The 57671-nt window shown below is 36.7% G+C and carries 54 protein-coding genes and 1 tRNA gene (1 of these 55 running past the window's edge); 14 read left to right on the top strand and 41 right to left on the bottom strand.

What is annotated here, in order from left to right:
• From polA to tsf, 5 genes are all read left to right on the top strand, one after another.
• On the top strand, positions 1–1896 hold the 3' portion of the coding sequence (polA, locus tag HCG49_RS03075; protein WP_168468100.1) for a DNA polymerase I. Its footprint begins 942 nt before the window's first position; the window shows 1896 of its 2838 coding nt (coding positions 943–2838); its start codon lies beyond the left edge, outside the window; its stop codon occupies positions 1894–1896.
• Between the two features lie 436 nt (positions 1897–2332).
• Positions 2333–2788, top strand: a complete 456-nt coding sequence (gene rplM / locus HCG49_RS03070) for a 50S ribosomal protein L13 (RefSeq protein ID WP_072764358.1) — start codon at positions 2333–2335, stop codon at positions 2786–2788.
• 1 nt (position 2789) lies between these two features.
• Positions 2790–3176, top strand: coding sequence for a 30S ribosomal protein S9 (rpsI, locus tag HCG49_RS03065; RefSeq protein WP_072764357.1), 387 nt, complete (start codon positions 2790–2792; stop codon positions 3174–3176).
• A gap of 293 nt (positions 3177–3469) precedes the next feature.
• Positions 3470–4288 (top strand): 30S ribosomal protein S2, encoded by an 819-nt coding sequence (gene rpsB, locus HCG49_RS03060; protein WP_168468099.1) that lies wholly within the window; start codon positions 3470–3472, stop codon positions 4286–4288.
• Between the two features lie 102 nt (positions 4289–4390).
• Positions 4391–5215: a translation elongation factor Ts gene (gene tsf / locus HCG49_RS03055; RefSeq protein ID WP_168468098.1), complete on the top strand. Its 825-nt coding sequence runs from the start codon at positions 4391–4393 to the stop codon at positions 5213–5215.
• 561 nt (positions 5216–5776) lie between these two features.
• Here tsf and HCG49_RS03050 read toward each other — a convergent pair.
• Positions 5777–7669, bottom strand: coding sequence for a peptidase M61 (locus HCG49_RS03050; protein ID WP_168468097.1), 1893 nt, complete (start codon positions 7667–7669; stop codon positions 5777–5779).
• 245 nt (positions 7670–7914) lie between these two features.
• On the opposite strand from HCG49_RS03050, the gene pyrH reads away from it, so the two are divergent.
• The 6 genes from pyrH to HCG49_RS03020 all read left to right on the top strand — a co-directional run bounded on the left by pyrH (position 7915) and on the right by HCG49_RS03020 (position 15720).
• A complete protein-coding gene (gene pyrH, locus HCG49_RS03045) occupies positions 7915–8622 on the top strand; it encodes a UMP kinase (RefSeq protein ID WP_168468096.1) in 708 nt (235 codons plus the stop codon).
• 43 nt (positions 8623–8665) lie between these two features.
• Positions 8666–9220, top strand: a complete 555-nt coding sequence (gene frr / locus HCG49_RS03040; protein WP_168468095.1) for a ribosome recycling factor — start codon at positions 8666–8668, stop codon at positions 9218–9220.
• Positions 9221–9525: 305 nt separating this feature from the next.
• On the top strand, positions 9526–11916 hold the full coding sequence (locus HCG49_RS03035) for an efflux RND transporter permease subunit (protein ID WP_168468094.1): 2391 nt from the start codon (positions 9526–9528) through the stop codon (positions 11914–11916).
• Between the two features lie 262 nt (positions 11917–12178).
• Positions 12179–13612, top strand: coding sequence for an asparagine--tRNA ligase (asnS, locus tag HCG49_RS03030; protein ID WP_168468093.1), 1434 nt, complete (start codon positions 12179–12181; stop codon positions 13610–13612).
• Between the two features lie 45 nt (positions 13613–13657).
• Positions 13658–15115, top strand: a complete 1458-nt coding sequence (gene rpoN / locus HCG49_RS03025; protein ID WP_168468092.1) for an RNA polymerase factor sigma-54 — start codon at positions 13658–13660, stop codon at positions 15113–15115.
• Positions 15115–15720, top strand: a complete 606-nt coding sequence (locus tag HCG49_RS03020) for a hypothetical protein (RefSeq protein ID WP_168468091.1) — start codon at positions 15115–15117, stop codon at positions 15718–15720. The genes rpoN and HCG49_RS03020 overlap by 1 nt, the downstream gene beginning before the upstream one ends.
• Here HCG49_RS03020 and HCG49_RS03015 read toward each other — a convergent pair.
• From HCG49_RS03015 to HCG49_RS02980, 8 genes are all read right to left on the bottom strand, one after another.
• Positions 15715–16404: a porin family protein gene (locus HCG49_RS03015; protein ID WP_168468090.1), complete on the bottom strand. Its 690-nt coding sequence runs from the start codon at positions 16402–16404 to the stop codon at positions 15715–15717. The genes HCG49_RS03020 and HCG49_RS03015 overlap by 6 nt on opposite strands.
• Before the next feature lie 91 nt (positions 16405–16495).
• Positions 16496–16978: an ExbD/TolR family protein gene (locus HCG49_RS03010; RefSeq protein WP_168468089.1), complete on the bottom strand. Its 483-nt coding sequence runs from the start codon at positions 16976–16978 to the stop codon at positions 16496–16498.
• A 23-nt stretch (positions 16979–17001) separates the two neighbouring features.
• The gene (locus HCG49_RS03005; protein WP_168468088.1) at positions 17002–17628 is read right to left on the bottom strand and encodes an ExbD/TolR family protein; all 627 of its coding nucleotides are present in this window, start codon (positions 17626–17628) and stop codon (positions 17002–17004) included.
• Positions 17629–17641: 13 nt separating this feature from the next.
• On the bottom strand, positions 17642–18085 hold the full coding sequence (locus HCG49_RS03000; RefSeq protein ID WP_168468087.1) for a hypothetical protein: 444 nt from the start codon (positions 18083–18085) through the stop codon (positions 17642–17644).
• A 24-nt stretch (positions 18086–18109) separates the two neighbouring features.
• Positions 18110–18859, bottom strand: coding sequence for a MotA/TolQ/ExbB proton channel family protein (locus HCG49_RS02995; protein WP_168468086.1), 750 nt, complete (start codon positions 18857–18859; stop codon positions 18110–18112).
• Positions 18860–18936: 77 nt separating this feature from the next.
• Positions 18937–19024, bottom strand: a tRNA-Ser gene (locus HCG49_RS02990).
• 68 nt (positions 19025–19092) lie between these two features.
• On the bottom strand, positions 19093–20139 hold the full coding sequence (locus tag HCG49_RS02985) for an asparaginase (protein WP_168468085.1): 1047 nt from the start codon (positions 20137–20139) through the stop codon (positions 19093–19095).
• Positions 20140–20224: 85 nt separating this feature from the next.
• Positions 20225–20992, bottom strand: coding sequence for a TatD family hydrolase (locus HCG49_RS02980; protein WP_168468084.1), 768 nt, complete (start codon positions 20990–20992; stop codon positions 20225–20227).
• Positions 20993–21032: 40 nt separating this feature from the next.
• Here HCG49_RS02980 and HCG49_RS02975 point away from each other — a divergent pair, with 40 nt between their 5' ends.
• Positions 21033–21473: a TIGR02281 family clan AA aspartic protease gene (locus tag HCG49_RS02975; protein WP_168468083.1), complete on the top strand. Its 441-nt coding sequence runs from the start codon at positions 21033–21035 to the stop codon at positions 21471–21473.
• Between the two features lie 70 nt (positions 21474–21543).
• Here HCG49_RS02975 and odhB read toward each other — a convergent pair whose 3' ends face one another.
• The 5 genes from odhB to HCG49_RS02950 form a co-directional block, all read right to left on the bottom strand.
• Entirely contained in the window at positions 21544–22755 is a 1212-nt protein-coding gene (gene odhB, locus HCG49_RS02970) for a 2-oxoglutarate dehydrogenase complex dihydrolipoyllysine-residue succinyltransferase (RefSeq protein WP_168468082.1), read from the bottom strand.
• Between the two features lie 93 nt (positions 22756–22848).
• A complete protein-coding gene (locus tag HCG49_RS02965) occupies positions 22849–25662 on the bottom strand; it encodes a 2-oxoglutarate dehydrogenase E1 component (protein WP_168468081.1) in 2814 nt (937 codons plus the stop codon).
• A 595-nt stretch (positions 25663–26257) separates the two neighbouring features.
• On the bottom strand, positions 26258–26614 hold the full coding sequence (locus HCG49_RS02960) for a hypothetical protein (protein WP_168468080.1): 357 nt from the start codon (positions 26612–26614) through the stop codon (positions 26258–26260).
• Positions 26615–26765: 151 nt separating this feature from the next.
• Positions 26766–27782, bottom strand: coding sequence for a UDP-glucose 4-epimerase GalE (gene galE / locus HCG49_RS02955; protein ID WP_168468079.1), 1017 nt, complete (start codon positions 27780–27782; stop codon positions 26766–26768).
• Between the two features lie 109 nt (positions 27783–27891).
• The gene (locus HCG49_RS02950) at positions 27892–29046 is read right to left on the bottom strand and encodes a DegT/DnrJ/EryC1/StrS family aminotransferase (RefSeq protein WP_168468078.1); all 1155 of its coding nucleotides are present in this window, start codon (positions 29044–29046) and stop codon (positions 27892–27894) included.
• A 97-nt stretch (positions 29047–29143) separates the two neighbouring features.
• Here HCG49_RS02950 and HCG49_RS02945 point away from each other — a divergent pair, with 97 nt between their 5' ends.
• Both HCG49_RS02945 and HCG49_RS18675 read left to right on the top strand, forming a co-directional pair.
• Positions 29144–30385, top strand: coding sequence for a 3-deoxy-D-manno-octulosonic acid transferase (locus HCG49_RS02945; RefSeq protein ID WP_168468077.1), 1242 nt, complete (start codon positions 29144–29146; stop codon positions 30383–30385).
• Between the two features lie 314 nt (positions 30386–30699).
• Positions 30700–30828 carry a hypothetical protein gene (locus HCG49_RS18675; protein ID WP_262888031.1) on the top strand — a complete coding sequence of 43 codons (129 nt, stop codon included), beginning with the start codon at positions 30700–30702 and terminating at the stop codon, positions 30826–30828.
• Positions 30829–30994: 166 nt separating this feature from the next.
• On the opposite strand, the gene HCG49_RS02940 is transcribed toward HCG49_RS18675, so the two are convergent.
• The 27 genes from HCG49_RS02940 to HCG49_RS02810 form a co-directional block, all read right to left on the bottom strand.
• Complete coding sequence (locus HCG49_RS02940) at positions 30995–31282, bottom strand: hypothetical protein (RefSeq protein ID WP_168468076.1); 288 nt, start codon at positions 31280–31282, stop codon at positions 30995–30997.
• 659 nt (positions 31283–31941) lie between these two features.
• Positions 31942–32520 carry an MliC family protein gene (locus HCG49_RS02935; protein ID WP_168468075.1) on the bottom strand — a complete coding sequence of 193 codons (579 nt, stop codon included), beginning with the start codon at positions 32518–32520 and terminating at the stop codon, positions 31942–31944.
• A gap of 336 nt (positions 32521–32856) precedes the next feature.
• Positions 32857–34062: a tyrosine--tRNA ligase gene (gene tyrS, locus HCG49_RS02930; protein ID WP_168468074.1), complete on the bottom strand. Its 1206-nt coding sequence runs from the start codon at positions 34060–34062 to the stop codon at positions 32857–32859.
• A 315-nt stretch (positions 34063–34377) separates the two neighbouring features.
• Positions 34378–34593 (bottom strand): SMR family transporter, encoded by a 216-nt coding sequence (locus HCG49_RS18795; protein WP_168468277.1) that lies wholly within the window; start codon positions 34591–34593, stop codon positions 34378–34380.
• Positions 34594–34799: 206 nt separating this feature from the next.
• A complete protein-coding gene (locus HCG49_RS02920; protein WP_168468073.1) occupies positions 34800–35144 on the bottom strand; it encodes a DUF3024 domain-containing protein in 345 nt (114 codons plus the stop codon).
• Between the two features lie 159 nt (positions 35145–35303).
• Positions 35304–36098 (bottom strand): cation transporter, encoded by a 795-nt coding sequence (locus HCG49_RS02915; protein ID WP_168468072.1) that lies wholly within the window; start codon positions 36096–36098, stop codon positions 35304–35306.
• Positions 36099–36296: 198 nt separating this feature from the next.
• On the bottom strand, positions 36297–36773 hold the full coding sequence (locus HCG49_RS02910) for a cupin domain-containing protein (RefSeq protein ID WP_168468071.1): 477 nt from the start codon (positions 36771–36773) through the stop codon (positions 36297–36299).
• A 199-nt stretch (positions 36774–36972) separates the two neighbouring features.
• Positions 36973–37995, bottom strand: a complete 1023-nt coding sequence (locus HCG49_RS02905; RefSeq protein ID WP_168468070.1) for a mechanosensitive ion channel family protein — start codon at positions 37993–37995, stop codon at positions 36973–36975.
• 479 nt (positions 37996–38474) lie between these two features.
• Complete coding sequence (locus tag HCG49_RS02900; RefSeq protein WP_168468069.1) at positions 38475–39101, bottom strand: hypothetical protein; 627 nt, start codon at positions 39099–39101, stop codon at positions 38475–38477.
• 171 nt (positions 39102–39272) lie between these two features.
• On the bottom strand, positions 39273–39701 hold the full coding sequence (locus HCG49_RS02895) for a VOC family protein (protein WP_168468068.1): 429 nt from the start codon (positions 39699–39701) through the stop codon (positions 39273–39275).
• A gap of 119 nt (positions 39702–39820) precedes the next feature.
• On the bottom strand, positions 39821–40897 hold the full coding sequence (locus HCG49_RS02890) for a serine hydrolase domain-containing protein (RefSeq protein ID WP_168468067.1): 1077 nt from the start codon (positions 40895–40897) through the stop codon (positions 39821–39823).
• Positions 40898–41569: 672 nt separating this feature from the next.
• On the bottom strand, positions 41570–41944 hold the full coding sequence (locus HCG49_RS02885; RefSeq protein WP_168468066.1) for a GreA/GreB family elongation factor: 375 nt from the start codon (positions 41942–41944) through the stop codon (positions 41570–41572).
• Between the two features lie 551 nt (positions 41945–42495).
• Positions 42496–43473, bottom strand: coding sequence for an NAD(P)-dependent alcohol dehydrogenase (locus tag HCG49_RS02880; protein ID WP_168468065.1), 978 nt, complete (start codon positions 43471–43473; stop codon positions 42496–42498).
• Positions 43474–43676: 203 nt separating this feature from the next.
• A complete protein-coding gene (locus tag HCG49_RS02875) occupies positions 43677–44207 on the bottom strand; it encodes a hypothetical protein (RefSeq protein ID WP_168468064.1) in 531 nt (176 codons plus the stop codon).
• Positions 44208–44740: 533 nt separating this feature from the next.
• Entirely contained in the window at positions 44741–44929 is a 189-nt protein-coding gene (locus HCG49_RS02870) for a hypothetical protein (RefSeq protein ID WP_168468063.1), read from the bottom strand.
• A 1182-nt stretch (positions 44930–46111) separates the two neighbouring features.
• Positions 46112–46606 (bottom strand): VOC family protein, encoded by a 495-nt coding sequence (locus HCG49_RS02865; protein WP_240938618.1) that lies wholly within the window; start codon positions 46604–46606, stop codon positions 46112–46114.
• A gap of 75 nt (positions 46607–46681) precedes the next feature.
• Positions 46682–47497, bottom strand: a complete 816-nt coding sequence (locus tag HCG49_RS02860) for a helix-turn-helix domain-containing protein (RefSeq protein ID WP_168468062.1) — start codon at positions 47495–47497, stop codon at positions 46682–46684.
• Between the two features lie 158 nt (positions 47498–47655).
• Complete coding sequence (locus HCG49_RS02855) at positions 47656–48138, bottom strand: hypothetical protein (RefSeq protein WP_168468061.1); 483 nt, start codon at positions 48136–48138, stop codon at positions 47656–47658.
• 329 nt (positions 48139–48467) lie between these two features.
• Entirely contained in the window at positions 48468–48608 is a 141-nt protein-coding gene (locus tag HCG49_RS02850) for a hypothetical protein (protein WP_168468060.1), read from the bottom strand.
• A 312-nt stretch (positions 48609–48920) separates the two neighbouring features.
• Entirely contained in the window at positions 48921–49775 is an 855-nt protein-coding gene (locus HCG49_RS02845) for a carboxypeptidase-like regulatory domain-containing protein (protein ID WP_168468059.1), read from the bottom strand.
• Positions 49776–50001: 226 nt separating this feature from the next.
• Positions 50002–50427, bottom strand: a complete 426-nt coding sequence (locus HCG49_RS02840) for a hypothetical protein (protein WP_168468058.1) — start codon at positions 50425–50427, stop codon at positions 50002–50004.
• A gap of 136 nt (positions 50428–50563) precedes the next feature.
• Positions 50564–52831: an ATP-binding cassette domain-containing protein gene (locus tag HCG49_RS02835; RefSeq protein WP_168468057.1), complete on the bottom strand. Its 2268-nt coding sequence runs from the start codon at positions 52829–52831 to the stop codon at positions 50564–50566.
• Complete coding sequence (locus HCG49_RS02830) at positions 52828–53358, bottom strand: dihydrofolate reductase family protein (RefSeq protein WP_168468056.1); 531 nt, start codon at positions 53356–53358, stop codon at positions 52828–52830. The genes HCG49_RS02835 and HCG49_RS02830 overlap by 4 nt, the downstream gene beginning before the upstream one ends.
• 63 nt (positions 53359–53421) lie before the next feature.
• The gene (locus tag HCG49_RS02825) at positions 53422–54168 is read right to left on the bottom strand and encodes a helix-turn-helix domain-containing protein (RefSeq protein WP_168468055.1); all 747 of its coding nucleotides are present in this window, start codon (positions 54166–54168) and stop codon (positions 53422–53424) included.
• 279 nt (positions 54169–54447) lie between these two features.
• Complete coding sequence (locus tag HCG49_RS02820) at positions 54448–55602, bottom strand: hypothetical protein (RefSeq protein WP_168468054.1); 1155 nt, start codon at positions 55600–55602, stop codon at positions 54448–54450.
• Positions 55603–56017: 415 nt separating this feature from the next.
• A complete protein-coding gene (locus HCG49_RS18720; protein WP_168468053.1) occupies positions 56018–57181 on the bottom strand; it encodes a sensor histidine kinase in 1164 nt (387 codons plus the stop codon).
• A 35-nt stretch (positions 57182–57216) separates the two neighbouring features.
• Positions 57217–57534 carry an alpha/beta fold hydrolase gene (locus tag HCG49_RS02810; RefSeq protein ID WP_168468052.1) on the bottom strand — a complete coding sequence of 106 codons (318 nt, stop codon included), beginning with the start codon at positions 57532–57534 and terminating at the stop codon, positions 57217–57219.
• Positions 57535–57671: the final 137 nt, after the last annotated feature.

Below are 57671 nucleotides of genomic sequence, written 5' to 3'. Positions count from 1 at the left end.
CCCGAGGCCGGAGTAGGTCAGTTCTCCCTCTTTGGAGGCGGTGACGATACTGCATCGGGGACCATTAAAGAAAGTTCGAGCCGAAAAACCATCAAGGATGTAGCCCATGTCTATCAAAACGTGGCTCCAGGGATGGCTATGAAGCTTTTTCTTCAAAATATCATGAAGCAACCTTCGGTGTGCTTCGATACCGAAACTACAGGCCTAAATCCGCTTACAGCAGAATTAGTGGGTATAGCCTTTAGCTGGGAAGCAGGGAAAGGCTTTTACATTCCTTTTCCAGAAGACAAGACAGAAGCACAAGAAATTATTGAGCAATTACGTCCCTTTTTCGAAGCAGAACATATTGAAAAAATAGGTCAGAATTTAAAATACGACATCAAGGTCCTTCGCAAATACAACATTACCATCAAAGGGAAATGTTTTGACACCATGTTGGCTCACTACCTTATAAATCCCGATATGCGCCATAACATGGATATATTGGCCGAGACCTATTTAAATTACACCCCTGTCTCTATTACCGAACTCATTGGCAAAAAAGGAAAAAACCAATTGTCGATGCGCGAAGTTCCCTTAGACCAACAAACCGAGTATGCCGTAGAAGATGCGGACATTACATATCAGTTGGCACAACATTTTAGGCCAGAATTAAAGGAAGCCAATACAGAATCCTTATTCAACGATATAGAAATTCCGCTACTTCATGTGTTGGCAGCCATGGAAGAGGAGGGAATAAACTTGGACAAGGACTTTTTAAATTCACTCTCCCAGGCGCTAAATGATGACATTAAAGCGCTAGAGACACAAATTTACCAAGATGCCGGAGCCGAATTTAATATCGCTTCCCCAAAGCAGTTGGGAGAAATATTGTTCGATAAATTAAAATTGGTGGCCAAACCAAAGAAAACCAAAACTGGTCAGTATTCTACTTCCGAAGACGTGCTGTCATTTTTGGCAAAGGACCACGAAATTATTCAGCGTGTATTGGATTACCGTGGATTGGCAAAATTAAAAAGCACCTATATAGATGCACTGCCAGAACAAATTGAGGCCAACACAGGAAGGATACATACAGATTATATGCAAACCGTAGCAGCTACAGGAAGGTTAAGCAGCAACAACCCTAACCTACAGAACATTCCCATACGAACCGAAAGAGGAAGACAGGTACGAAAGGCCTTTGTTCCGAGGGATGAAAATTATCTTTTGTTAGCGGCAGATTATTCACAGATAGAATTGCGGATCATTGCGGCACTTAGCGAAGAGTCTACTATGATAGAAGCTTTTAAAAAAGGCGAGGATATTCACGCCTCTACCGCCTCAAAAGTATTTAACGTACCACTAGAAGAAGTTACCCGTGAACAACGAAGCAATGCCAAAACCGTAAACTTCGGGATTATTTATGGAGTATCGGCCTTTGGACTGAGCAACCAAACAGACTTATCGCGTGCCGAAGCAAAAGAACTGATAGATACTTATTATGAGACGTATCCAAAATTGCGCAGTTATATGAGCAATCAGGTAAATTTTGCCCGGGAAAATGGTTATGTACAAACCGTATTGGGCAGGCGTAGGTATTTAAAAGATATTAACGGAAGTAATGCCATCGTAAGAGGCGCAGCAGAACGTAATGCCGTCAATGCCCCTATACAGGGAAGCGCAGCCGACATTATCAAAATTGCGATGATCAATATTTATCAAAAACTACAAGAAGGGAACTACAAAACCAAGATGCTCCTTCAAGTACATGATGAATTGGTCTTTGATGTTTACAAACCCGAATTAGAGGACATAAAAACCATGATAAAATCGGAAATGGAAAATGCTTACACCCTACCAGTACCCTTAGACGTAGAAATAGGTATTGGAGACAATTGGTTAGAAGCCCATTAAGGATTTAACAAAATCACTTGCTTAAATGCCCCATTACTTCTGTAACGGGGCATTTTTTGGTTTTTGAAACTACGCTAAACCCCATACCTTCCAAAAAAAAAAAAGGAAATTAATTCTTCTTGACAATAAAAGAAAAGCAGGTTTTGAAAGATTCTTTATATAGATAGATCATCAATGGTTTTCTTTTTTAGTTGCTATGTGAATTTGTTAAATTTTAGCTGAAAATAAATATATTCTATGTCGCCAACATTTCTTAATTTAGCTAGCCCCCAAGGCAATACAAAATTGTATTTCATCGGAAAAGCGGCTTTTTTTCACCATAAAAAAGAAAAAACAATAAATAATAAGAAACAACCATTTGGAATTCAACTTAATAATTGTACATTTGCAGCCCGTTAAACGGGATAGAAGTGTTTAATAAATAAATTTATTTAGTGTGGATACATTAAGCTACAAGACGATTTCGGCCAATAAGGCAACCGTTGAAAAACAATGGTTACTAGTTGATGCTGAAGGAGAAACATTGGGCCGTCTTGCTTCTAAAGTAGCTCAGTTACTTAGAGGGAAGCATAAACCTAATTTTACACCACATGTTGATTGTGGAGATAATGTTGTTATTATCAATGCAGAAAAAATCAACTTAACTGGAAAGAAGTGGGATTCAAAAACCTATGTCCGTCATACCGGATACCCAGGAGGCCAGAGGTTTACAACAGCTAAAGAATTGTTGGCCAAGGACCCAGCAAAAATTTTAGAAAAATCGATTAAAGGGATGTTACCTAAGAACAAATTAGGTGCTGCTTTATTCCGTAATCTAAAAGTAAATGCAGGTTCTACTCACAATCAAGAAGCTCAAAAACCGACAGCAATTAACGTAAACGACCTTAAGTAATATGGAAATAATTCATAAGATTGGTAGAAGAAAAACAGCGGTAGCCCGTGTTTATGTTTCTCAAGGAAATGGAAATATCACTATTAACAAGAAAGATCTTGGTACGTATTTTCCAACTCCAACTTTGCAGTACAAAGTAAAACAACCTTTTGCATTGACTAACAACGAAGAAAACTTTGATGTTACTGTTAATGTTTACGGTGGTGGTATTACTGGACAAGCAGAAGCTGTTCGTTTGGCTATCTCTAGAGCATTATGCGAAGTAGATGCTGAAAACAGATTGGTGCTTAAACCAGAAGGACTTTTAACTAGAGATCCAAGAATGGTTGAACGTAAGAAATTCGGTCAGAAGAAAGCTCGTAAGAAATTCCAGTTCTCTAAACGTTAATACTTGGTTTGGCAGCTTATATGAATTTATTTCATCTAACTACCTTACTGTTCAAATCCCTTACAGGATTTAAAAGTTCAAACAAAAGCCCTATTTATAGGGAAGTTACAATTGTTCATTGAAAACCCTTGTCATAGGGTAATAATAATTCCGGAAAGTGACCACAAACCGTCCTAGCGATCGTTTGGACTCCCCGTACCGGAAAAAATTAGTTTAGCATCTAAATGTTAAAGGCTGTCCTTAGGGCCTCACTTTAATATTGCTAATTCAAAGGAACGTAAACTAAAACAAAAATGGCAAACAATATTGAAGTAAAAGACCTATTGGAGGCAGGTGTACATTTTGGACACCTTACCAGAAAATGGAATCCAAACATGGCTCCTTATATCTACATGGAGCGTAACGGGATTCACGTTATCAATCTTTATAAAACAGTTGCAAAATTAGAGGAGTCTAACGAGGCCCTTAAAAAAATTGCAGCTTCAGGTAGAAAAATTCTTTTCGTAGCTACCAAAAAACAAGCAAAAGATATCGTTGCTGAAAAAGCAGGGAAAGTGAATATGCCTTTCATCACTGAAAGATGGCCAGGTGGTATGTTGACTAACTTTGTTACTATCCGTAAAGCTGTTAAAAAAATGGCTACTATCGATAGAATGAAGAAAGACGGTACTTTTAACACACTATCTAAAAAAGAGCGTTTACAAGTAGATCGTTTACGTCAAAAATTAGACAAGAACTTAGGTTCTATTTCTGATATGACGCGTCTACCAGCTGCATTGTTCATCGTAGATACTATGCGTGAGCACATTGCTGTAAAAGAAGCTCAAAAATTGAACATTCCTATTTTTGCAATGGTCGATACCAATTCTGATCCAAGACCTATCGATTTCATTATTCCATCTAACGACGATGCTTCTAAATCTATCGAAGCTATCATGGCATCTGTTACCGGTGCTATCGCTGAAGGTTTAACGGAGCGCAAGTCAGAAAAACAAGCTGATAAAGAAGGAAACGAAGAGGCTAAGCCAAAGGAAGCAAAAGCTCCTAAAGCTCCTAAAGCTGACACTGTAGCAACGGAAGACGCTGCAGCAAACGCTAAGAGCGAAGAATAGTCTTATTCTTTTTCTTTACTAAATAGAACATAAATTTAACATTAACCTAAACCAAGATTGCATTGTAATCTTAATTTAGGCGAAAATTAAACCCAAAATAAAATGGCTAAAATTACCGCCGCTGAGGTAAACAAACTAAGACAAACAACTGGTGCAGGCATGATGGATTGCAAGAAAGCATTGGTTGAAGCAGAAGGAAATTTTGACACTGCTATTGAGATCTTACGTAAGAAAGGTCAAAAAGTAGCTGCTAACAGAGCAGATAGAGATTCTTCTGAAGGAGCTGCTATTGCTAAGGTAAATGGTGATAACACTTCTGGTGTTGTTATTTCCCTTAACTGTGAAACAGATTTCGTAGCTAAGAACGATTCTTTTGTTGCTCTAGCGAATGAAATTGCTGATGTAGCTTTAGGTCTTAACACTATTGAAGAATTGTTGGCTGCTGATTTTAACGGTATTTCCGTTCAAGAAAAGTTAACTGAGCAAACTGGTGTTATTGGAGAAAAAATCGAGATCAAAGGATTTAGCAAATTAAATGCTCCTTTTGTTGGTTCTTATATCCATGCTGGTAACAAAATCGCCACTTTAGTTGGACTTTCTGCCGCTGTTGACGGTGCTGATGTTGTTGCTAAAGATGTAGCAATGCAGGCTGCCGCAATGAACCCAGTTGCTTTAGATGAAACTGGCGTTGACCAAAGCATTATCGATAAAGAAATCGAGATCGCTAAGGACCAATTGCGTCAAGAAGGTAAGCCAGAAGCAATGTTAGACAACATCGCTAAAGGTAAAATAAAGCGTTTCTTTAAAGACAACACTTTGGTGAACCAAGACTTTATTAAAGACAGTAAAGTTAGCGTTTCTCAATACGTTAAGTCTTTAGGTGACACTGTAACAGTTACAGACTTTAAAAGAGTAGCCCTAGGGTAATCTTTTAATACCTATACTTTAAAACCCCCGCTTTATTTTATAAAGCGGGGGTTTCTTTTTTAGCACTACAGGGCCATTAAAAGCAGTTTTGTTGCCACAGACTTTCCACGCCGCACCGCCCTGGCCGCTTTCACAAGGATGAAATGGGCTGCCGGACGGCTTCTGCCACCTGTTGTGAAAGCCAACACAGCACCCGACCTCTACGCTCGAAATACAAATCCTTGCATTTTCCATTAGGTCCTCACGAAAACTGAAATAAGCCGGATTCTTTTGATGTTAACAATTTGAGAGAAGTAGTATCAATTATTCCAGCGAAAGTCATATTGCCCAGTAGCCCCGTCATTTAGCGAGGGAGCTACTGTTAACTAAAAACCCGCGTTAGGGACCGCGGCGGCATCCCCGCAGCAGGGCAAGGGATATAGCCAAGGGCCCGCCCGACAAAGGAGGGAACGCCCACATTATTCTAAACCACCTTACACCTATTCTAACTTTCCCAGTCTTTACGAATGGCGCTAAAAAAAGCTGCCTTTTCAGACAGCTTACAAATAATACCTTCAAATTTTAGCCCTTTAACCAATGCTCTCTTAGCTTTAATTGTTTTTCCGAAGCGTTTTCCATTGGAACTAGCACTTCTAAGGTCACTACCGGAGTACCGGCCCTGCTCTTTAATAGCAACGGTTGCCCATCTCTAAGCACCCTCATCGTTATTTCTTTATCCGGGGCCCAACCAAAACTTTCGCCAATAATTTCGCGCATAGTCTCGACACTAATTTCTTTGTCGTTTATACTTTTAATAATATCGCCACCTTGCACATCCAAGTTTTTTAGAAAGGAGTTTAACGGAATGTCCTCTCGAATAAAAACGGCGTCACCCTTGCTTGGATCTACATCTATAAAGGGAATGTTTTCCATAAGGAAAAATCCGCTTTCCTCGATTACAGAGGTGACGGTTAGTCCGACCTTTTCCCAAAACTCTTCATAATTGATAGGCGTATTCCCGATGACATAGGTATCGAAAAAAGCGTTGAGCTCGGGGTATGTCATCGCTACAATCTCATTGAACAAGGCTTCATCCTCAAAGGGAATATGGTTTCCATATTTTTGCGAAAGCTGTTTCATCAACCACAAAACCCCTTTCTCCCCATGGCTCAATTCTCGTAATCGAATATCAAGCGCCATATTGATCAGCGCGCCTTTTTCATAGACATTGCCATAGTTCTCTTTATAAGGCTCCTCTAATACGTTCTTGCTCATTTCTGTAAATGATTGTGAGTCGTTATAGGCCTTCGCATTTTGCACCTTTTCCATTAAACGTTCGTAAAAATTTTCTTCATCGATTAAACCCTGTTGGATCTGGAACAAATTTGCAAAGTACTCTGTGGTACCCTCATACATCCAAAGGTGTTTGGACATTTTGGGATCGTTAAAATCAAAATACTTTATTTCTTTAGAATGAATACTCAAAGGAGTCACTATATGGAAAAATTCGTGCGAAACCACATCTACCAAAGCCTCTACCAACATTTCCCTTGGCATTTGCTCTGGAAGCACCACCGTGGTAGAAGTGTGATGCTCTAAGGCCCCAAAACCAATAGCATCGTCCTCATTTAAGGTGCTAAAATATAGCAAGATCGTATACTGTTTGGTACTGTTTATATCTCCCAAAAACTGTTTTTGAGCCCGCATCATACGTTCCATATCGGCTTTTAAACCAGCAGCTGTATAAATCCCATTGGGAGAATACACGCTTAAGGTTACCGAAATATCATTGATTTGAAAGGTTTCCGTATTGGGCTTGGCATATAGAATAGGGTTATCTATGACCTCGAAATATCTATTTGCCCAATACACATCTACGCCTGGAAGTTTAGGCTCTGTAGGCAACTTCTTTAAGGAAGTAGCCCCCGACAAGCCATTGGGAACCTTTATTTCTAACCGATAAGGGATTTCTTTTAAGCCATTAAAATACCCTATAAACCCATGAAGGTTCAGCATATAATTTTCGCCACTCAGTATATTTGTCCCTGCCGGAGAAAAAACTTTATCCGCTACTTGCTGTTCCGTATCATAAGTATCATTCACCAAATAAGTAAGTTTATCCAGTTCCTTGGCATTCGCTATTTGCCAAGAGTTATCGTCCAAGCGGTTTACCGACAGTTCATTCCCCTTATAATCTATAGCTTTAAGCCCCTCTACATATTTTCCATAGTTATCCAAACTATAGGTCCCCGGTACGATCTTGGGTATAAAAAAGGTTATTGTATCCTGATTAAAAACTCCAGGATCTACAGTAACCAGAACCCGGTCGTCTACGACATTTACCAAATCCATTTGGGTTACAATTGTAGCTTTATCTGCATATTGCAAGGCTTTTGCAGGGCCACAACCATACAACACTAGACCAATTGCCCCAATTAGCAGCATTTTTTTAAAATAAAACATGTCTTTTTTCATCTTTTTATCAAGGTTCAATTATTTTATCGCAATCCATTTAAAGGTCGAATCCCTATATTTTTTATAGAAAAATAATCATTCCACATCAATATCAGGCCTCTCCTTCCTATTGTACCACAAGATTATAAATTTTTAAGCAAGCCTTCATTTTCATTATGAAATAATTAAGGCATCACTAAACTTTCTGCACAGGCTGTAGCCTAAATAATTTTGATTATTTTTGCTGGGACTAAATCTAACACAACATGCAATACAAAAGAATACTTTTAAAACTCAGTGGGGAAGCTCTAATGGGTGATAAACAATATGGTATAGACCCACAACGACTTTCCGAATATGCAGATGAAATACAAGCTGTTGTAAACAAGGGTATAGAAGTGGCAATTGTTATTGGCGGTGGAAATATATTTAGAGGCTTGTCTGGTGCCAGCGAAGGCATGGACAGGGTTCAAGGCGACCATATGGGAATGTTGGCGACCGTAATCAACGGCCTGGCACTACAAAGCGCTTTGGAGGTAAAGGGAGTACAGACAAGATTGCAATCGGCCATTATGATCAATGAGGTAGCCGAACCTTTTATCAGAAGACGCGCCATGAGGCATTTAGAAAAAGGAAGAGTTGTTATTTTTGGAGGAGGCACCGGGAATCCTTATTTTACGACCGACTCTGCCGCTGTACTTAGAGCGATAGAAATTGAAGCCGATGTGATCCTTAAAGGAACTAGAGTAGACGGAATTTATACTTCCGATCCTGAGAAAGACAAAACAGCTACCAAATTTGATACGATTTCTTTTAAAGATGTGTTGACAAAAGGCTTAAAAGTTATGGATACCACAGCTTTTACCCTTAGTCAGGAAAACGAACTGCCTATCGTTGTATTTGATATGAACAAAAAGGGCAACCTTATGAAATTGGTTTCCGGAGAAAATATAGGAACCGTTGTAAATCTATAATTTACACACTATTAGTGTTTTCAATTTATAAATCTGTAAGTATATGAACGAAGAGATTACATTTATATTAGACTCTGCTAAGGAAGGAATGGAAGGTGCCATGGCCCATCTTGAGAAAATGTTTATCAAAATTAGGGCAGGAAAAGCGAATCCAGTGATGCTATCGAGTGTGATGGTCGATTATTACGGTTCCCCTACCCCATTAGCACAAGTAGCCAATGTAGGTACACCAGATGCTAGAACCATAACGGTACAGCCTTGGGAAAAAAAACTCCTTCACGAAATAGAGAAGGCCATCATGAATTCCAACCTTGGATTTAACCCAATGAACAATGGGGATATGGTTATTATCAATGTGCCACCTTTGACTGAGGAACGCAGGAGAGACTTGGTAAAACAAGCAAAAGCCGAAGCCGAAGATGCTAAGATAGGGGTTCGTAATGCCAGACAGGAAGCGAACAAAGAACTGAGAAGTATTGAAGTTTCTGAAGACCTACAAAAGAGTGCAGAAGCCGACGTTCAAGAACTGACGAACAAATACATTAAAAAAATTGATGCTCATCTTGAATTAAAAGAGGTAGAGATCATGAAAATATAAGCTTTTCAACCTTACTTTAAAAACGGGCGACTTTTGGTCGCCCGTTTTTATTTTATACTGTTTAGAATATAGCTTTTTATATCCAAAGACTCTTTTTTTTATCCTATCCCTTTTACCTTGCGTCCATCCGCTATGCTTCTCAAAAAAGCATATGCCACCACCCGGTCTCACTAGTCAGGATAAGGCATAAAAACAACTCTAATTTTCCAAAGTAGTTCCCCCATCATCCCTCCCCATTATTTAGGGCATCCTTTCTAGGAACACTAACAATCATTTTCTACCTTTGGCCCCGAAAATAAAAGAAAATGGTTACCAAGCTTACACAAGGATTTTGGGCAAAAACAGCAAGAATAATTCTTAGAAATAGGATCTTAATCCTGGTACTACTAACGGTATTGACTGTTTTTTTGGCTATGCAATGGGAGAACATGAGGTTTTCTAATACCCAAGCCAATTTATTGCCAGATCATCACCCTGTAAACTTGGAATACCTATCGTTTTTGGAAAAATTTGGGGAAGAAGGCAATGTGGTCGTTTTGGCCGTAAAGGACAGCTCCTTATTTACTCCCGAAAAATATAACCGCTGGAACAAACTCAGCAAACAGTTAGAAGCTTTTCCAGAAGTAGATTTTGTATTGTCTACGGACAACCTTAAAGAGCTGGTAAAGGACAGCATAAAACAAGAATTTGTTTTGCAGCCTTTTATGAAATCCCCGCCGGCGTCCAAAGCGGCTGTGGATAGTTTAACCCATCGACTGTTTAACAACCTTCCTTTTTACGATAACCTCCTTTTCAATAAAGAAACGAGCACCATCCGCACCGTCATTTATATAGACAAGGACATTATTAACACATCGGCTCGTAAAGATTTTATTCTTGAAGATTTAAATGTTCTGATAGCAAACTTTGAAAAGGAAACCGGTCTTGACGTCCGTGTGTCGGGCATGCCCTATATCCGGACCATGAACTCCCAAAACATTATAGACGAAATCGGGAAGTTTATTCTTGCCGCTTTAGGGGTTACTTCCTTGATATTCTTTTTCTTTTTTAGAAGCTTTAGAGCCACTTTTATTTCTATGTTCGTAGTGATAATAGGGGTTATGTGGTCCTTTGGCGTTCTTGGACTCTTACAATATGAAATTACCGTTCTAACAGCCTTGATACCGCCATTGATCATCGTAATTGGTATCCCGAACTGTATTTTCTTGATTAACAAGTACCAACAAGAAGTAAAAAAACACGGTAACCAGGCCCTTTCTTTACAGCGTGTAATTTCCAAAATCGGGAATGCGACCCTGATGACCAACGTTACTACTGCTTCGGGCTTTGCCACTTTTATAATCACGGACAGTAAACTACTTAAAGAATTCGGGATTGTTGCTTCTATTAATATTCTGGGCATATTTGTATTGTCGATATTAATCATTCCGATTATTTACAGTTTTATGTACTTGCCTAAAGACAAGCATTTAAAACATCTAAATACCAAATGGATAGATGCCGTTGTCAGCTGGATGGAAAACATCGTCAGAAACAAAAGAATCTCAGTCTATATTGTTTCCATTCTACTTTTGGTAACCAGTATTATCGGTATCTATCAAATCAATATTTCTGGCAGTCCAATTGAAGACATGCCAAAGGGAGAGCAGTTCTTTAAGGACATCCGTTTTTTTGAGGAAGAATTTGATGGTATCATGCCCATTGAAATTGTGGTAGACACCAAAAGGCCAAAAGGGGTTTTAAAACCGGCGACCTTAAAAAGGTTAGACCAATTAGGAACGGTAATCCTTGAAATCCCGGAACTTTCCCGTCCTATTTCCGTAGTAGATATAGTGAAGTATTCTAAACAAGCTTTTTATAGCGGCATCCCAAAATACTATCAACTGCCAACGACCCAAGAAAACACCTTTATCATGGATGTGGCACGAAAATCTTCCGGTCAAAGCAATATGCTGAACGGTTTTGTGGACAGCACCGGCCAAGTGGCACGTATTACCACCTACATCAAGGATGTTAAGACGGAGCGTATGGAGGAGATAGAGGCGACACTTCAAGATAACATTGATAAAATTTTCCCTGCCGAACGATACGAGGTCAGCATGACCGGTAGTGCCTTGTTATTTTTAAAGGGCACCAAGTACTTGGTTAAGAACTTAATTATGTCCTTAGCCTTGGCCATAGGATTGATAGCGTTGTTTATGGCGTACTTGTTCCGTTCCTTCAGGATGATTGTAATTTCTTTAATCCCCAACTTATTGCCACTGGTCATTACCGCAGGGGTCATGGGCTTTGTGGGGGTTCCTATAAAACCGTCCACTATTTTGGTGTTTAGTATTGCCTTTGGAATTTCGGTAGATGACACCATACACTTCCTGGCCAAATACAGGCAAGAACTGACTAGCAATAAGTGGCGTATCAAAAAATCGGTCTATGCTGCTTTACGCGAATCTGGTGTTAGTATGTTTTATACGTCCATTGTTTTGTTTTTTGGGTTCTCGGTCTTCGTAATCTCCAGTTTTGGTGGTACGGTAGCCCTTGGTGCCCTGGTATCGGCAACCTTGCTCTTTGCCATGTTGTCTAACCTTGTTTTATTGCCCTCCCTACTACTTTCCCTAGAAAGAAGTATTGCGAACAAGCAGACCTTAAAGGAACCAATGATTGATATTCTACCAAAAGAAGAAGACAAGGACAGGTAAGATTCGATTTTTTTTAGACAAGAGGTATTTAATATCGCTGGTTCCATTGGTTTGACTAGTGATATACACTGGTCTACACAGCCCTAAAATCGGCTATACCGACGTTTTAAAGCTCCGTAAACACAGCTAAAAGACCAGCTTTAGCCTGCCCATATCTTAGCGGTTAGCACTTTATCTAAAAATAATCCACAACCCTTGGGAATCTCAATCCTTTTTTTTGTTAAAAAGGCTATCTTTGCCACTTAATTTACAAAGAATTCAAATGAACACCTACAGCGTAAAAGAATTACTTTCTTCCGATCATTTACACAAAGAAGTAACGGTTAATGGTTGGGTTAAAACCTTTAGAAGCAACAGGTTTATTGCTTTAAACGACGGATCTACCATTAATAATATTCAGTGCGTGGTCAATTTTGAGGATTTTGACGAAAATCTACTAAAGCAAATCAACACCGGTGCTGCCTTAAAAATTGTAGGAACACTAACCGAAAGTCAGGGAAAAGGCCAGAATGTAGAGATACAGGTCAAAGAAGTGATTGTTCACGGTGGTGCCGATCCGGAGACCTACCCTATACAGCCTAAAAAGCATTCCTTGGAATTTTTACGTGAAAAGGCTCACCTACGTGTTCGCACCAATACCTTTTCGGCCATTATGCGTATGCGTTCTGCCCTATCTTTTGCGGTACACCAATATTTTCAGAAAAACGGATTCTACCATGTGCACACTCCTATCATTACAGGTTCTGATGCCGAGGGAGCAGGCGAAATGTTTCGCGTATCGACCTTAGACAGTAAAAATCCACCTCTAACAGCCGAAGGCACTATTGATTATAGCGAAGATTTTTTCGGAAAAGAAACCAACTTAACCGTTTCTGGACAGTTAGAAGCCGAAACATATGCCATGGCTTTAGGCAAAGTATATACCTTTGGCCCTACTTTTAGAGCAGAAAACTCTAATACTTCGAGACATTTGGCAGAATTCTGGATGATAGAACCAGAAGTAGCTTTTAATGATTTGGACGCCAACATGGATCTTGCCGAAGACTTTATCAAGGATGTTCTAACCTATGTTTTAGAAAACTGTGAAGAAGATTTAAAATTCTTGGAACAGCGTTTACTCGATGAGGAAAAGAGCAAACCACAAGCAGAACGCAGTGACATGCCTTTGATAGAAAAATTAAAATTTGTGGTAGATAACACCTTTAAGCGTGTATCTTATACCGAGGCTATCGATATTTTAAGAAGTTGCAAACCCAACAAGAAGAAACAATTTAAATATATTATTGACGAATGGGGTGCCGATTTACAAAGTGAGCACGAACGCTATTTAGTAGAGAAGCATTTTAAATGTCCAGTAATCCTATTTGATTACCCTGCAAAAATAAAGGCATTTTACATGCGTTTAAACGAGGACCAGAAAACCGTAAGAGCCATGGATATTTTGTTCCCAGGCATTGGTGAGATCGTAGGTGGATCGCAGCGTGAAGAGCGTTTAGATGTGCTAAAAGAGAAAATTAAGGCCCTAGATATCGATGAGAAAGAACTCTGGTGGTATTTAGACCTAAGAAAATTTGGAACGGCAACCCATAGTGGTTTTGGCCTTGGTTTTGAAAGGTTGGTGCTTTTCGCTACAGGAATGGGTAATATCAGAGACGTAATTCCTTTTCCAAGAACACCACAAAATGCCGAATTTTAAGCTTTTATTATTTAACTTTATAGGGTAACAAGTATTTAAGACTATATGTTAAAACAACACTTACAGTTTAAGCTATCGCAGAAATTATCTCCTCAGCAAATTCAGTTGATGAAGTTGATTCAATTGCCTACACAGGCCTTTGAACAACGTTTGAAACAAGAATTGGAGGAGAATCCTGCATTGGAGAGCGGTAAGGAAGAAGGCGAACTTCAACAAGACGAGTTCGAGGACATCTATGACAACGAAACCGATAGTGAAAACATTAGTGCCGATGACATTAATATAGACGAATACTTAAGTGATGATGAAATTCCAGACTATAGAACCCAAATAAACAACTACAGTTCGGACGATGAGGAAAAAAACCTACCCTATGCAGCCGGCATCTCCTTTACCCAGTATTTGATAAGCCAACTTAACACGGTTTATTTAAATGATGAGGAATGGGCTATTGCCGAGTTTTTGGTGGGCAGTGTAGATGAAGGCGGGTATATTAGACGACCATTGTCAGACATTATGGACGACTTGGCTTTTACCCAAAACATCTATACCGATGAGAATACCATAGAAAGAATATTACATATAGTTCAAGATTTAGACCCTGCTGGAGTAGCAGCCAGATCTTTGGAAGAATGTCTGATCATCCAATTGAAAAGAAAGGATGCTACTCCCAGCACAAGGTTAGCCCTAGAATTGCTAGAAAAATCTTTTGAACAGTTTACTAAAAAGCATTATCAGAAACTTCTTCAAAAACACAATGTCTCTGAAGAAGAATTAAAGGATGCCATTGCGGAGATTGAGCGTTTAAACCCAAAACCTGGCGGTTCTTATTCTGGCAATACAAGGATGGTAGAACACGTAGTACCAGATTTTAGCATCCGTATCACCGAAGGCGAATTAGAACTTAGCCTAAACGGTCGAAATGCACCAGAATTACATGTTTCCAGAGAATATAACAATATGCTGGAAGGCTATAAAAATGCCAAGGAGAAATCGAAATCCCAAAAGGATACTGTCATTTTTATAAAACAAAAGCTCGATGCCGCCAAATGGTTTATAGATGCCGTTAGACAACGGCAACAGACCCTTTATGTGACTATGAATGCCATTATGCAGTATCAAAAGGAATACTTTTTAACAGGAGATGAACGCAAACTGCGACCAATGATCCTTAAAGATATTGCCGATACCATTCAAATGGATGTTTCTACCGTATCTAGGGTTGCCAATAGCAAATACGTAGACACTCCTTATGGTACCAAATTAATAAAGGAATATTTTTCAGAGTCGATGAAAAACGAACAAGGTGAAGACGTATCGACCAAAGAGATTAAAAAGATCCTAGAGACGGTTATTGGGGAAGAAACCAAAAGAAAACCTTTAACCGATGATAAATTGGCCGCTATTTTAAAGGAAAAAGGATATCCCATCGCAAGACGGACGGTGGCAAAATATCGGGAGCAATTGGGTATACCGGTCGCTAGGTTACGTAAAGAAATTTAATGCGACAGTTTTCAACGGCCATATCTTACCTGCTTCATCCACTTTTTATTCCTTTATCGGGCACATCTGCCTATTTTATTATTACCCCTAGATTTATCCCTACAAGCTTTCAGGCAGCCACCATACTGCCAATTTTTCTTTTAACCATTATCATTCCCATACTTTTTTATATCCTATTACAGCACCTGGGCGTCGTTAGTTCGGTTTTTATGCCGAACCTAAAGGAGAGAAAGTACCCTTTATATTTAAATCTGGCCCTCCTTTTATTGGTTCTTTTAAAGGTTATCCCAAACCACTTCAGCATAGAGCTCCACTATTATTTCTTAGGACTCGTCGCAGCGAGCTTTAGCGCCCTTTTCCTGCTGTTTATAAACTTTAAGTGCAGTATGCACCTTCTGGGATTAGGAAGCCTGCTAATGTTCCTTATTAACCTTAGTATCCATTTTGAGATCAATATTGCCATCGCCATTGCCATCATGACATTACTATGCGGATTAACCGCTACGGCAAGACTTTATTTAAGGGCACATACGGCTCCAGAACTATTATTAGGGTTTCTCTTAGGCGTAACCACCCAATTGTTAACCGTGAAGTTTTGGTTATAGAATATAAAAAATCAAGCCTACCCGAAGGGGTTTTACTTTTAACTGCTCTCCGGAATCGAGGGTAACGTCCTTATTAAATAAAGGGCTAAGTGCGTAATACGCATGAAAATTAAAGGTATTATATCCAACACTAAAGGTAAGCCCGTATTGAAACTTTTTAATTTCTTCGTTCGAGAAACTTATGTTTTCCAAGTCGGAAACATATTTAGACCTAGCATTGACCACATAGCCAAATTTTAAACCGCCATACACACGCCAAAACTTATATTCTTCAGGAGTAGAATTACGCCATCTGAATTCCAGGGGAAATTCGAGCATATGAGTTTCTATCTTATTTCTACTGTAATCAGTTTTGCTCTCTATTCTACTATAAGTAATGTTTTCATCGGTTTTAGAGGCCAATAAGTTAGTGTAATATGAATTTATACCAAACCCTATCCCAGCACCCATAGCAATTGTTCTGGCTTCATTTAAAGGGATATCCTTAATAAAACCACCCTGTAACCCATAAGAAAGGTTTCGATGCGAAATATCCTTGGGCAGCTTTGTAAAGAGGTTGTAAGTAACTCCTAGATAGAATTGATCTTCTAAGTAATTAGAGGCGGCTGCCGCGGATTGTTCTATTTCCTGAGAATGAACAAAGGGCTGTGTAAAAAGGAAAATTAAAATAATAAAACGCTTCATAACCTTCTTAAGATAATGATTCTAATATCAATAAAAAAACGCTTCAAATATAGTATTTGAAGCGTTTTAATTCTCTTATCCTTTTTACTAACTATTGTATATTCTTGAAAGCATCACCCTCATAGGTGGTATAATTTACTTTCAAGGCATTTACTTTTCTAAGTTCTTGTTTAATATCGGATATGATACCCATATTAGCATTCTTATCTACTTTAAGAGCTGTTGTTAAAACATCTTGCAGTTCTTGAGGTTTTTTAGCTCTTTCCTGTAAAATGTAATCTCCAACATCCGATGCCTGAGCAAACTTATCGTTTAATTGAATTTTAGATTCTGTACCATATGTTTTCTCGTATTCACGAGTAGGTTTCCCAACATAGATATAGATAATCCTGTCCTTTTTTTCTAGCTTTTTAACTTCAGTAGCATTTGGCAGAACATTCTCTACCTTAAGGGTGCTATCTTTCATTACTGTAACCGTCATAAAGAAGAACAAGAGCATAAAAACGATATCTGGCAACGATGCAGTATTCACTGCAGGTAATGCCGCATCTTTTTTCTTGTTAAATTTTGACATAGTAAATTCTTTTAACTTCTAAATTATTTTGACGAAGATGCTGTCTCTGCTTCTGAAAGTTTTTGAGGAAACAAATCTTGAATTCTCTTCACTTTCTCTTTTAAGGCATCCCTAACATCATCTGGCGTTTCGGGGTTTAGATATTCTGCTTCCATGTCTGTAAAGTTTCTCTTGTACAAACGTTGAGCCTCTCTATTCCTTAATTCGTTATACGCTCCTACCAATTCATTCTGAACCGTAATGTAAGTACCGTATTTCGTCTCTCTATCATTCTTTAGCGAAATAATAGCTTTCTGTGGACTATCTGAAGAAGCTACATCTCTTTCTCCTTGACAGTAGTTACAGTAATCTGCACTACCGGCAGGAGCGCCTCCATTATCTAAAAAGGCAATGGCTTTTGCCCTAAGATTTTTAAGCTCTGTCAACTCTTCATCTGCCAATAATTGTCCGTCCTTATTAATGCTAACTTGAAAAATGTTTTTTTCCTTAATAACGACATCTTGATCTGGCGGTTCAATCGGTGGTAACATACGATCTAGACCTGCATCTGTCTCAATAGTGGTTGTCACTAGGAAAAAGATCAGCAATAAGAACGCTATGTCTGCCATAGAACCCGCATTAACCTCTGGTGGTGCTCCTCTTTTTGGCATAATATTTTATTTATTATTTACTAATCATTTTCTTAACTCCCGACCATAACATGGCGGCAACCGCAATAATTGTCAATATAAAGAATACGTTTAATCCCATTCCAATTGACTTCACTGTACTTTCGGTTGTTGGAATGCCCTTTCTGGCCATTTCGTTCAAATCAATGTCAGTTCCATCGGCCAAGGCGTAAGATACCCCTACTACAACCAATAAACCTATCACTGCAAATGCTGCCTTTTTAATAGCCTCTTTCGAAGTCAACAAATTGACTAATCCGAAAATCAATGAAGCTGCCACAGCGATTCCTAACAACAAGTACGTAATAATGAACATAAAGTTCATGGAAGCGCTATTTACCGCTTCTCCTGCTGGCATATCTGTTGAAGGCAACTGAAACCATAGTATGGCTCCAACAGCTCCAAGAATAACCAATATTATTTTTATTATTTTATGCATGATACTATAAGTATTAAGTCCGACTTATTTTTTGTGATCTGACAACATATCAATCAAAGTGATTGAAGAGTCTTCCATATCATTTACAATACTATCAATCTTAGCGATGATGTAGTTGTAAAAAATCTGTAGGATAATCGCAGTAATAAGACCAAATACCGTAGTTAATAATGCTACCTGAATATCACCAGCAATAAGAGAGGCACTTAAGTTACCTACTGCAGCAATCTTCTGGAAGGCCTGGATCATACCAATTACCGTACCCATAAACCCAAGCATAGGAGCAACAGCAATAAATAATGACAACCAAGAAACGTTTTTCTCTAATTGTCCCATTTGAACACCACCGTAAGCAACAACCGCTTTTTCAGCAGATTCGATGCTATCTCCAGCTCTTTCCAATCCTTGGTAGAAAATAGAAGCAACAGGTCCTTTTGTATTTCTACAAACTTCTTTCGCTGCATCAATACCACCGGAAGCCAAAGCGTCTTCTACTTGTTGTTTTAATTTTGTTGTATTTGTTGTAGCCAAATTAAGGTAGATAATTCTTTCGATAGCTACTGCCAATCCTAGAATCAAACATAAAAGTACAATTCCCATGAAGCCTGCGCCCCCTTGGATAAACTGTTCTTTCAATACTTGAGTAAATCCTTTTTCAGCTTCTGGAGCTGCATCCTGCAAAACCACTGCCGCAGCTGCAACTTTTGCACTTACTGTATTTGTACCTGCCACAAATAACCCAGCCGCTGCTAGGATAGAGAATGATTTTTTCATTTTTTTAAAACTTAATTTTAGTTAGTTAATGGGTTAAAGATAAAAAAAAATTATAATACTTAAATAAAACTTAACTGCAGAGAGGAAGGGATTCGAACCCTCGATACCCTTTTGGGGTATACACACTTTCCAGGCGTGCGCCTTCGACCACTCGGCCACCTCTCTATTTTCAATGATTTCAGACGTCCAAATAACAAAAAATATATTAGTTAAAGAAATTTAGAACGTTATTTTTATTGCATTTCCCCTCGCAGCGATGTTTCATAGATGGTTTTGAACAACTTAGAAGAAACTTTATTTCCCAATACATACATCAATTTGGTAATTGCTGCCTCTGTAGTTATATCCTTTCCATTAATAACACCTAGATTTTGGAGTTGTTTACTGGTCTCATATTGCCCCATAATGACACTTCCGCCCGAGCATTGTGTCACATTCACAATAAAAATACCTTTTTCAATCGCCTTTTTAAGTTCCTTTACAAACCACTCTTCCGTAGGAGCGTTACCAGAACCATAGGTCTCCAAAACCAATGCTTTTAGGTGGGGCGAATTTAATACACTCTGCAATACAAATTTGTTAAAACCCGGAAATATTTTTAAAATAGCTACATTTTGATCCATATCCTTATGAACCACAAGCTTTTTAGTACCTTTTGGTCTTAACAAGTATTCCTTATTTACTTTTAAATGTACCCCGGACTCTGCCAACGCAGGATAATTTAAAGAAGCAAAAGCTTCAAAATGCTCTGCATTGATCTTAGTAGTCCTATTGCCTCGGTACAATTTATATTCAAAATACAAACATACCTCTTGTATCACCGCCTTATTGTTTTCTTGTAAGGCCGCTATTTGAATAGAAGTAATCAGGTTTTCCTTGGCATCGGTCCTTAAGTCGCCTATAGGCAGTTGCGACCCCGTAAAAACCACCGGCTTTCTCAAATTCTCTAACATATAACTTAAAGCCGAAGCGGTATAGCTCATCGTATCACTTCCATGAAGCACCACGAACCCATCATGAGAATCGTAATGATCTTCTATAATAGTTGCTATGGCCGCCCAATGACTACTATTCATATTAGAGGAATCTATAGGCGTATCAAAAGAAAAGGTATCGATCTTACAATCTATCTGGTGAAGCTCTGGAATATGTTTGACCAATTTTTTAAAATTGAATGCTTTTAAGGCACCGGTTTCATAATCCTTCACCATACCAATGGTACCACCAGTATATATAATTAAAATATTAGCCTGTTTTATCACATCGATGAAATTAAGCATTTAAATTGTCAACCAAGTTATACCTTCTATTATAATAACATCTTCAAAGGAACTTTTACACTTCTAAACTTGCATAGCTATAAAACTATATCCCAAACACCCTTTTTGAGTTTTCGGTAGTAATAGCCGCCAAGTCTTCCTTACTCCTATTATATATAAGCGACAATTTCTCGAGCACTTGCACCAAGTATGCGCTTTCATTTCGTTTTCCACGGTAAGGAACCGGAGCTAAATAAGGAGCATCTGTTTCCAATACTATATGTTCAACCGGAATTTCATTTAAGAAGGTATCTATTTTACCATTCTTATAGGTAAGAACTCCCCCAATACCCAATTTCATATTATAAGAAATTGCCCGTTGTGCCTGCTCTAGGGTCCCAGTAAAACAATGAAAAATACCGTACAAATCGTCTCCCTTTTCTTCTTCCAGCACTTCAAAGACTTCATTAAACCCATCACGGCAGTGAATCACTATTGGGTAGTTATATTTTTTAGCCCATTGAATCTGTAATTTAAAAGCCTCTTGTTGTTGCTTTAAAAAGGTTTTATCCCAATACAGATCGATCCCTATTTCACCAACGGCATAAAACTTACGAGATGCAAGCATTTCCTCGACATGGGACAATTCTTCCAAATAATTTTCTTTGACATAGGTTGGGTGCAGCCCCATCATTAAGAATACATTCTCCGGATAGGCTTTTTCAAGGGTCAACATAGATTCTGTATAAGTAGAATCTATAGCAGGAATAAAAAAACGGGACACCCCCATATCTATGGCGTTGGCCATTACCAAATCCCTATCCTCATCAAAGGCTTCACTGTATAAATGCGTATGCGTATCTGTTAATATCATAGTGCAAAAATAGAACTATCTTTGTTAAAAAGAGAACAAGATGTCCAGCCTAAAAAAATTTTTAAAGAAAAAGAATTATATAAAAATCCCCTTACTCCTCACTAAGACCAACCACTTTGAAGTCACGGCACAAATAAATGGAATCAGCGGCCGTTTTATCTTAGATACCGGGGCATCTAACACCTGTATAGGTTTGGACAAAATCGATTTTTTCAAATTAAACTCCAAGGAATCCAAAATAAAAGCTGCGGGGGCAGGAGCTACGGAAATGTACACTAAAATATCTACTAAGAATACCGTTGCGCTCGGGAGTTGGTCTAAAAACAAACAAAAAATAGTGCTTTTCGACCTGGTTCATGTGAACGAAGCCCTTACTTCACACCAAGCCCTTCCTGTTGATGGTATTATAGGTGCCGATGTTCTTAAAAAAGGGAAAGCCATTATAGACTATAAAAAAACGCAACTCTATTTAAAACTATAAGACCTGCAAAATGTATAACACATTGCAGGTCTTACTATCTAAAAAATTAGACTTGTACTAGTCGGTCACCCTATAGTTCCAAGGCTTTTTTCACATTATTACCCATGAGTAATTCTTCCGGATTTTCTAAGGCTTCCTTAATAGCAACCAAGAATCCAACAGACTCCTTACCGTCAATAATTCGGTGATCGTATGACAAGGCCAAATACATAATAGGTGCAATTACCACTGCCCCATTTTTAGCAATTGGTCTTTCTACGATATTGTGCATCCCTAAAATAGCACTCTGAGGAGGGTTGATGATTGGAGTTGACAACATAGAACCAAACACTCCTCCATTGGTAATAGTAAAGGTACCGCCTGTCATTTCATCAACAGTAATATCGCCTTCACGGGCACGTATGGCCAATCTTTTTACCTCAGCCTCTACCCCTCTAAAGCTTAAGTTTTCTGCATTTCTGATCACTGGCACCATAAGACCTTTAGGTCCGGAAACAGCGATACTGATATCACAGAAATCAAAGCTTATCATTTCCTTACCATCAATCATTGAATTTACCGAAGGATATAATTGTAGTGCTCTTATCACTGCCTGCGTAAAGAAGGACATAAATCCTAATCCTACGCCATGCTTACTCTTAAAGTCTTCCTTATACTGCTCTCTTAAAGCAAAAATTGCAGACATATCTATTTCGTTAAAAGTCGTCAACATGGCGGTTTCATTTTTAACCGACACTAAACGCTCTGCAACTTTACGACGAAGCATGGACAATTTGGTCCTGCTCTCACCTCTAGATCCACCTTTTGGAGTTCCCATGGACGGCACTGCTTTTACGGCATCGTCTTTGGTAATTCTTCCATCTTTACCAGTTCCTTTAATAGTAGCGGTATCGATGTTTTTTTCTGCTAATATTTTCTTTGCTGCCGGAGATGCTGCTCCAGTAGCGTAAGAAGTTTTTTCTTCTTTAGGTGCCGGCGCTTTTTCCTTAACCTCTTCCTTAGCTGCTGGCTTCGTTTCGGTCTTAGTAGCCCCACTTGGTTTTTCGGCCGACGTATCTATCAAACACACCACCGCTCCTACAGCAACAGCGTCACCTACTTCTGCTTTCAAGGTAATAATTCCACTTTCTTCCGCTGGCAATTCTAAGGTCGCCTTATCAGAATCTACTTCTGCAATCGCTTGGTCTTTCTCTACATAATCCCCATCACTAACCAACCATTCTGCAATCTCTACCTCGGTAATAGACTCTCCTGGCGAGGGCACTTTCATTTCTAAAATCATTCTTTATAATTTTAATTTACGTCTAGTCTGTTTTTATATTTTCCTTTCTAAAAAAAGAAATCCAACTCTAAACAATACGTATATATCGTCTAATTAATTATCTTTTTCTGGCTGTCTACTCATATTGTTTTTGGTCTTGTCAAAAACGTAATCGATCACTTGCTGATGACGACGTTTAGAACGGACCGCGCTACCTGCTGCCGGGGACGCATAAAATCTTCTAGAAGCCACTCTCAATTTATGGGCTTCGCTAAAATGCATGGTCATATGCCCCCAAGCCCCCATGTTTCTAGGTTCTTCTTGAGCCCAAACCATATCATCGGCATTTTTATACTTATCCATGATAGCGATCATTTTCTTGGCAGGTAGCGGAAATAATTGCTCTACACGCACCAAGGCAACATCATTTCTATTATGCTCTTCCTTAAAGGCCAAAAGATCGTAATAAAACTTCCCGGTACAGAATACCAAGCTTTTTATATCTTTCACGTCTGCGGAATGATCATCTATAACTTCTTGGAAACTTCCGTTGGCAAATTCTTCTACAGTAGAAACTGCCTTTGGATGTCTAAGCAAACTTTTCGGGGTAAATACGATCAACGGCTTTCTAAAGTTCACCTTCATTTGCCTTCTCAACATATGAAACAAGTTGGCCGGTGTACTTACATCGGCTATATACATGTTATCCCTAGCACACAATTGCAAATAACGCTCCATACGTGCGGAAGAATGTTCGGCTCCCTGACCCTCATAACCATGAGGCAACAACATCACCAATCCGTTTTGCAGTTTCCATTTATCTTCGGCAGCAGAAATATACTGGTCGATCATTATCTGGGCACCATTACTAAAATCTCCAAACTGTGCTTCCCAAATCGTCAAGGTATTAGGACTAGCCATGGCATATCCATAATCAAATCCAACCACACCATATTCGGACAATAGGGAATTGTATATTTGAAAGGCTTCTGGTTTCTCTGATATTTTATTCAAGAGAATCACTTCTTCCTCACTTTCCTCCACTTTCATAACAGCATGTCGGTGAGAAAAGGTACCTCGTTCTACATCCTGTCCGGACATACGCACACAATACCCCTCTTCTAACAAACTTCCAAAGGCCAAAAGCTCGCCCATAGCCCAATCCAAGGTATCGTTTTTGAAAAACATATCTTTACGATCCTTCACCAGTTTCTCTACTTTACGCAAGAATTTTTTATCTTTCGGAAGCTCGGTAAGCACCTTAGCTACAGCCACCAATTTATCTTTATCGTAGGTAGTATCTATAGTCTCGAGCATTTCCCATTCGCGTACCGCATCAAAACCTTTCCATTCGTCCTGCATAAACGGAGTAATTACCGTCTTCGCTTCTTTTCTAGAATCTTCTAGTTCTTCCTCTAAGGTAGCCTTGTACTCTTCCTCCAGTTTTTTCACATAGCCTTCTTCGATCACTCCTTGAGCGATCAGGATATCTGCGTAAAGGTCTCTTGGATTTTTCTGTTTGGCGATTGCTTTATATAATTTAGGCTGGGTAAAACGAGGCTCATCACCTTCGTTATGCCCATATTTACGATACCCTAAAAGATCTAAAAACACATCTCTTTTAAAACGCATTCTAAACTCTAACGCAAAATTAGAGGCATGCACCACAGCTTCGGCATCATCGGCATTGACATGCAACACCGGACTTAAGGTAACCTTAGCCACATCGGTACAATAGGTAGAACTACGCGCATCTAAATAGTTGGTTGTAAACCCAATTTGGTTATTGACCACTATATGAATGGTTCCGTTAGTTTTATAACCGTCCAAATTGGCCATTTGCACCAATTCGTACACTAAACCTTGACCGGCAATTGCCGCATCTCCGTGTACTACTATCGGCAATACCTTCGAAAAATCCTCGGGATAGTGATCGTCTTGTTTAGCTCTAGCGATCCCTTCTACCACAGCCCCTACCGTCTCTAAGTGGGAGGGGTTTGGGGCTATGTTCATTTTTATATTGTTACCATTGGCAGCCTTTCGTTCCGAAGTCCACCCTAAATGGTACTTTACATCTCCATCAAAAATTTCCAGCTCATAATCCTTACCGTCAAATTCACTAAAAATATCTTTTGCTTTTTTGCCAAAAATATTGGTCAACACATTCAACCTTCCACGGTGGGCCATTCCCATCACAAATTGCTCAACCCCCATTTCGGCGGCCTTTTCTACCATGGCATCCAAGGCAGGAATCAACGATTCATTTCCTTCCAGAGAGAATCTTTTTTGCCCAACATATTTCGTGTGCAAGAAACTTTCAAAAGAAACAGCCTCATTCAATTTATGCAGAATATGCTTCTTTTTTTCTACATCGAAATTAGGGTGGTTATCGTTGACATTCAGCCAATTTTGAATCCACGCTACCCTTTCCGGGTTTCTAATGTACATATACTCGACCCCAATAGCGTCGCAATAGATGCGTTTCAAGTGTTCAATAATTTGACGCAAGGTACTTGGGCCAATACCTAAGATATCCCCTGCCGTAAACTGGGTATCAAGATCGCTGGCCTGTAAACCAAAAGTCTCCAACTCCAAGGATGGGAAGTACTGACGTCTTTCCCTTACTGGGTTGGTTCTGGTAAACAGATGTCCTCTTGTTCTATAGCCATCGATTAGCCGCACCACTTGAAACTCCTTTTGAAGCGATAGTGGCACTTCTACATTTACATTTTGCCCGCCCTCGACGGACAATGGAGCTGTTGATTGTTCTACACCCTCACCTGCTTCGGCACTTTCCATTCCAAAATCGAAACCTTGAAAAAATGCCCGCCAACTAGGTTCTACACTGTCGGGGTGTATTAAATACTTATCGTATAATTCTGCGAAATAAGAAGTGTGCGCAGCGTTTAAAAAGGAATATTTATCCATGAAAATTCTCTCTGTCTTTTGAACAAAATTTATTCAAAAATACAACATTTAAGATATCTAAGCTTATCTTAGGTATTAATAATAGAAAATTTTTATAATATTCATAAAAAGTGGATTACTCTTACCCAAAATACCTTTTTCTTCACTGTTCTTTAGCCTTTTAACAACTATTATGTGTACCAAAGGAAAACTTCACAATCCCTCTTTTTGAAATAAAGTTCAATTCGTCGAAAGTTTTAGCCTAAGGTTTGACCCTTACTCATTTAATGCCGCTAATATCCTTTTTGGAAGGTCTAAAAAGAGAGCCTTTTTTATTACACCCATTTTTCGTACACAAAGTTAAGAACCTCTATCGGTAAGCTTAAAGGGTTGTGTTATCTCACCCCTAAAAAAGAGGGCCGCCTAGCATTAGAACCGGCTATAAAACGCAGGACTCCTGTGTTTGTTGGGAAAATTATCAATACCTCAATTAACCTCCTGCCTTTTTTACATGTCTCAGCCACAGATTGCTATGTGTAATGTAAGCAGATTGGCACAAGGTCTTGTAAAAGGGCCATAAAAGAATCTTTAACAATGCCCTTGGTTGCGTTTATTGTTAAGACTTATATTTATTCTTGAACCATACCTTTTGCCACTCTCGTTTTAGAATTTCAAAAGTTACCTGCTCCGAAATCTCTACTACATCGGTAGCATTAATTCCTTTAATCGCCTTCTCAGATACATCTATAATATACAAAAGATTTAAGTAGTCGGTAAATTTTTCTAGAATAAGATAATATACCTTTTCATGTACCAACGTCTTTAAGTCTTTTGGGGATATCTCAGCAGAGATATCTATAAAAACATTGGCCAATCCAAAATCTTTTTGCAATTGTGCTACCAAGTTTTGGTACAACTTTTCGGCCACAATATGGCTTAAGAGCTCGGAACTATTTGGGAAATTTACAACCATATATAATCTACGGGCTATACCCTTAAACGGATCAAAAAACTTATCAACTATACTTTTTATAAAAAAACTCCTTGTTGATTTGCAACGGGATCAACACTCGCTAAAAGGCAAAAAAAATGCCCCTTTCCAATAGAAAGAGGCATTGCGATTTTTACTTTCTAATTTTTTGTTCCCACAACCAAGCCGATTTCATAGCTTCATCTAGCGTAGATTGGGCTTTCCATCCTAAAACATTATTTGCTTTGGTAGTATCGGCATACGCCGTCATAATATCTCCAGGTCTTCTATCGACAATCTTATAATTAAGTTTTTTGCCCGAAACCCTTTCAAAACTTTGAATTGCCTCCAATACAGAACTACCCTTTCCGGTACCCACATTAAAAACCTCGTAATTTTCTTCATTTTTAGCATTCAACAGCCTTTCTAAAGCCACTACATGGGCCTTTGCCAAATCGACCACATGAATATAATCGCGAATACAGGTACCGTCTTCTGTAGGATAATCTCCTCCAAAGACCGCTATTTGCTCTCTAATCCCTGCTCCTGTTTGCGTGATAAAAGGCACTAAATTCTGTGGTACCCCTATTGGCAATTCCCCTATTTCCGTGGAAGGATGCGCTCCCATTGGGTTAAAATATCGAAGGGCTATGGCGTTTATAGCCGGAGTAACCTTACAGGTCTCTTGAATGATCTCTTCTCCGATTTGCTTGGTGTTCCCATAAGGAGACTCTGCTGCTTTTACCGGAGCGTCTTCTGTAATCGGCATTTTATCTGCCTGACCGTATACTGTACAAGAAGAACTAAATATAAAACTAGCCTTCTCTTTTTTAGAAAGCTCTTTTAACAAGTACACAAGGGTACCTATATTGTTCTCATAATATAGCAACGGTTTTTCTACACTTTCTCCTACAGCCTTAGAAGCGGCAAAATGAATGACCCCTGCAATATCCTGATGTCTTTTAAAAAAATCCTCGACCTTAGATTTTTCCTTTAAATCCAGTTTTTCAAAAATCGGCTTTTTACCAGTAATGGCCACGATACCGTCCAATACCTTTTCTGTCGAATTTGAAAGGTCGTCTATAATGACCACTTCAAACCCTTTGTTCTGTAATTCTACCGTTGTATGGGAACCAATAAATCCCAATCCTCCTGTAACTAGTATTTTCATTTATAATATATCTATTAAATTACTTATAACTTTAAAGCATACCATTCCTGTCCAAAAAGGCTTCAATTTTTATAACCTTAGCTATTGAATGGAAAAAACCGATCCGTGACTATTGATTAACGAACGCCAGGATGGTCGATGTGATATATGCTATTTGTTCATCGTCTAATTCTGTATGCATCGGCAAGGAGATTACTTCTTTTACCAATTGATTGGTTACCGGAAAATTTTCTTCCTTATATCGTTCATCCAAATATGCCTTTTGCAGGTGCAATGGAATAGGATAGTACACCCCACATGGTATTTGAAGTTCCCCCAAGTGCTTTACCAAAGCATCTCTTTGTCCGTTGGTAATCCTCAGGGTATACTGATGAAAGACATGGCAATCGCAATTCTCACATTGTGTAGCACAAGTATTCACCAATGTAGGCACTATAATATTATTATGTCCTGCCAAGGCCTTAGAATATTTCTCTGCTGCCTCTCTACGGCTTTTATTATACTGATCTAACAACGGTAATTTTGCTCGTAAAACAACGGCTTGGATAGAATCTAACCTAGAGTTTACCCCAACAACATCGTGATGGTAACGTTCGTACATCCCATGATTTACAACCCCCCTTAACGTATGCGCCAAGGCATCGTCATTGGTAAAAATAGCCCCACCATCGCCATAACAACCTAAGTTTTTAGAAGGGAAAAAGGAAGTCGCTGCTACATGACCAAAAGTACCGGCCTTTTTCTTACTGCCATCCTTTTGGGTATAGCTAGCCCCTATAGCTTGTGCATTGTCTTCTATAACATATAGGTTATGTTTTTCTGCTATTTCCATAATAGCATCCATATTGGCACATTGTCCAAATAAATGTACGGGTACAATAGCCTTTGTTTTTGGGGTAATGGCCTTTTCCAAGGCAACCGGATCTATATTAAAACTATCTAGCTCTACATCAACCAAAACCGGAGTCAGGTTTAACAAGGCTATAACCTCTACTGTTGCTGCGAATGTAAAATCGGCAGTGATAACCTCGTCCCCAGGCTTTAATCCCAATCCCATCATGGCTATTTGCAAAGCGTCTGTACCATTGGCACAAGGAATAACGTGTTTTACCCCCAAATAGTCTTCCAATTCTTTTTGAAAGGCATGTACTTCGGGCCCGTTGATAAAGGCAGAAGTCTCCAAAACATTGGCAATAGAATCGTTTACTTGTTCTTTTATAGTTTGGTATTGCCCATTAAGGTCTACCATCTGTATTTTCTTCATCGTCAGTATTTATTCAAAAATAATATTACAAAAATAAGGATTCGCAGCTAATGGATATTATTTAAAGAAGTGTATTTTAGCCCCAAACGAAATTAGTGTGTTTACCATATATAATATAGCCATACAGATAAGTTCCTTTTTTTTGCGATTGATAGCCTTGTTCCATCCCAAAATCAAACTTTTCACAGAAGGTCGAAAGACCGTGTTTTCTTATCTAAACAGCCATATCTTACCTGACGACCATATTCTATGGATACATACCGCCTCCTTGGGCGAATTTGAACAGGGGCTCCCTATTATAGAACGATTAAAAAAGAAATATCCTTCCCATAAAATTTTAGTGACCTTTTTTTCCCCTTCTGGTTATGAGGTTAAAAAAAATACTACTGCCGCAGATTTGGTAACCTATCTTCCTATGGATACCAAAGCGAATGTTGCCAAGTTTCTAAAAATTGTACGTCCCGAACTAGCCATATTTGTGAAATACGAAATTTGGCCCAATTATTTGAACGCACTAAAACAAAGTCAGGTACCGACGCTACTTATCTCCGCGATTTTTAAGAAAAAACAGATATTCTTTAAACCTTATGGCGGATTTATGCGAGAGGCCCTGCGAAATTTCTCCTTTATTTTTGTTCAGGACCAACAGTCCATAACGGCACTTAAAAACATTCAATTAACCAATACGGCCATTGGTGGCGATACTAGGTTTGACCGGGTGGGCGAAATTCTCCAAAGAGACAATTCACTGGCGTTTATGGAAGCCTTTAAAAACAACGGCAGCACTTTTGTGGCCGGCAGTACTTGGCCCGAGGACGAAGAAGCTATCGTCCCCTATATCAATTCAAGCAATGCTTCCATAAAATATGTATTGGCCCCCCATAATATAAAAGAAGACCACATTCATAATTTGGCGGCATCTATACAAAGGAAAACAATATTGTATAGCCAAATCGGCACTCAGGACTTATCAGAATTTGAGGTATTGATTGTAGACACTATTGGGATACTGACCAAAATATATAGTTATGCAGATATCGGATATGTCGGTGGCGGCTATGCTACGGGCTTGCACAATACCTTGGAACCCGCTGCATTTGGCATCCCGGTAATTATAGGACCGCACTACCAGGGCTTTAAAGAAGCCGAGGAATTGGTGGCCCTAAAAGGGGTATTAACAACAAATAACAAGGCCGACTTCGCAAAAATCTTGGATAGCTTTATAAAAGACGCTGATTATTTGAAAACTACAGGAAGCATCAACAGCAGTTATGTGAACCGTAATATGGGAGCAAGCACCCAAATCATGAATTACATTGGCACTATAATGGAGCAGTAGGACTTATTAGTTAGAGATTCTAATATAGACAGGCGACAATTAAGTTTAGTGCGACCATTCTTTTTCTAAGAAGGGGGTTTAACATTATGTATTAACTCATTTGCAGCCGTAGTAACTAAGCACCTTTGCAAATACCACGACCGTTCTCTCCATAAGCTGCCGCCTTCTAAAGAATGCCTCGTTTTCAGTATTTTATCCATTAAGCTTACCACTTAACCTAAAAACATCTTATTTGTAGAACATTTAAACGAATTGGAAAGAGGACTGCAAATTATTAAACAAATATTCCCTAAATTGTAGTAAAATCTTAACGTATGAAAGATCTTTCTTTTGGTACTAAGGTGCTTAACGGATTCCTTAGCCTTATGGTAGTGGTTTTGGTCATCATTTTGGTATCGGTAGTTATTTGTCTTATTTTGGCCGCCTTTGGTTTCTTTAAGTAAGCCAAGGGTTCTGTAGAATTACTATACTTATAAGCTTGGCAAGCTAACCAACCGGAGTACTAGTTGTGTTTATTTGCCCATCTTACATAAGAAAAATAGCAGCCGGCCATATATAGGAATACCCTTTTCCGAGTATTGTCTAGAACTATCCAACTACATGATAGGATTATTTTTTCTTAAGGGCATCCAAACTGTCCTTTTCCTTCCTAAATCTTAAAATCATCAGACTATCTAGTTGCATTCCGATACTATCTCGCATCATGGACCAATTTTCAGCATCCATTTCGGCGGCATATTTCATAATTTTATCAAATCTCGTAATATTAAAACGATTGGCTTGCCATGCGGCTTTTGTGCTTTTCTGGTGTTGTATGTCCTGAAGATAAATGCCTACGCCAAAAGCTAGGATCACCACCGCTAATACAACTATCCAAAAAGTAGGTTTTTGCGTCATTTTCTTGGTATTTTATATTAATTATACAATAATAAAGTATTCATCCTATTGTATTAAAGGAGGCTATTACGTTCCTTCTAATTCTCCAGAACCCTACCAACACTTAGGAATACCTCCCAAGATACTAGAACAAATAGCTTTGTTTACTAGGTTCGGTAGTTTTTGCAATAAGGTTTTCGATCGGTAAGTATGGCTGGTATGGATTATTAAATAAAAAAAAGGTACTATTAGCTATGAGAACCACAAAAAATACCCGACCAATTCGCATGAATTAGGATAAAATACCATCCTTGGGTCACTTAAAGCAGAATTCATGAAATAAAAATGGGGAGACATTCAATTTATTCTAACTATTAAGAAGAGCACCCCATTATCAATAAGGCCTACCTCACTAAAGATTTAGCTATTAGGCCCCTGCCCCACTTCTATAGCATGTAGGCCAATTTCTAGCCGTATTCGGCTCAGTTATGGCAAAAAAATGAGCCGATCAGTTGTCCTAATCGGCTCAATGAATGATACTTTGTTGAATTAAAACATCCTTTGGAGAAAGATCTATAATTCCTTAATAATAACATAAAAAAATAGCCGCTCCATCTACCAGGTTTTGACAATGGACCTTTCGTCGGTCCTGACACTTCTTATGTTTACAAAGTGGAGTTTTAATTTTTAAATATTGTTTTTCCGTCTTCGGTCAATTCAAGGTTTTCACCTTTCCCCCTTAATTCATAACGGTCATTTTTATACCAAATTCCCGAGGCAGATATTTGACCAACCAATTCTATTTGTTCGCCTCCGTTTACATAAACTTTTACCTGATTTGTTGTGTTGTTAAAAGTCATATCAAGAGTTTGACCTTCCTTATTTCTCAGTGAAGTTTTTACAATATCGTCTTCATGAGTAAAAACTACTTTTCCTTCTTTTTTTAATTCAATATCGTTTCCTTTTCCACTTAATTCATAACGGTCGTTTTTATACCAAATTCCCGAGGCAGGTTTTTGACTAACCAATTCAATAGTTTCTCCGTTAAAATTTAGAGTAGCAGTTTCTTTTGTGTTGTTATATGAAATTTTTATTTTTTTTCCGTCCTTGTCAGTTGATGAAATATTGACAATTTCGTCAGTAACTTTTTCAACAGTTTCTGTGGTGGTCGTTGCTGCGTTTTCTTGCTTTGGTGATTCTTTACAAGAATTTAAAAATAATGCTGTTAGCACTGCCATTGTCAAAATGTTTTTTGCCATTTTCTTTTTATAATTATTATTAATATTTAATTGTTTCTCCCGTTGTTCTAGCCATGACCACCAACGATTATTGGCCGAGTAGGAAAAGGAGTTTCTACCCTTCCCTTGCCCAGCACCATAGATAACGGCCTTCCATGGGCCGGTTCGCTACGCTTTCAAATAATGCCTCGCCACATTAAAGTCGCTGATGTGCTGCAGATGAAGAATTAGCAAAACTCGTACCAAATTTTACCGACAGAACTAGTGTACCCTGCATGTCTACCTTCCGTGTCGGACACCCGCTATAGGCCAATTCAAAGAAATAGTTTTACACAACTTTGGTCCTGGCTGGATTTATTATTTTAATTCATAAAAATTTCTTTTTCCCACTTTAATCTTAGTTTCCTTTTCTAGTGGAATATGTATGTAAGCATCTGTTATCTTTTCGTTATTGATCTGAACGGCTCCGCTTTCAATGAGTCTTCTCATGGCAGATTTACTCAAATCGTCTTTTAAATGGATACATAAATCAATTAAATTAATGCTTCCGTTTTCAGATTCAATGGATTCAAGTAAAACAGGTTCAAATACTTTTTCTTCAAATTTTTTGTTTTGAAATTGATTCGTAAAAAAGTCCTCGGCTTGTTGTGCTGCTTCCTTATTATGGTATTGCGTAATTATGTTTTTTGCAATAATTTTTTTAAGGCCCATAGGGTTTTCTCCGTTTGCCAAGCGGACTTTTAACGCTTGTTTTTCCTCGGCAGAAAAGTCAGTTGTCAAATCTAAAAATTCTGTAATTAAGGTATCGGGTATGGACATTGTCTTACCAAACATTTCATTGGGCACGTCTGTTAAGCCTATGATATTATTTAAGGATTTACTCATTTTTTCCTTACCGTCTAACCCCTTTAATAGTGGCATACACATGACAGTTTGTGGACTAGTTCCATAAGTTTGCTGTAACTGCCTTCCCATTGTACAGTTAAAAAGCTGGTCCGTGCCGCCCATTTCTATGTCACAGTTAACTTTTATGGAGTCAAAACCTTGTAATATAGGATATACAAGCTCGTGCATGGCTATAGGGGAGTTTTCGGAGAACCGCTTGTTAAAGTCGTTTCGGTGCATCAACTGAGCAACGGTAACTTTAGATAAAATTTGGATAATTTCAGAAAAAGAAAGCTTGTCCAACCACTCTGAGTTAAAAACTATTTTACTTTTATTTACATCAATTATCTTGGATAGCTGCGTAATATACGTTTCAGCATTCAACAACACTTCGTCATTACTCAAAGGTTTACGGCTCTTATTTTTCCCTGTTGGATCTCCTATTCTAGCTGTAAAATCTCCAACCAAAATAACAATTTGATGCCCTAAATCTTGAAATTGTTTTACTTTCTTAAGTACAACGGCATGTCCCAAGTGTAAATCTGGTGCCGTTGGGTCAAAACCAAGTTTAATAATTAGCTTCTTTCCGTCTTTTTCGGATTGTTCCAATTTTTCCTTTAAGCCGTTCTCTGGAAATATAATTTCTACGTTTTCTTTTAATTTGTCTACTGTATCCATTTCATTTTTAAATAAAAAAAAAGCCCGAGCAAATGCTCGGGCTTTAATGATGTTACTATTTATTGTTTTTTAAATCAATTTGAAGTATATATATAACCATTCCGAGCAGATATTATTAGAGTATAATAATAAGTGCTGAAAAATGGAAGACGTAATATGCTGTTCAAAAATTTCATTTCTGGTGCAAAGCTACTAAATAATACTTTATAAAAAACCTATTAAGATGTGACTCAAGGGTTTCTTGACATTTATTTTAGGTTAACTGATTTAAATGGGCCATTTTATGATTCCAAAAAAAAAAGTTGGATACCTCCCTTAGGATAGTCGTAATAGCAGTATCCCTCCTACCATCAAAACAACACCTATCCATCCGATTTTAGTAAGCTTTTGTTTAAAAAGTATAATTCCGGCTATGGTAGTAAATAAGAGACCTGTGCCGCCCCAAATTGCATAGGCAATGGAGAGATCGAAACCTTTTACCGCTTGTGCGAGAGCCGTAAAGGAGGCTAAGAAAAACCCGACACCAAGTATGCCGAAACGGACATATTCTGCTTGTCACTATCTCCTTCAATTTATTTCCTCTCCTAAATCTTGCTATTCGACCCTAGGATATATATTTACTAATTGCTTCTACCCTAGCTACAGCCATTTGCATTTCCTCTGTTCTTAAATTGAAATAGCAGTTAAATCAGCAATCTAATTCTTGGGCAATATTCTTGATGATATTTTTGTAGTGATTATCCAAAAAAGCAACCGTATTCATCTTCTTTTATAACATTAATTATCTTTTCTATATAGGTTGATTTCGGAAACGGTCCGTACAGTTGCCATTTTCCACTTGCACGCATCCAATATAAATTCCATTCTTTTCGAGATTTATAAAATCTGATTTTTGCAAACTCAATGTTTAGTATCTCTTCTGGATTATCCCAAAAAGGTCTGATTTCATAAAGTATAGCTGTTTTCCCATCATAGGAATAGCCGAAATCGAGTTTTTTTCTAATATCAGGATCTTCTGGTCTTAGCGATTCAATGAAATTTTTTATTGAAGATTCATTTATATCTATGGTAGTATTTCCCATTTATTTCAATTTTTTAGCTGCACATAACGCTCTCATATAATCGTCATTTAGGCGTTAATTTTTCGTTTTTGAACAATCTTTTGCATTTTCAAATAGATTCGGACGTAGTTGAATACTTCGTTATTTTAGTTCCATTATATTGTAAGTAGTTTTTTTAGCTCACTTGCTCAATTTCAATATCCGAATGGCCCCTTGAATTACCAAAATAAAAACGATCGTTCCTATAATCAAATCAGGTTTATTGGAACTCAACCAATTGACCAAAACCCCTGCAATTATAACACCTAAATTTATAATCACGTCATTCGAGGTAAAAATCATACTCGCTTTCATATGTGCCTCTTCTTTGCTCTTTGACTTTTGTAAAATATAAAGACAAATTCCGTTTGCAAAAAGAGCAAAAATCGACACGATAATCATAGTCGAAAAATTCGGAAGTTTCTCGTCTCCGAAAAATCTCCTTAAAACTTCTAGAAATCCGAGAATCGCAAGTGTAATTTGAAAATATCCGGCAAGTTTTGCAATCCGTTTTTTCTTGATTAATGTTCCACCAACGGCAAACAAACTAATTCCGTAAACGAAACTGTCGGCAAGCATATCTAGACTATCGGCAACAAGTCCCATAGATTTTGATATAATTCCTGTGGTCATTTCGATTATGAAAAATGCAAAATTGATTGCAAGTACAGACCAAAGTAGCTTTTTTTGGCTTTCATTTTCTTTAAATTCCGTTTGGTCGGTCTGTCTGGTCGAGATTTTTTTTCCGCCTAAATTCAGTTCGATAACCGACTGTTCGATTTGGTCTATTTCTCCGCTGTGAAAAATAGTCAATTTTCGGTTCGGAATGTCAAAGTCCAAATTCGCAATACTTGAAATTCCGTCCAATTTCATTCGGATAAGATTTTCCTCTGAAGGACAGTCCATTTTGGCAATTTCAAATATCGTTTTATCCATTTAATTTCTAAACAATTCTTACAGCTTCTAAGCTATCATTTCGTTGTGGGGAACGTCGTAGACATTTCTACTGATGGAATCAGGCCGTTTAGTAATCCTTATTGTTGTTTTTTGCATGATATCGCAATGAATTATAGCCGTTATTGTACGCTGGTATACTTTAAATCGAATATACATCCTGAACAATTTTGGTCATCATTAGTCACATTTTAGCTTGTCAGCCACCTTATCATAATACTCTTGTGTTAGTACCTCTGTCCAAATAGTAGGCTGGTCACCGCCATAGAAGGCCATATACGTTACATCACTGTCCTTGGTAGAGGAATGCCAATGCTCGATATCCTTGCCACATTTAATTACGTCACCTTCTTTCAGTATTACAGGTTCTTTTCCTCTCTCCTGATAATAGGCTTTACCTTCTACAATTATTAAAACCTGTACAGAACTATGTTTATGCCAATCCAGGGTGGAGTTGGCTCTAAAGGTTGCTTTCGTTATGTTATAACCCAAGTCGGCATCATCATGAATGATGGCATTCAACCAAGCTTCTCCAATATAATGCGTATTGGGTGCCTTCGTACCCTCCGTAAGATAGGAGGAAACGGAATAATCGGAACTTTGGGCAGATAAATATAGAGGGGCTAACATAAATAGAGTAAAAATTGAATATCTCATATAATACTTTTTAATTATTTTCCGTGGTCGTTCGGAGTTTAACGCTTGCTTACAAGCTTATCATATATGCTTTCATTTTGTTTTAACCAAGGCGTCCGCAGCGAAGCAGTTTTGCCCAGTTAGCCAATTTCATTTGTAGCAACGATTACAATAAATGTCATTCATATATTGTTCTATTAAACCATTCTTTTTATTGGATTTATTCGCTTTTCTTCCCTTGGTCATCGGAATTATTTTCTGCTTCCTTTTTTTCAATTTCCTTGGCTCGTTTCGATTTCACCTTTTTATCGGTATTGAATTTTCTTTCCATATCTTGTCTAGCCTCTTTTAAGTCGTGTGCATTCTGAATTTCTACTTGCGTTGGGAATGGCAAGTCTATACCAGCATCTTCCATTGCTTTTTGAGTATCGTGTAAAACTTTTGACCATACGTGTACCACACTGGCTCGATCACTTTTTGTCCACCAACGAACACGGATTGTTAACCAGCTGTCAGATTGGTCCCAAACTAAAGTTTCAACTGGTTTTTCTGAAGTCACGCCTTCTACCTTTTCAATGGTTTCTTTTAAAATTTTCATCGCTTCCATATAATTTTCATCATATCCTAGACCTACATCATATTGTGAGCGAATAAATTCGTGTGCGGTATTTACAACCACAGAACTATTGTAAACAGTATTGTTAGGGATTACTACACGCCTACCGTCATACGTGATGATGATTGTGGCTCGGGTTTTAATCTTTTCCACCGTACCTTCGTAATTGTTCACCACAATTTGGTCGCCAAGTTCAAATGGTTGTCGAAGTAGTATTAGAATACCAGCCAACCAGTTTTGTAAAATATCTTGAAATGCGAAGCCAATAGCTACCGATGAAACACCCAAGCTGGCAATTAAATCGGCCGGACTTAAGTTTGGTGCCATTATGGTCAACGATAAGGCAAGGCCAAAAATAACAACAATATACCTCGTAAAGGCACCGAGCAAGTCGCCAAAATTTTGACGCCCCTTATTTTTTAAAATACGCTTTACTAACCGCCCAAGCCAACGTCCTAAATAGAGCATAGCGATAAATACTGCTAATCCTATTAGAATATTTGGTATGGCTTTAATTAACCCGTCCAACCAAGTATCCAATTTTTCAATGATAGATTGTGGGTTTACATCCAATACGCCTTTTTCGTCCTTGGGTGTACTTTGAATTAAAAGTAAATAGTTTAGCATAGATTAATTTTTTTATAAAATTTCTATAATAATTTAAAATTACTTATTCCATAATTGTTGCCTGTAGGCTTGTGAATCGTTAATTGCGTGGTTAAGTAACTAATTTAGCAAATAAAAACCGAATAGAAACTCCGTGATAATTTTCTTAAGGAATTCAGATCCAAATAATTAATCATACTCAAGGAAGCTAAAAACTTCGACAACATTAATAAGTCTCTCTCCGTCTATTACCCCTTGTACCACCTTCAGTTCTGTGAGAACTTACATCTGGTTTTCAAGTTGTTGTGAGTAAAGTAGAATGTCCTTGCCTAAATTAGTTCTTACTAATAAAGATAAAAAATCTTTTGGAGTTGACATCAATACGGATGTCTTGATGTACATGGTAGCTTCGAAATAGCCAAAGGGTAAACAGGACTCAAATTAAATGCAGAAAAGTATTGTTTTTCACCTCAGCACTTTGTTGTGGCTAGTATAAATAGTTAAGATATGGATATTGGCTTAGAATGAAATATCCAAGTCCCATCCTGTTTTTCGGCATATACAATAGCTGTACTTGCGTTCAACTTTCCTTTAAAATATGAAACTTCAAACACGGCCCTACTGCCATCTACGGAACAAATCAAATTCCTAAAACTTACAATACCGCCATAGTCCTCTTCATGTTGTATCCTTTCGTGTTTTAAAAAAAAATCCTTTCTGGATAAGAACTCCAAAATTATTCCCTGTTTTTTAGAAAAAGAAGTGCTATCCAAAGATAGGGAAGCCTTATACGGTTTAATGTCCTTAACAAAACTAAATCCCTTGACAGGTTTTAAATCCGAAATAAAAGCTGAATCGTATTCTATATCTATAGTCACATAAACTTTAAGTGGCTTTAGGTGCTTAATCACAGAATCTGGTCTTGTCCTACCGTTATGTTTTAGGCTGTCTTGCCATTCTGGAGGGGGTGGCGGATCAAATATCCTAATGTCATATCTTATGTTGTTGACATTGTTTTCTACGTACGCATTTATAGCCTCAAGTCCTGTTTTTTCTTGAGTCTTATTGCAGCCGTTAAATATTGGTGCTAAAATGGATAAAAATATAAGGAATATTATTATTCGCATGATGTCTTATGGTTATCGTTTAATGGTAGTTGTACTAATCTAACATATTCATCAAATTGAAATTTGGAAATTATCCCTCTATTGCTGCCTACATCATAAAGACCTTCCCTACCAAAAATACATATAGTTGGCAGTAATAATTTTCTATTTCGATAGTTTGCTCATAATTAGTTATTCAGTAAGTACAAATTGCCAGGATATACCATATTTGTCTTGACACCATCCAAACTTCTTACCAAATCCGTAATCCCCATCACCTTCGTAGTTGTCTAAAGGAACCATTACCTGTCCACCGTTTGAAGAAAGTTTTTCAAAAAGTGTATGTATCACATCATCAGAATTGTCACTTATAAAAATTGAAACTGCAGGTGTAAATGACCAAGCATGATTATAATTACTTTCAGAAACCAAATAATCAGTTCCATTTAATGTAAATACTGCATATTTAATTAGTTCAGGTGTACCTCCTGCCTCTCCCTCGGAGTAATTTATTATAATTTTAATTTTAGAATTCGGAAAGATGGAAGTGTAAAAGTTTATCGCTTCCTCAGCCTTTCCGCATTGGTCGCCTACAAAAGTTAAAAATGTTTTTGTTTTCATATTATTTATTCAATTCTAAATAATGGTTATTTTCAACTTTGTCTAAGTACTGCCAACAGATCGTATATAAGGCGTAGCATTCCGTAGGGTGCCGTGATTTCACATACAATGTCAGTAGCTTATTCTACTTTTGAATCCCAAACCAATTCGATCATTTTATAAAAATCATTTTGGTTAAATGTGTGTTTTTTCTCTGTATCCACTCTATGAACTAAAACAACTTTGGAAGAAGGATATATTCCTAACATATGCACATTTTTTCCTGTATGGTAAAAGGATGCACCTTTCCTAAACTCGTTTTCCATAAGAACAAACCACATCATTCCATAACCAATTCCATATCCTGGATTTGTTACAGAATAGGCTTTTGTACTTACTTCAATCCAAGATTTTGGAATTATTTGCTTTCCTTTCCAATTACCATTGTTGAGATATAGTTGTCCAAATTTAGCCATATCTCTAGCTGAAAGCCTAAAATGATAGGCTGGGTAATTTGATTTGCTCTTTTCATATTGATAAAATCCATCTACATTAGGAATCCTTGTATTTTCATCTTCACCATCAATTTGGGAGTATTCACCCAAATAGTCATTCATACCAATTGGATAGGCAATTTCAGTTTTAAAAAGTTCAAACACACTTTTTCCTGTGGCTTGTTCTAGAATTGCTCCCAAAACGTTAAAATCCCAATTATTATAAAAATAGTTTTCATTCGGTATAAATTCGTCTCTTTCGGGTCTATTTGAAACCATTCCACTTGAGTTTGCAGCAGCATCGTGATAAACTCCTGACCTTGATTTCAACAAATCAATAATTCTAGCTGATTTTTCCTTTTCTGAAAGACTTGGTATAATATCATCAATATTCAAGTCTTTTAAGGTTGCAGTAGTATCAATTATACCTCTGCCAACATAAATTCCATAGAGCGCACTTATAAGTGGTTTTCTTATAGAGTGAATGGTATGTCTATAATCCGTCTTTCCCCACTCAAAAATTATGTTACCATCCACTAATAAGACTAGTGATGAAGATCCTGCACTAGTTAGAAACCTCGAAAGTGAGTCAAGCTTTACAGTTGAAAAACCTGAACTTTCTGGACTTGAATATTCAAAATTCTGTTGACGCTGCGAAAAACCAGAATATGCTAAAAACGTAATAAATGCAAATGAAAGTAATATTCGCCTTTGTTTATTCATTTATTGCCGCTCTTAAATTGTTACTATGGTAATTGTATATGGTGTGTTGCTTGTTTTAAACACCTAATTTAGCAAATAAGAACCGAATAGAAAATCCGTGGATTTTCGTAAGTAGTCTAGAAGTAATTAGTTATACAGAATGTTGGTAGTCGTAATCTTTCATCCAACAAATAATCTTTAAGCTATTACAAAAATGTCAAAGTTATTTTTTGCGACCAGTGAAATGCTCCATTATTTTATTAATTCCAAGTACATCTACAGCGAACCAATCAAAAAAATTAAGCGACATTACGACTTGTTCCAAACGGGTGCATCTGTATAGGTAGCCTAGAATAATAATGTCAAAAATGAATGTAGAAAAGTATTGTTTATCACCTCAGCTCTTTATTGCCAGTAGTTTTTTTATTCCGGATTAGGGTACTATATAATTCCGATTAAGAACAGAATGTAAGATATAATACTCAATAACCATTTATCAAATATAAATTTCATAGAATGATCTATTGGTAAAAAATTATTGTGATAAAATATATTTAATTAATTGTTGGCTTCAGAATAAAGTGAGATTTCCCTTTTCATAGCCTGAAAGTATATTAATTGTACCTAGAAAATTAAAAAAGAGCCTTTGCGTTATTAAAACAAAGACTCTTTTTTATTTTTTTGATGGTATGGCTAAATATTTTCAACCTTTAAAATTTCTAGTTTTCTTTCCCCATCCTTAAAAGGCCAATTTATTATATCGCCTACCTGTCTACCAATTGTGGCAACGGCAACATCGCATAAAATAGATAATTTTCCTTTTTTATTGTTTGTTTTAGTGGTTGACACAAACATATATTCTTTTTCTTTGTTTTCCGTATAATCTTTAATTACTACACGTCGGTTTACCGTAACAATATCATTAGGTAAGTCTCGTCTAAATACTTGTTTGGCCTCTTTTAATTCTAAAAGTAATAGTTCTTCTTCTTGTTTGGTTACTTTTTTTCTTCGAACATGATCTTTAATCATATCGTATATCCCGGTAGTTAAAATTACATTTTTTGACATAATATTTTTTTTTGAATTTCCTTCTTAATATTATATAGTTGTGACCCAATCATTCAAAATAGTGCGCAGTATATTGAGCTCCTGTTTTTGAGTGCTAATAGTAATGTTAAGAAGAAAATAAGATTAGAATTTGAGAATAATAAAGAGTAGCCCTGTTTTGAGTCGTAACAGGGATTAATTAATAAACTCTTTTGAATTTTTTAAAAAAATATCGTCAAGTAAGTAAGATAATGACAGCGCTAATCCTAAAGGATTTTTTTTAGTATATAGAAAGTAAACTGCTGCCATTTGGATTAAAAATTAACTAGTTACAAAGCTAATCATTATATTCAATATTTACAATGTAAAAGCCACTAAGGTATGTTTAAAACAATTACTCTATAGATTGACCCAAAGGCGTCATGCTTTTGATTTCGCGGCGGTTTTTTTTAATTACTGGCAAGGTTTGGGCTATGGTTTTCGTTGCGGAATAGTCCGGGAGGACTATTCCGATATTACCAAGCCGTCATCCTAGGATTGCCAGATGAATTATAGCCATTTTTGTGGCACTGTTAGCTTACTGAAATTACAATTTTACCATTGTGCAGTCCATCTCCAAATCGTTGAATCGCCCAAGGAATTTTATCAAAAGTATAAGGACCATCAATAACACAATTTATCTTGTTGTTCTCATAAAGTTGATTGATGTACTCCAAGTCCTTATTAGTTTGTAACATGACAATGTGAAAACGTTTCTTGCTAAATAACTTTAGTATTGGACTCATATAAAGCATTTGCAACATATTGCCGGGCCTACCCCCTATTGAAACGTATTTTCCTTCTGGTTCAAGAACCTTTAAAAATTTCCAGGGCGATCTATTGGTCTTGCAATCAAGGATTAAATCATATTGCTGATCACTCTTAGTAAAGTCTTCTTTTTTATAGTCAATTACGTTGTCAAACCCCTGGGTTTGCATCGCTTTTAATTTTTCACCCGTATCAACCCCTGTCACATCTGCATTGTAAAGTTTTGCTATTTGAAGTCCAAATGAACCAACACCGCCGCCACCGCCGTTGATCAAGATTTTCTGACCATCTTTTATCTGTCCCACATCCCGCAGACCTTGTAAAGCAAGCATTGTTGCGTGCGGAATACTAGCTGCCTCTTCAAAGCTCATGCCGTCTGGCTTTCGAGCAAGTGCTTTCTCGTCTATGCAAAGAAACTCAGCAAAGCTACCAAATCCTAATTGTGAGATGTCACCGTAAACGGCATCACCAACGTTAAATTTTGTAGCATTATTTCCGACCTGCTCCACAATTCCTGAAACCTCCATCCCTGGTATCATTAATTTTTTCCTGGGACTTATTATCCCAAAGAAAAGTCGATAAGCAAAAGGTTTTCCGGTAGTAATGCACCAATCGTAATCATTGATTGTTGTTGCACAAACTTTAATCCGGACCTCGGTATTCTTAGTTGTTGGTTGTTCGGCTTCCACAAGCTTGAGTACTCTCCCGGGCTCTCCGTAGTTTTTAATAGTATATGCTTTCATATTTACTCATGCGCCACCAATTTTAGGCTTTGATTTAAAGGTTTGACCAGTTTTGTGCCCTTGGCGTGCATACATTGGGTGATGCGAGGTGTAAGTACTCTTGGCGGCCAGCAAAACTGGTTTGTGCGATTAGTCTCGGTTTTCCCTAATCATTATTATTACTGGCAATCCACTTTGTAGGCTTGCTTGATTATACACGCCTCTTAGGCAATGTTTTTTATTGCTTTCTCTATTCGGTTGATATTTTCAAGATTTTTCCCATAATCGATTAAGGTTGTTCTCAATTTCGGACTACTCGAAATTTGATATTCAAAATCGGTTACTATGTCGGTTTTCTGAATTATTTTAATCTCTTCTCCCCAAGATTTCCAAGTCATTCCGGTTTTTAACAGAATTCCATTTTCGATTTTGGTCATTTTCATTTTTCCGATTATTGGGTCGATTTTAAGCTTTTCTATTAGTTCTAATTTATTTAATTCTGATGTAAGACTTTTTCTCTGGGTAACCCCTAGATTTTCATCTGTAATTACCTGAATACCATTTTTTTGAAGTCTGTGTTTGTGGAATGAAACTAAAATCAAGGACATCGTAATTCCGAAAAAGGACGCCATTAACAAAAATTTCCATAATCTAAATCCATTGCCATCAACGAAATCAAACGCCATCATTATCAGTCCGTACGGGATTCCTGTATAGAAGAATGTCTTTAAATACAGCTTTGAAATTGGTTTCATAAATTTGGTTTTAAAAATAGCCCAACGGTTTAGCTATGATATCGGGGCGGTAAATCCGGCAGGATTTTTCAACCAAGAAATCATACATTGTTAAATATAGGAAGATTATTTCTTATTTAGGAGTAGCACTGAATTATAGCTTTTGATGGCGCATCGGTTTTGCTATCCTAAAGATTGGAAGAAGAATATAAAATTTAGGCTTTATGCCTGTACGTCTTTTTCTTGGAAGTGCTGTTAGACCCTAGAACGAATAAGGTCACTGTTAAGACACACTTTAAAACTGATGGTGAGACATTAGACAGGGGTTCTGGCAGTATAGATAGAATATGCTATTTGTTGACCTAAACAAAGATATTATCTTAGACAAACAGAGGTTTCAAAATCGCAATGAGACTCTTTTTTAACAGTTTCGCTCTACCAAAAATCAATATCCTTTACTAGGTAGACCTGTGCACATATAATAACAAAAGGCTATTTAATAAATATAAATAGCCTTTTTGTAATTTGCTTGTTATTCTTGCTGAGATAGGATGTTATTTGTTTTTCCGGTCATCTCCAGGCCAAGGGGATTTAAATACATCCATTCCCTCTTTTCTATGCTCCAAAACTTGTTCCTTGATAAACTCACGGAATTCCCTATTACTCTGATTCTCCTGTTTGGAGAATTCTGCTACTGTTTTTGTTATTCCTTTTGACTTTGTGTTCAAATAGGTTACACTCATAAATAATTCGTTTTTTATTGTTAAATGCAATTATAAGGGTTAGATACTAGACCCCCATTAAAAACGTATTAAAACCTTGTTAATATTATCTAAAAATCAATTGATTAAACCTTAAATTTAAGGTCTTTGAAGATTCTTACGAGTAGGTGTTATGCAAACTTTCTTTTCAGCTAACAATATTGATAATCTATTCTCGGCCTCCAAAACGAATTGTTAATTTATCTGCCTTTGTACTTCGGTGTACTATTCTCAACTCCCATACCGCCTTGGAATATCTCAGGACGACATTTGTATATAAACAACAAAAAGGGAAGTTTTGTTGTACCGTGATTTTTTGGAGTCTGAAGACTTCGTATTGGAACGAGTTGGCTTATATGGTGGAAAATTGGATGATATTTGGCCAATATTTCAAGACCAAGCTCTTTAAGCTAGTTTTTGAGCTCTTTTGGTCCAAGTATGGTTATAAGTCTCCTAAGGTTGTAGCAGATCATGATCAGGTTCACTTCCGAGAGCAGGTGCTGCTTTCCTTTCATCAATGGATGGGTGAATCCCATTGCTTTTTAAAGTTCCGAACTGGTGTTCCGTGATCTATTATCTAAGTCTTTGATATTCTGTATTTTCTTCTACTCTATTTTGATTTTCCTCCAAGACCTCGTAATAGATGGAGCGTTCATTTTTATTAGTGGCACAAAGGAGCCTTACGAGGCATACCCTTCAAGCCTGCCTGTTCTTGTAATGCTTGACTTTGTGGCCCGCCTTATAATATACGCTCCCATTTTTAGCCTTCCCATTTTTAGGGAAGGCTACATAAAGTTTGTAAAAAGCAATATACATTAAGGCTTAGCCCCCTAATCTAGAAATACAAATGCTGATTTTAATCGGGATGAGTGAGGTCTGTCTCCGTTTTTAATAGATTCTAGTGAAAGGCCAGTTTCGACTTTTTTTTATATTTAATTATTCATGTTTGCTAACGTTCTTGTGTATGATTTGGCAAGGCTTGACCAGTGTTGTACCCTTGGCGTGCTTACGATGGATGATGCGTCGCGTAAGCACTATTGGCGGCCGGCAAAACTGGTGTGTGCGATTAGTCTCGGTTTCCCTTAATCATTATTATTACTGGCAATCTACTTTGTAGCCTTGCTTGATTAAACACGCCTTGTGCGTTCGTTCTTTTTCCTGCGTTTAGTTTTCAGAATTGAGCCCAAGTCTATTTCCTTCTGTGTCCAAAAACAAAGCAAAAAATCCACTTTCATCTGCGTGTGCCGTTTTCGGCATAAGAATTTTTCCGCCATTTTTTTCAACTTTGTCAAGAATGGTTTGAAGATCATCCCCTGCGTTTAGATAAATGGTTACTCCGTCAGCAGAAGGTTTGGATCCTTCTCCTTTAATAATTATTCCTGTTACCATTTGTTCCTCGTAAGGGAATATTCCCATTTCCATTCCTGGCATTTCCACTTTTTCAATATTGACACCTAAAATTACTTGATAAAAATTTACCGCTCGCGATATATTCGTTGCGGGAATTTCAAAAATTGAAATATGACTTTTCATTTCTTTTGTTTTTTGATTAATGTTAGATGTAACCGGGGTAGTTTCGGTTTTTGATTTGTTTTGACTGTTACAAGCTGTAATACTAAAAGAAAGGATTATAGCTGTATACAGTATTGAATTTTTCATTTGGTCCTGTTTGATTTGACAGGGCAAATTTAGATTACGTAGAATAACAAAAATTGTAAAAATGCGACTCGCTGATTATTTGTAGAATAAAGTAGAAAGTGCCATATTTTCATTACCTAAAAACTCCTTCGGGTTGATTCCTGTAAACTCTTTAAAGTCTTTTATAAAATGTGCTTGGTCGAAATATTTACTTTCATAAGTAATGTCAGTCAGGTTTTCTGACTTTTTATTAAGAAGCATTTTTAAGGCAGTTTGCAGTCTGATTACTTTACCTAACTGTTTTGGGCTAACACCAATTTGTTTTTTAAAATTTCGTTCAAGTTGTCTCCGTTTGGATAAATCTTCTTTAAGAATTGTGCTTATCGAAGCACTTCCGTTTGTTGCTAAAAGTGCGTCTACCGTAGTTTTAACGATATTGTCAATCGTAGTTTTTTCGTTTAATTTATCTGAAAGAAAGTTTTCAATAATTTCTATTCGTTCACTACTATCAGTGGCTTCAATTATTTTTCGCTCCAAGTCACTAGAGGTTTTTTCTCCGAACAGTAATTCAATAGGTGTTTCCTTATTTGCTAAATTCTTAATCGGCATATTTACAAAATTAGCAAAACCGTAAGGGTAAAAACGAATTGCAAAAGTGTTTACATATCCTGTCGGTTCAATGTAAAATGGCTCGATTGTGTGTCCAAGAACCATTGCACGAGGTTGTATAATGAATTCTTCCTCGGAAGTATATCGTTTAATATCGTCCCCAAGGATAAAAGCCATTTCAATCGTTCCGTCTGGAATTATCCGCTGTCTTTGTGCTTCATATTCTGCGGGAACTTCTAATGTCCAATAGCAACTGATAAGCGATTCCAAATCAGAATTTGGCTGAAATGTTTGGTAATTCATTTATTGATTACTATTTTTTTTGAATGACGTACAAGGTTAAGTATATGAAAAGTAGTCGATTTTGAAGCACGAAAGTTTCGGGTAACACAAAGTTTGATCTGAGTCATAAGCATTGACTGTAGTGCTTATGAGCCTATTTTTTATTTGCATAGTTGGCTTTAGTTTTTTGTTTCTGTTTTTTGTCTATTTCTAAAATATATAAATCCGTATAGTGAAGCACTAATGGTTAAGATGAATGAGGAATGAACAGTCCAATTTGGGAGCTGGTTTAGCATAACAGAAACATCTGTTCCACTCCTCCATAAACCGCCTTGGTAATTGTAAATTAAATCAACAATTGGTGATACAAATCCGAAAAATAAAATTTCGCGATAATATTTTTTAGACTTTATCTTTAAAAGTAAAATTGTTGAGAAAAGTAGGATTAGTAAATCACTAAAAAATGGCGCACATTTTGTTAACCAAGTTGTATCTCCTGAATGCTTGACATATCCAAAATAAAATCCTAACTCATCATGAATACCTGGCAAGAGCTTTAATTCCTCAATCTTTGAGCCTTCGAGATAAGCTATCAAAGCGTGACTTGCTTCGTGTCGAGCTGTAGTCCAAAGAATGAAAGCTATCACAATAAAAATTCTCATAATTGGTTATTCTGATTTTGACGAATCTATGTCAAACGTTCGTTAAGACACATAGTTACAAAGTTAAAGCCACATGCTTTACACGTTGTTTTATATTATTCTTCTAAAAACCAAATCAAAAGATTTGGCGGACTAAAAAAATATACCCAAACATTGGTTTAAGCACCAAAACGCGTATTAATTATAGCCATCATTGGCATCTCGCTGTTTTTATTGAAGTTTTTATTTACCCGACTTAATTCCGTTTTCTGTTTTTCTGAATTCGAGTGAATTCGGTTAAGGATTTTTACCACGAACGACTTACAAGTCAGAATTCTTTTCCTCATGATTTATTTACATACTGTTACAAAAGCAGTAGGCATCCACCATAAATTTACTCCAAATGCTACAGATACGATTTCAAATCCTTGAGCAGTTTTTTCATTTAAGATTCTTTCAACGTCATTTTTTAATCCTTCTGTTGACCACATTGTACTAAGTTTAATTATTGAGTAATTTTTCATTTTTCGATATGCTATATAATTGGTTGATTAAAATTAATATTTGTTACATTTTAATTTGGAGTATACCCAACAATGAATGCCAACAGTTTGTATAAGAATAGTAAGGGATTAAAAGTCACTTACTATTCGGTTTAGCACTTAGCCAAATTTACAATTTTACTGTTATCTTTTTTCATCTAACCGTCAAATTGTAAATTTGGCGGACTTTGTTAATAAGTACCAACTTTGGGTTTGGCACTAAAACCCGTATTAATTATAGCCATTGTTACCACACGGTATTTAATTCGTGAGCTTAATATTTACGGCTATATTTCCGTTGCTCCCGAGAAAATCTTTTATTTCCGATGGCGGTATCCATTTACCTCCAAATCCAAACCAAGTGTTTTTCTCTTGGTCTGACAGTTCTATTCCAATTGCAGGTTGCAAAATGTCCATTTTTGCATTTTTGTTGAAACTTTTATTTTTTTCGATATTTAACCTATCAACTACCACAAAGAAACCATTTTTAGGGATTAGAATTTTTTCAGCACTTAACTCTAGAGTTATTTCATTAACTCCTTTTTTAGATTCTAGAATTATATTATTTGTTAATCCATTTTCCGACGGTTCTCCGTTCTCACCAATCTCTACTAAACGGATACGAAAAATGACATTTTCCCTTTTTGCATTTAGGGTGATTAAGCTTATTTGATTAAGAAATGGTGTTTTATCGTATTCCTGTTCGTATTTAATGAATCTGGCTAGGGAATAGTGTCCATTGTTATACCATTTTCTGTTCTTTTTGACTTTCTTAAAAGATATTATCGAAAATGTTTCTGTGTTCTTCATTGGAATAACGACTACCTCGTCCAACTCATTAACTTTTGGTGTAAGGGTTACATAATTTTCCCTGATGGCAGAAAATTCAGTGCTCGCATATCCGAGACTTGAAACAAGCATTGAATCGCCAATTTTGGCGCTCTCAATGACAAACTTTCCGTTTTCTCCCGTTGTTGCACCAACTCTAGTATTTTTAACCCAAACGTTGACATAGGCTATTGGTTGTCCATTCGAATCGTCGGTCACAATTCCTGAAATTTGTCCAACCGCCCAATTGGATATAAAAATGGCTATGAATGCTATAATGTTTTTCATACAGTGTGGTACGTTCTCGTATAAGGCCAGTAAGTTTCTTTCCGGTTACTGTAATATTATTTACCGGTAATAAAACAAGCTGTTTTTTTCAAACTGCTTGTGGCTTCTAGCTAAGAAATAGTGGGCGAACCGAGCCGCAAACAAGCTGAGCCCTCTATTTCCTGGAATGCTCCTTAAGGGTTTATAAACTTATTGGCCTTATACATTGCTGTGTGTAGGTGTTATTTCAGTTTACCATTCCAAATTGGTCAATCCCTTGTTTTTCATTTTCAGAAAGAGAAAAACTTAATTCTTTCCATGCTGTTCCTTCAATACCTTTTAGTGCAATTCCATCGTCAGTTTTAGATACTGTGAATAAGAAATCCGCAAGATTAGTGTCTTTGTCCGAAGAAATGTTGTCCAATTCCGTCATTCCATATTCATCAATTGCCTGTGGTTGGTTGTTGTTAATGTTAAACGCTAAATCAATCCAAGCACTTCCTTTAACACTCGCCATTTTAATTCCTTTTTCCGTCTTTTCCACAACAATTTTAAAGTCTTTGAACTCAGTTGTTTTTTTCTCTTGTGCTATCAATGTACAACTTCCCGTTAATACAAATACAGCGATTAATAAATTTAGCATTGCTCTGGTAAACTTCAATGTTGCTTTCATATCTATAGTTTTAAATTTCAGTTTGATTTTTCTCACTTCAGATTACGTGATAATTAGCTGTCAAACCGATATACAGTTTGAGCGGGCTACAAGCCTTGATATTTACCACATTGCCTGCCATTACTTCTACAAAATGTTAGGATTCGTATTTCATTAGTATATAATCATTTAAGTATTTCCCTGTATAACTTTCTTTACAATCAATTATCTGGTCGGGAGTCCCTTCAAATATCAATTCACCGCCTGCAATTCCTCCTTCAAGCCCGATGTCAATTATCCAATCAGAATTATGTATTACGTCCAAATTGTGTTCTATTACAATTAATGAATTTCCGTTATCAACCAATTTATTCATTAGTTCAATAATCTTTTTGATGTCAGACATATGTAAACCAGTTGTCGGTTCGTCCATGATGTAAATGTTCCCTTGCTTGTGTAATTCGCTTGCAAGTTTTACTCTTTGACATTCACCACCAGATAATGTTGAAAGCGGTTGCCCAAGTTTTAAATATCCTAATCCTACTTCTAAAAGCAATTTAAGTTTTGATTGGATTTCTCCGCTTCCAAAGAATTCATAAGCTTGATTGATCGTTAGTTCTAAAACTTCAAATATGTTCTTCCCTTGGTAGGCATACTTTAAAATGTCTTTGCTGTATCTTTTCCCATCGCATTCTTCACATTTTGATTTTACTGAATCAAGAAATGCCATATCAATTGTTATGTAACCCAATCCGTTACATTTAGGGCAAGCTCCTTTTGAGTTAAAACTAAACAGAGAGCTACTTACTTTATTGGTTTTCGCAAATTCTTTTCGAATTAAGTCAAATACTCCTGTATAAGTTGCAGAATTAGAGCGTTCAGATTGACCAACAGGACTTTGGTCTATTACAATTGATTCAGGATTTTTCTTTACAAATTCTTTATGAATCAAAGAACTTTTTCCTGAGCCAGCAACTCCAGTTATACAAACAAAAACTTGCTTAGGAATTCTTACGGAAATATTCTTCAGATTATTAGCTGTCGCATTGGTTATTTGATAGTACTCGTCCGATTTTCTTATTGGGCTTTGTCGTTCTATTGGTGTATTTAAAAATTGACCTGTCAAAGTATCAGATTTTTTTAATCCTACATAATTACCTTGATAAACTACTTCTCCACCTAAGACTCCTGCATTTGGCCCAATATCAATAATATGGTCTGCTATTTTTATAATATCGGGGTCATGCTCCACTACCAAAACAGTGTTCCCTGCTTCTTTTAACTTTTTGAATAATTCATTAACCAAATGTACATCTCTTGGGTGCAAACCAACACTTGGCTCGTCTAATATGTAGAGCATTTCGGTCAAGCTGCTTCCTAATTGTTTTGCTAACTTAACTCGCTGTGCTTCTCCGCCCGATAAGGTACTTGTTTCACGTGATAGGTTTAAATACCCCACACCAATATTTACTAAATTCTGCAAACGTGTTTTAATTTGTTGAAGAACAGTTTCTACAAGTGGGTTTTCAATTTGTGAAATAAAATCAAGTAGTTCATTCAATTGCAACTGGCACAATTCATAAATGTTCTTTTCATTTATCTTAATCGAAAGTGCTTTTTGGTTTATGCGTGCCCCACCGCATTTATCACAAGTCCCTTGATGGATGTAATTCTTTATAACATCCTGTTTCTTCTTTGATAAACTTGCAATATCTTTATTTAGATACAAACGGTTTATTTTTCGGTATATGCCTTCATAATTTCCTTTAAGAAATCCTTCTTCACTCCCCATATTGTAACGAATGGATTTGGCATACAAAAAGTCATTTATTTCTGATTCTGAAAAATCTTTAAAAGGTTTGTCACAATCAAACAAATTAGATATTACAATCTGTTTCCAATAAATTGAATCAACTTTGAAATCGCTAAATAGAATCCCACCATTATTTATCGTTTTATCCCAATTTATCAAAGAGTCTATTTCAATTTTTGTTGCCTTTCCTGTTCCGCTACAATTCTCACACATGCCTTCGGGAGAATTAAAAGAAAAATGATTTGAACCACCAATAAGCTCTGAACCGATACGGGAGTATAACAAACGCAGGTATGTATAAATTTCAGTTACCGTACCAACTGTTGACCTTGAATTTCCAGAAAATCTCTTTTGTTCAATTAGGATTACAGGAGATAAATTTTCAATCAAATCATAATCTGCCTGTTCATATTTAGGCATTCTGCTCCGTGCAAATGTGCTGAATGTATCATAAAGTTGTCTTTGAGCCTCAGAATTAATTGTTTCAAAAACTAGCGATGATTTACCTGAACCTGATACTCCTGTAAACAGCACAATCTGATTTCTTGGTATCTCTATATCCAAATTTTTCAGGTTGTTCTGTCTTGCTCCCTTAATAATAATATTTTTCATTGCTTTGAATAATGAAGTTGAACAAGTCCTGTGTCAAAGCTTTTACTAGATAATGCTTTTAAGTTTATCGTATCTATACCTCCAATAAATAAACGTTTTCCTTCACCCAAGAATACAGGTATTACAGAAATTATATACTCGTCAATTAAGTTTTTCTCCATCAACAATTTTACAATTTGACCACCACCATCACAAACAATATTCTTTCCTTCTTCCGATTTTAATTTGTGTATTAAATTCTCAATGTCTCCATTATAAAAAGTAACGTTTTCTTTGTCAGCTATATTTTGTCTTGTAATAACATAGCAATCCAAATTTTCAGCTTGAGGTAACTTTCCTCCTGTTAGTTTTAAAATTGTATCGTATGTTGTTTTGCCAACAATGTAAGTATCAACATCCTTATAAAAATCATGATAACCATAATCTTCACCTTCCTTTTCAACTATTGATAACCAAGACAAATCGTCATCTTTTGTTGCCAGATAACCATCAACACTCATACTAATGTACAATACTAACTTTCTCATAATATTCTCCTTAATTTATTTCCCAAAAATAAATAATGAACGATTGATAAAATTGTACAGAATTTACCCATTTAAAAATTGTTTTGGAGTTACTCCGCAGAATTTTTTAAAAATTCTAATAAAGTGTGATTGGTCGTAAAAACCTGAGTCTAGTCCAATATTTATAAGCTTTTCTGAATCTTTACTTTGTAGCAGCTGAATAGCATAATTCACCTGTTTTAGTTTTACGTACTCACTTGGAGTAAGCAGAAAGTGTTTTTTAAACTTTTGAATAAAACTTTTTTGTGATATTGAAATAGACATGTTGAAGTCTTTTAGACTTCCTTTTTCCAAAAGGTTTTTAGAAATATAATTTTCAAACTTTACTAAATCATTATCAATAGGAGTAAATTCAAATATTTTTAATAGATGCTGTTCTACTCTTCCAAAATCAGGGCTTGTTGGCACAAAAAGTTGTTCAAATAATATTGCAGAAACATTCTCCATTGCCTTTGAACCAAATTTTTCAGTAAGCATTCCATAGCAAAATGGTTTCAAAATAAGCCCAACGTTACCATAAGTTCCTGATATTTTGGTGTGAAAAGGTGAGGTTTTTAAACCTGATAAAATTTGATGGTCATTACTCGAAGCAAGATTCTCAACATTCTGACCTTCAATTTCGAACTGGTCTCCATAATTAAAAATAAGTTCGGTAAATAATGCAGCATGGTGGCTTGAACTTATTTCAAGTTCAGATACCTTACCAATCCATATTAAATCAACATATTGGTTTAGAGGAAAACTAGGATGATATGTTTTTTCAATAATCATTTACTTATATACAGTGCGGTTTTTTTATATGGATGCTCACGTTCTCGTATAAGAATAGTAGTGGAATTTATGCACTTAATTTTCCGTTTACAACTATTCTTTAATTTTTAAATCATTTTTGGTTCATCTATTAAACCGCTATTATTTTTATACGGTGTTGACAATTGGCATTTAAAAATCTAATGATACTACTAAACAGTAATAATGCTTGAGGATTATATTATTAGTTTTGGTATAAAAGGGTTCAACTTTCAGACTGATCATTATTAACTATTCTATTTATTCTTTGTGATATATTTTTTCTGATTGTAAACTTCCATCATAATTCCATGACTTCCAAGTACCATCTTCTTGATGATCAACCCAATACATTTCCGATTTTTGCTGCCCATTTATAAACCACTCTTTTACTGGGCCTTTAGTTTTCCCATCCACCCAATCAAATTCATATTTTTTGTTACCGTTGCGATAAAAGCCAACATTTTTTTTATTTGAGTCAGAAATATTTCTGGGTTCATAAGCCGTATAATGACTTGACTCATAATCAATAAAAAACCGACCATAAACAGCATCAACAAAATCACCATCTTTGTTGTATTCTCTTTCTGAAATTAACTGTCCCTTTTCATTCCATTCTTGTTTAAAACCGGCTACGCCGTAACCATAGTTTGAAAATGATTTCTTTACACCATTCTCGTACCAATGTGTTTCAGAATGATCTTCGTGATTGGTTTCGGACTCTTTTGCTCCACTTGGATACCATGTCTTCCAAATACCAACTCGATTACCAATAGATTCCATACCTTGAGACACCAATTGTCCTTGTTCATCCCAATGGCTAGTTAGTCCTTCTTCAACACTTTTAAGCCAAGAATCTTCTGGTAATCCAAATTTAAAAGATTTATTTTTTGTGTCTACCCTACGGTTGGTGACTACATCTATAATTACGTAGGTGCGCTCTAGTGAGGGTATTCCACCGTAATGATAATAAACCCATTTCCCAATTTTATACCCATTACATAATTCGCCCTCCGATTCTTTAAAACCACTTCCATCTCCGTAATATTCGATTGTGATTCCATTTGCACGCTGGTGATCGGTATAATAGTTATAGCTAACGCTTAAGGCGATAATTAACACCAAGGATAGCGCAACGTAATTCTTTAGCCTGTTATTATTAATTACAATCCATAGAACCAGATTGATTATAAGTATGATAAAGCCAATTGAAGAGGCAATTGTAGAGACAAGCCATACAAAAGCGATAGGAATTCCGATTAAAGGATTTTGATTGACTTCTATAGAATTAGTCCAATTGATTAATAAACCTCCAACTACGAATAAAATAAAACCTAGAACTACTGAGCCACCTCTAAAAATATTAAATAATTTTTTAGCAGTACTTGTCTTTTTGGGTTTGGGCTCGTGATCCATATTATTTTTGTTTACAAGAATTATTTGAGATTTGTTTTGCTTGTTGCCAACGGCTCGAATATGGTTTCGTTTTGTTTTAAGTAAGGCGACCGCAGCGAAGCAGTTTTACCCACTTATCCGCTATATTTTAGCAAAATCTCAATAGCAAAATAGCGGAGGGCGCCGAAACAATGTCTCAATTTAGGAAATATATCGTTTGTAAGAAAATTATTCAATACACTATACGGCAAAATGAACCATATGCATTGTTGGCAAATCGTAAGTGTACAAAAAATTCTATTGAGGGTAATCGACATGACCCGTCCGTACATATCGCTTGACGGGTCAGAATTGTATAACCCAGTGATATGCCAGATAACTATATCATATTTAGCACATGTCCTCTGTTGATAGTTGTTAATCCACTGGGCCTATTTCAAATTCTTACCAAATTTGAACTTGAGTTCTTGGCGTACGTTTTCGCACCGATGGGCTTCATACCCCCTTTGATTATTGTAAATGAGAAAGTTGATCCACTGCCCAATTTTGATTGGACTTTGATTGCCCCCCCCAACTTCTCAACCATTTTCTTTACATAGGATAAACCAAGCCCAGTTCCCTTGCTATTAAACCTATCTTTTACTTCCAAGGTCTTAGAGGGTTCAAATATCCTTTTAAAGTCTTTTTCATCTATACCTCTTCCATTATCGGATATTGTAAAATGGTAATATTTTTCATCTGAAGAAGTTAGAAAGTTAATCCTAACTATTTCTTTATCATTATACTTGATAGCATTCACCAAGAGATTGAGTAAAATCATTTCAATTATTACATTGTACGTTTCGATGGTTTTTTCTTCGTCAACAACTGTTAGTTCAATTTTTGATTCTGGATCTGCTATTTGAGCTATTTTAGTGATTAAATCCTGAACACTGATTTTTTCCGGTATTTGACTATCAATATCGCTATTGATATGATACTTCAGTATTCCATCAATCATATCTAACAAGCCACTAGTTGAATTTCTGACCAAATTAAAGTACTCAGATCGCTCTTCTTCGGATAGCATATCATTATCAACCAAATCAAGTAAACCAATAATATTACCGAGAGGAGATTTTACATCATGAGTTAAGACATGAGAAAAATTTTTGAGTTCTTGATTAGCTTCTTCTAATTTTTTTGTAACTTCTTGAGCCCTTTCTTTGGCAAGAAATAATTCTCTTTCGTAAAGTTTTCGTTGCGAAATATTTATTACCGTTGAGAGGAAAAACAATTGTCCTCCCTTTTCCTTAATAACATTGGTATTAACTAGTACAGGAATATTAGTGCCTTTTTTACTTCTAATATCAAAATTGATTTCCTGAACTTCCTTTTGATAGATGAGCAAGGGTAAATAGTGGGTTTCATAATATATGCGTCCACCGACATTTAACAAGTCTTGAAATTTCTTTTTACCTACCAATGCATCTCTATTACTTTGAACCAGACTTAATAATGTGTCATTTATTTTTATGATAGTGCCATCTTCCTGTGTTATAATATAACCGAAAGGAGCTTTGTTAAATAAATCTATAGTAATATGATTCTCTAAATTCACTTGTATTATTTACTGGTATAATTTACTGGTATAATTTATTTAGCATCTAAGTATTCTTTGATGGCTTCTATCGTTTCTCGAGGTGCAGTCATATGAGGGCAATGACCGTTTGTGTCAAGTATTTTCAACTTGCTATTTACAAGGTTTTTATGAACATATTCTCCCACCTCTACCGGAGCTATGATGTCTACTTTACTTTGAATAATTAAAGTTTTTGCTAAGCATTTATCAAGATATTGTCTTTCATCTCCCTTGAATGTTACTTCGGCGAATTGTTTAGCTATTTCAGGATCTGTTTGGCAAAAACTATTTTTAAGTTCGGCTGTCAATTCAGGTTTGTCTGGATTTCCCATGATTACAGGAGTAATGGCGCTAGACCATCCTGTAAACGGTAATTACAAATACATAGAATTTGGTAAATAAGAATACATAGAATTTGGCAACAATAGTACATAGTTAAAGCTCATTGGGGCATGCCCCAATGAGCTAA

The organism is Arenibacter sp. 6A1, assembly GCF_012272855.1.
GTDB lineage: Bacteria > Bacteroidota > Bacteroidia > Flavobacteriales > Flavobacteriaceae > Arenibacter.
The sequence above is the reverse complement of the archived record's forward strand: the minus strand, read 5'-3'. Positions and strand labels throughout refer to the sequence as shown.

What these genes read in the sequence shown, in the direction of transcription:
- HCG49_RS02920 (WP_168468073.1), bottom strand. Translation starts at nt 35,144, where the DNA reads ATGGGAAATACTACCATAGATATAAATGAATCTTCAATAAAAAATTTC.
- HCG49_RS02965 (WP_168468081.1), bottom strand. Translation starts at nt 25,662, where the DNA reads ATGGATAAATATTCCTTTTTAAACGCTGCGCACACTTCTTATTTCGCA.
- frr (WP_168468095.1), top strand. Translation starts at nt 8,666, where the DNA reads ATGAACGAAGAGATTACATTTATATTAGACTCTGCTAAGGAAGGAATG.
- HCG49_RS02950 (WP_168468078.1), bottom strand. Translation starts at nt 29,046, where the DNA reads ATGAAGAAAATACAGATGGTAGACCTTAATGGGCAATACCAAACTATA.
- HCG49_RS02860 (WP_168468062.1), bottom strand. Translation starts at nt 47,497, where the DNA reads ATGAATTACCAAACATTTCAGCCAAATTCTGATTTGGAATCGCTTATC.
- HCG49_RS03010 (WP_168468089.1), bottom strand. Translation starts at nt 16,978, where the DNA reads ATGTCAAAATTTAACAAGAAAAAAGATGCGGCATTACCTGCAGTGAAT.
- HCG49_RS02900 (WP_168468069.1), bottom strand. Translation starts at nt 39,101, where the DNA reads ATGCGAATAATAATATTCCTTATATTTTTATCCATTTTAGCACCAATA.
- odhB (WP_168468082.1), bottom strand. Translation starts at nt 22,755, where the DNA reads ATGATTTTAGAAATGAAAGTGCCCTCGCCAGGAGAGTCTATTACCGAG.
- HCG49_RS02910 (WP_168468071.1), bottom strand. Translation starts at nt 36,773, where the DNA reads ATGAGATATTCAATTTTTACTCTATTTATGTTAGCCCCTCTATATTTA.
- HCG49_RS02905 (WP_168468070.1), bottom strand. Translation starts at nt 37,995, where the DNA reads ATGCTAAACTATTTACTTTTAATTCAAAGTACACCCAAGGACGAAAAA.
- tsf (WP_168468098.1), top strand. Translation starts at nt 4,391, where the DNA reads ATGGCTAAAATTACCGCCGCTGAGGTAAACAAACTAAGACAAACAACT.
- HCG49_RS02880 (WP_168468065.1), bottom strand. Translation starts at nt 43,473, where the DNA reads ATGAAAGCATATACTATTAAAAACTACGGAGAGCCCGGGAGAGTACTC.
- rpoN (WP_168468092.1), top strand. Translation starts at nt 13,658, where the DNA reads ATGTTAAAACAACACTTACAGTTTAAGCTATCGCAGAAATTATCTCCT.
- HCG49_RS02825 (WP_168468055.1), bottom strand. Translation starts at nt 54,168, where the DNA reads ATGATTATTGAAAAAACATATCATCCTAGTTTTCCTCTAAACCAATAT.
- rpsI (WP_072764357.1), top strand. Translation starts at nt 2,790, where the DNA reads ATGGAAATAATTCATAAGATTGGTAGAAGAAAAACAGCGGTAGCCCGT.
- HCG49_RS02915 (WP_168468072.1), bottom strand. Translation starts at nt 36,098, where the DNA reads ATGGATAAAACGATATTTGAAATTGCCAAAATGGACTGTCCTTCAGAG.
- HCG49_RS02960 (WP_168468080.1), bottom strand. Translation starts at nt 26,614, where the DNA reads ATGGTTGTAAATTTCCCAAATAGTTCCGAGCTCTTAAGCCATATTGTG.
- HCG49_RS03000 (WP_168468087.1), bottom strand. Translation starts at nt 18,085, where the DNA reads ATGCATAAAATAATAAAAATAATATTGGTTATTCTTGGAGCTGTTGGA.
- HCG49_RS03035 (WP_168468094.1), top strand. Translation starts at nt 9,526, where the DNA reads ATGGTTACCAAGCTTACACAAGGATTTTGGGCAAAAACAGCAAGAATA.
- HCG49_RS02865 (WP_240938618.1), bottom strand. Translation starts at nt 46,606, where the DNA reads ATGAAAAATTCAATACTGTATACAGCTATAATCCTTTCTTTTAGTATT.
- HCG49_RS03005 (WP_168468088.1), bottom strand. Translation starts at nt 17,628, where the DNA reads ATGCCAAAAAGAGGAGCACCACCAGAGGTTAATGCGGGTTCTATGGCA.
- HCG49_RS02845 (WP_168468059.1), bottom strand. Translation starts at nt 49,775, where the DNA reads ATGAAAAACATTATAGCATTCATAGCCATTTTTATATCCAATTGGGCG.
- HCG49_RS02980 (WP_168468084.1), bottom strand. Translation starts at nt 20,992, where the DNA reads ATGATATTAACAGATACGCATACGCATTTATACAGTGAAGCCTTTGAT.
- HCG49_RS02820 (WP_168468054.1), bottom strand. Translation starts at nt 55,602, where the DNA reads ATGGATCACGAGCCCAAACCCAAAAAGACAAGTACTGCTAAAAAATTA.
- HCG49_RS03015 (WP_168468090.1), bottom strand. Translation starts at nt 16,404, where the DNA reads ATGAAGCGTTTTATTATTTTAATTTTCCTTTTTACACAGCCCTTTGTT.
- HCG49_RS02940 (WP_168468076.1), bottom strand. Translation starts at nt 31,282, where the DNA reads ATGACGCAAAAACCTACTTTTTGGATAGTTGTATTAGCGGTGGTGATC.
- HCG49_RS02835 (WP_168468057.1), bottom strand. Translation starts at nt 52,831, where the DNA reads ATGAAAAATATTATTATTAAGGGAGCAAGACAGAACAACCTGAAAAAT.
- galE (WP_168468079.1), bottom strand. Translation starts at nt 27,782, where the DNA reads ATGAAAATACTAGTTACAGGAGGATTGGGATTTATTGGTTCCCATACA.
- HCG49_RS02855 (WP_168468061.1), bottom strand. Translation starts at nt 48,138, where the DNA reads ATGAGAATTTTTATTGTGATAGCTTTCATTCTTTGGACTACAGCTCGA.
- HCG49_RS18675 (WP_262888031.1), top strand. Translation starts at nt 30,700, where the DNA reads ATGAAAGATCTTTCTTTTGGTACTAAGGTGCTTAACGGATTCCTTAGC.
- pyrH (WP_168468096.1), top strand. Translation starts at nt 7,915, where the DNA reads ATGCAATACAAAAGAATACTTTTAAAACTCAGTGGGGAAGCTCTAATG.
- HCG49_RS02935 (WP_168468075.1), bottom strand. Translation starts at nt 32,520, where the DNA reads ATGGCAAAAAACATTTTGACAATGGCAGTGCTAACAGCATTATTTTTA.
- HCG49_RS02890 (WP_168468067.1), bottom strand. Translation starts at nt 40,897, where the DNA reads ATGAATAAACAAAGGCGAATATTACTTTCATTTGCATTTATTACGTTT.
- HCG49_RS02885 (WP_168468066.1), bottom strand. Translation starts at nt 41,944, where the DNA reads ATGTCAAAAAATGTAATTTTAACTACCGGGATATACGATATGATTAAA.
- HCG49_RS03020 (WP_168468091.1), top strand. Translation starts at nt 15,115, where the DNA reads ATGCGACAGTTTTCAACGGCCATATCTTACCTGCTTCATCCACTTTTT.
- HCG49_RS02830 (WP_168468056.1), bottom strand. Translation starts at nt 53,358, where the DNA reads ATGAGAAAGTTAGTATTGTACATTAGTATGAGTGTTGATGGTTATCTG.
- HCG49_RS02895 (WP_168468068.1), bottom strand. Translation starts at nt 39,701, where the DNA reads ATGAAAACAAAAACATTTTTAACTTTTGTAGGCGACCAATGCGGAAAG.
- HCG49_RS03050 (WP_168468097.1), bottom strand. Translation starts at nt 7,669, where the DNA reads ATGAAAAAAGACATGTTTTATTTTAAAAAAATGCTGCTAATTGGGGCA.
- tyrS (WP_168468074.1), bottom strand. Translation starts at nt 34,062, where the DNA reads ATGGATACAGTAGACAAATTAAAAGAAAACGTAGAAATTATATTTCCA.
- HCG49_RS02810 (WP_168468052.1), bottom strand. Translation starts at nt 57,534, where the DNA reads ATGGGAAATCCAGACAAACCTGAATTGACAGCCGAACTTAAAAATAGT.
- HCG49_RS02985 (WP_168468085.1), bottom strand. Translation starts at nt 20,139, where the DNA reads ATGCTTAATTTCATCGATGTGATAAAACAGGCTAATATTTTAATTATA.
- rpsB (WP_168468099.1), top strand. Translation starts at nt 3,470, where the DNA reads ATGGCAAACAATATTGAAGTAAAAGACCTATTGGAGGCAGGTGTACAT.
- HCG49_RS02995 (WP_168468086.1), bottom strand. Translation starts at nt 18,859, where the DNA reads ATGAAAAAATCATTCTCTATCCTAGCAGCGGCTGGGTTATTTGTGGCA.
- HCG49_RS02850 (WP_168468060.1), bottom strand. Translation starts at nt 48,608, where the DNA reads ATGTGGTCAACAGAAGGATTAAAAAATGACGTTGAAAGAATCTTAAAT.
- asnS (WP_168468093.1), top strand. Translation starts at nt 12,179, where the DNA reads ATGAACACCTACAGCGTAAAAGAATTACTTTCTTCCGATCATTTACAC.
- HCG49_RS02870 (WP_168468063.1), bottom strand. Translation starts at nt 44,929, where the DNA reads ATGAGTGTAACCTATTTGAACACAAAGTCAAAAGGAATAACAAAAACA.
- HCG49_RS02875 (WP_168468064.1), bottom strand. Translation starts at nt 44,207, where the DNA reads ATGAAACCAATTTCAAAGCTGTATTTAAAGACATTCTTCTATACAGGA.
- HCG49_RS02975 (WP_168468083.1), top strand. Translation starts at nt 21,033, where the DNA reads ATGTCCAGCCTAAAAAAATTTTTAAAGAAAAAGAATTATATAAAAATC.
- HCG49_RS02840 (WP_168468058.1), bottom strand. Translation starts at nt 50,427, where the DNA reads ATGAAAGCAACATTGAAGTTTACCAGAGCAATGCTAAATTTATTAATC.